This is a genomic window from Kistimonas asteriae, assembly GCF_018263925.1.
Classification (GTDB): domain Bacteria; phylum Pseudomonadota; class Gammaproteobacteria; order Pseudomonadales; family Endozoicomonadaceae; genus Kistimonas; species Kistimonas asteriae.
In genome coordinates, this window is record NZ_JAEVHF010000001.1 from 403,701 (window position 1) to 461,371 (window position 57,671).

At 52.8% G+C, this 57,671-nt stretch carries 51 protein-coding genes, 11 tRNA genes and 1 other RNA gene (2 of these 63 cut by a window edge); 19 read left to right on the forward strand and 44 right to left on the reverse strand.

Features of this window, described 5'->3' with window-relative positions; all coding sequences use genetic code 11:
- From ispB to KHS78_RS01880, 5 genes are all read left to right on the forward strand, one after another.
- A protein-coding gene (gene ispB, locus KHS78_RS01860; RefSeq protein WP_211824596.1) for an octaprenyl diphosphate synthase crosses the window boundary here: on the forward strand, window positions 1-453 show its 3' portion. The gene continues 528 nt to the left of window position 1, outside the view; the window shows 453 of its 981 coding nt (coding positions 529-981); the start codon falls outside the window, past its left edge; its stop codon occupies window positions 451-453.
- Window positions 454-629: 176 nt separating this feature from the next.
- Window positions 630-2,084 carry a GMC family oxidoreductase N-terminal domain-containing protein gene (locus tag KHS78_RS01865; protein WP_211824597.1) on the forward strand — a complete coding sequence of 485 codons (1,455 nt, stop codon included), beginning with the start codon at window positions 630-632 and terminating at the stop codon, window positions 2,082-2,084.
- Window positions 2,081-2,494 carry a hypothetical protein gene (locus KHS78_RS01870; protein ID WP_211824598.1) on the forward strand — a complete coding sequence of 138 codons (414 nt, stop codon included), beginning with the start codon at window positions 2,081-2,083 and terminating at the stop codon, window positions 2,492-2,494. Before KHS78_RS01865 ends, KHS78_RS01870 begins: the two co-directional genes overlap by 4 nt.
- A gap of 55 nt (window positions 2,495-2,549) precedes the next feature.
- Entirely contained in the window at window positions 2,550-4,106 is a 1,557-nt protein-coding gene (locus tag KHS78_RS01875) for an aldehyde dehydrogenase family protein (protein WP_211824599.1), read from the forward strand.
- 193 nt (window positions 4,107-4,299) lie between these two features.
- The gene (locus tag KHS78_RS01880) at window positions 4,300-4,692 is read left to right on the forward strand and encodes an anti-sigma factor antagonist (RefSeq protein ID WP_211824600.1); all 393 of its coding nucleotides are present in this window, start codon (window positions 4,300-4,302) and stop codon (window positions 4,690-4,692) included.
- Window positions 4,693-4,733: 41 nt separating this feature from the next.
- Here KHS78_RS01880 and KHS78_RS01885 read toward each other — a convergent pair whose 3' ends face one another.
- Complete coding sequence (locus KHS78_RS01885) at window positions 4,734-6,014, reverse strand: uracil-xanthine permease family protein (RefSeq protein WP_211824601.1); 1,281 nt, start codon at window positions 6,012-6,014, stop codon at window positions 4,734-4,736.
- A gap of 85 nt (window positions 6,015-6,099) precedes the next feature.
- Window positions 6,100-6,726 carry a uracil phosphoribosyltransferase gene (gene upp / locus KHS78_RS01890; RefSeq protein ID WP_211824603.1) on the reverse strand — a complete coding sequence of 209 codons (627 nt, stop codon included), beginning with the start codon at window positions 6,724-6,726 and terminating at the stop codon, window positions 6,100-6,102.
- Between the two features lie 233 nt (window positions 6,727-6,959).
- Between upp and KHS78_RS01895 the strand changes: the two genes are divergently transcribed.
- Window positions 6,960-7,517: a hypoxanthine-guanine phosphoribosyltransferase gene (locus KHS78_RS01895; RefSeq protein WP_211824605.1), complete on the forward strand. Its 558-nt coding sequence runs from the start codon at window positions 6,960-6,962 to the stop codon at window positions 7,515-7,517.
- Window positions 7,518-7,577: 60 nt separating this feature from the next.
- Here the strand turns inward: KHS78_RS01895 and KHS78_RS01900 are convergent, their stop codons facing one another.
- Complete coding sequence (locus KHS78_RS01900) at window positions 7,578-8,876, reverse strand: amino acid permease (RefSeq protein ID WP_211824607.1); 1,299 nt, start codon at window positions 8,874-8,876, stop codon at window positions 7,578-7,580.
- Window positions 8,877-9,013: 137 nt separating this feature from the next.
- Here KHS78_RS01900 and KHS78_RS01905 point away from each other — a divergent pair, with 137 nt between their 5' ends.
- Together KHS78_RS01905 and KHS78_RS01910 are read left to right on the forward strand one after the other, a co-directional pair.
- Window positions 9,014-9,307, forward strand: a complete 294-nt coding sequence (locus KHS78_RS01905) for a PA4642 family protein (protein ID WP_211824609.1) — start codon at window positions 9,014-9,016, stop codon at window positions 9,305-9,307.
- A 117-nt stretch (window positions 9,308-9,424) separates the two neighbouring features.
- On the forward strand, window positions 9,425-9,919 hold the full coding sequence (locus KHS78_RS01910; RefSeq protein ID WP_211824611.1) for a rhodanese-like domain-containing protein: 495 nt from the start codon (window positions 9,425-9,427) through the stop codon (window positions 9,917-9,919).
- A 49-nt stretch (window positions 9,920-9,968) separates the two neighbouring features.
- Here the strand turns inward: KHS78_RS01910 and KHS78_RS01915 are convergent, their stop codons facing one another.
- On the reverse strand, window positions 9,969-11,309 hold the full coding sequence (locus KHS78_RS01915) for an FAD-dependent oxidoreductase (RefSeq protein ID WP_211824613.1): 1,341 nt from the start codon (window positions 11,307-11,309) through the stop codon (window positions 9,969-9,971).
- Window positions 11,310-11,695: 386 nt separating this feature from the next.
- Between KHS78_RS01915 and gluP the strand changes: the two genes are divergently transcribed.
- The gene (gene gluP, locus KHS78_RS01920; RefSeq protein WP_211824615.1) at window positions 11,696-13,015 is read left to right on the forward strand and encodes a glucose/galactose MFS transporter; all 1,320 of its coding nucleotides are present in this window, start codon (window positions 11,696-11,698) and stop codon (window positions 13,013-13,015) included.
- Between the two features lie 17 nt (window positions 13,016-13,032).
- On the opposite strand, the gene KHS78_RS01925 is transcribed toward gluP, so the two are convergent.
- The 5 genes from KHS78_RS01925 to KHS78_RS01945 all read right to left on the reverse strand — a co-directional run bounded on the left by KHS78_RS01925 (window position 13,033) and on the right by KHS78_RS01945 (window position 14,639).
- A tRNA-Gln gene (locus KHS78_RS01925) sits at window positions 13,033-13,107 on the reverse strand.
- A gap of 11 nt (window positions 13,108-13,118) precedes the next feature.
- Window positions 13,119-13,195: transfer RNA gene (locus KHS78_RS01930), tRNA-Met, on the reverse strand.
- Between the two features lie 18 nt (window positions 13,196-13,213).
- Window positions 13,214-13,288 (reverse strand) — tRNA-Gln (locus KHS78_RS01935).
- Window positions 13,289-13,386: 98 nt separating this feature from the next.
- Window positions 13,387-13,463 (reverse strand) — tRNA-Met (locus KHS78_RS01940).
- A gap of 99 nt (window positions 13,464-13,562) precedes the next feature.
- Complete coding sequence (locus tag KHS78_RS01945) at window positions 13,563-14,639, reverse strand: hypothetical protein (protein WP_211824617.1); 1,077 nt, start codon at window positions 14,637-14,639, stop codon at window positions 13,563-13,565.
- A gap of 393 nt (window positions 14,640-15,032) precedes the next feature.
- Here KHS78_RS01945 and KHS78_RS01950 point away from each other — a divergent pair, with 393 nt between their 5' ends.
- Complete coding sequence (locus tag KHS78_RS01950) at window positions 15,033-16,214, forward strand: acetyl-CoA C-acyltransferase (protein ID WP_211824619.1); 1,182 nt, start codon at window positions 15,033-15,035, stop codon at window positions 16,212-16,214.
- A gap of 25 nt (window positions 16,215-16,239) precedes the next feature.
- Here the strand turns inward: KHS78_RS01950 and KHS78_RS01955 are convergent, their stop codons facing one another.
- Entirely contained in the window at window positions 16,240-16,953 is a 714-nt protein-coding gene (locus KHS78_RS01955; RefSeq protein WP_211824622.1) for an SAM-dependent methyltransferase, read from the reverse strand.
- A 224-nt stretch (window positions 16,954-17,177) separates the two neighbouring features.
- On the opposite strand from KHS78_RS01955, the gene KHS78_RS01960 reads away from it, so the two are divergent.
- From KHS78_RS01960 to KHS78_RS01970, 3 genes are all read left to right on the forward strand, one after another.
- Window positions 17,178-17,777, forward strand: coding sequence for a hypothetical protein (locus tag KHS78_RS01960; protein WP_211824625.1), 600 nt, complete (start codon window positions 17,178-17,180; stop codon window positions 17,775-17,777).
- Window positions 17,778-17,876: 99 nt separating this feature from the next.
- Window positions 17,877-18,062 (forward strand): DUF3094 family protein, encoded by a 186-nt coding sequence (locus KHS78_RS01965; protein ID WP_211824627.1) that lies wholly within the window; start codon window positions 17,877-17,879, stop codon window positions 18,060-18,062.
- A gap of 44 nt (window positions 18,063-18,106) precedes the next feature.
- Window positions 18,107-19,429, forward strand: coding sequence for an NAD(P)/FAD-dependent oxidoreductase (locus KHS78_RS01970; RefSeq protein WP_211824629.1), 1,323 nt, complete (start codon window positions 18,107-18,109; stop codon window positions 19,427-19,429).
- A 50-nt stretch (window positions 19,430-19,479) separates the two neighbouring features.
- Here KHS78_RS01970 and KHS78_RS01975 read toward each other — a convergent pair.
- The 10 genes from KHS78_RS01975 to rluD all read right to left on the reverse strand — a co-directional run bounded on the left by KHS78_RS01975 (window position 19,480) and on the right by rluD (window position 24,926).
- Window positions 19,480-19,555, reverse strand: a tRNA-Lys gene (locus tag KHS78_RS01975).
- A 40-nt stretch (window positions 19,556-19,595) separates the two neighbouring features.
- Window positions 19,596-19,671: transfer RNA gene (locus KHS78_RS01980), tRNA-Lys, on the reverse strand.
- A gap of 34 nt (window positions 19,672-19,705) precedes the next feature.
- A tRNA-Asn gene (locus KHS78_RS01985) sits at window positions 19,706-19,781 on the reverse strand.
- Window positions 19,782-19,802: 21 nt separating this feature from the next.
- Window positions 19,803-19,878: transfer RNA gene (locus KHS78_RS01990), tRNA-Lys, on the reverse strand.
- A 33-nt stretch (window positions 19,879-19,911) separates the two neighbouring features.
- Window positions 19,912-19,987: transfer RNA gene (locus tag KHS78_RS01995), tRNA-Asn, on the reverse strand.
- 28 nt (window positions 19,988-20,015) lie between these two features.
- Window positions 20,016-20,091, reverse strand: a tRNA-Lys gene (locus tag KHS78_RS02000).
- Window positions 20,092-20,121: 30 nt separating this feature from the next.
- A tRNA-Asn gene (locus KHS78_RS02005) sits at window positions 20,122-20,197 on the reverse strand.
- A 335-nt stretch (window positions 20,198-20,532) separates the two neighbouring features.
- The gene (clpB, locus tag KHS78_RS02010) at window positions 20,533-23,100 is read right to left on the reverse strand and encodes an ATP-dependent chaperone ClpB (protein ID WP_211824802.1); all 2,568 of its coding nucleotides are present in this window, start codon (window positions 23,098-23,100) and stop codon (window positions 20,533-20,535) included.
- Between the two features lie 103 nt (window positions 23,101-23,203).
- Window positions 23,204-23,974: a peptidoglycan editing factor PgeF gene (pgeF, locus tag KHS78_RS02015; protein WP_211824631.1), complete on the reverse strand. Its 771-nt coding sequence runs from the start codon at window positions 23,972-23,974 to the stop codon at window positions 23,204-23,206.
- Window positions 23,946-24,926, reverse strand: coding sequence for a 23S rRNA pseudouridine(1911/1915/1917) synthase RluD (rluD, locus tag KHS78_RS02020; protein WP_211824633.1), 981 nt, complete (start codon window positions 24,924-24,926; stop codon window positions 23,946-23,948). The genes pgeF and rluD overlap by 29 nt, the downstream gene beginning before the upstream one ends.
- A gap of 216 nt (window positions 24,927-25,142) precedes the next feature.
- Here rluD and KHS78_RS02025 point away from each other — a divergent pair, with 216 nt between their 5' ends.
- A complete protein-coding gene (locus KHS78_RS02025; protein ID WP_211824635.1) occupies window positions 25,143-26,120 on the forward strand; it encodes an outer membrane protein assembly factor BamD in 978 nt (325 codons plus the stop codon).
- A 73-nt stretch (window positions 26,121-26,193) separates the two neighbouring features.
- On the forward strand, window positions 26,194-26,382 hold the full coding sequence (gene yacG / locus KHS78_RS02030) for a DNA gyrase inhibitor YacG (protein WP_211824637.1): 189 nt from the start codon (window positions 26,194-26,196) through the stop codon (window positions 26,380-26,382).
- A gap of 34 nt (window positions 26,383-26,416) precedes the next feature.
- Here yacG and KHS78_RS02035 read toward each other — a convergent pair whose 3' ends face one another.
- The 23 genes from KHS78_RS02035 to rsmI form a co-directional block, all read right to left on the reverse strand.
- Window positions 26,417-27,556, reverse strand: a complete 1,140-nt coding sequence (locus KHS78_RS02035; protein ID WP_211824639.1) for a hypothetical protein — start codon at window positions 27,554-27,556, stop codon at window positions 26,417-26,419.
- 203 nt (window positions 27,557-27,759) lie between these two features.
- Window positions 27,760-28,704 carry a Nudix family hydrolase gene (locus KHS78_RS02040; protein WP_211824641.1) on the reverse strand — a complete coding sequence of 315 codons (945 nt, stop codon included), beginning with the start codon at window positions 28,702-28,704 and terminating at the stop codon, window positions 27,760-27,762.
- Between the two features lie 159 nt (window positions 28,705-28,863).
- A complete protein-coding gene (gene argJ, locus KHS78_RS02045; RefSeq protein ID WP_211824643.1) occupies window positions 28,864-30,087 on the reverse strand; it encodes a bifunctional glutamate N-acetyltransferase/amino-acid acetyltransferase ArgJ in 1,224 nt (407 codons plus the stop codon).
- A 146-nt stretch (window positions 30,088-30,233) separates the two neighbouring features.
- Entirely contained in the window at window positions 30,234-32,954 is a 2,721-nt protein-coding gene (gene secA / locus KHS78_RS02050; RefSeq protein WP_281416959.1) for a preprotein translocase subunit SecA, read from the reverse strand.
- A 47-nt stretch (window positions 32,955-33,001) separates the two neighbouring features.
- Window positions 33,002-33,937, reverse strand: coding sequence for a M23 family metallopeptidase (locus tag KHS78_RS02055; protein ID WP_211824645.1), 936 nt, complete (start codon window positions 33,935-33,937; stop codon window positions 33,002-33,004).
- Window positions 33,938-34,308: 371 nt separating this feature from the next.
- A complete protein-coding gene (lpxC, locus tag KHS78_RS02060; protein ID WP_211824647.1) occupies window positions 34,309-35,223 on the reverse strand; it encodes a UDP-3-O-acyl-N-acetylglucosamine deacetylase in 915 nt (304 codons plus the stop codon).
- Window positions 35,224-35,324: 101 nt separating this feature from the next.
- Entirely contained in the window at window positions 35,325-36,476 is a 1,152-nt protein-coding gene (gene ftsZ, locus KHS78_RS02065; protein ID WP_211824649.1) for a cell division protein FtsZ, read from the reverse strand.
- A 57-nt stretch (window positions 36,477-36,533) separates the two neighbouring features.
- Window positions 36,534-37,769, reverse strand: a complete 1,236-nt coding sequence (gene ftsA / locus KHS78_RS02070) for a cell division protein FtsA (protein ID WP_211824651.1) — start codon at window positions 37,767-37,769, stop codon at window positions 36,534-36,536.
- 37 nt (window positions 37,770-37,806) lie between these two features.
- The gene (locus KHS78_RS02075; protein ID WP_211824653.1) at window positions 37,807-38,658 is read right to left on the reverse strand and encodes a cell division protein FtsQ/DivIB; all 852 of its coding nucleotides are present in this window, start codon (window positions 38,656-38,658) and stop codon (window positions 37,807-37,809) included.
- On the reverse strand, window positions 38,610-39,605 hold the full coding sequence (locus KHS78_RS02080; RefSeq protein ID WP_246505986.1) for a D-alanine--D-alanine ligase: 996 nt from the start codon (window positions 39,603-39,605) through the stop codon (window positions 38,610-38,612). The genes KHS78_RS02075 and KHS78_RS02080 overlap by 49 nt, the downstream gene beginning before the upstream one ends.
- A 6-nt stretch (window positions 39,606-39,611) precedes the next feature.
- Window positions 39,612-41,009 (reverse strand): UDP-N-acetylmuramate--L-alanine ligase, encoded by a 1,398-nt coding sequence (murC, locus tag KHS78_RS02085; RefSeq protein ID WP_211824808.1) that lies wholly within the window; start codon window positions 41,007-41,009, stop codon window positions 39,612-39,614.
- 40 nt (window positions 41,010-41,049) lie between these two features.
- On the reverse strand, window positions 41,050-42,123 hold the full coding sequence (gene murG / locus KHS78_RS02090; protein ID WP_211824655.1) for an undecaprenyldiphospho-muramoylpentapeptide beta-N-acetylglucosaminyltransferase: 1,074 nt from the start codon (window positions 42,121-42,123) through the stop codon (window positions 41,050-41,052).
- Window positions 42,116-43,327 carry a putative lipid II flippase FtsW gene (gene ftsW, locus KHS78_RS02095; protein WP_211824657.1) on the reverse strand — a complete coding sequence of 404 codons (1,212 nt, stop codon included), beginning with the start codon at window positions 43,325-43,327 and terminating at the stop codon, window positions 42,116-42,118. The genes murG and ftsW overlap by 8 nt, the downstream gene beginning before the upstream one ends.
- Complete coding sequence (gene murD, locus KHS78_RS02100; protein WP_246505988.1) at window positions 43,320-44,678, reverse strand: UDP-N-acetylmuramoyl-L-alanine--D-glutamate ligase; 1,359 nt, start codon at window positions 44,676-44,678, stop codon at window positions 43,320-43,322. Before murD ends, ftsW begins: the two co-directional genes overlap by 8 nt.
- 10 nt (window positions 44,679-44,688) lie before the next feature.
- Complete coding sequence (gene mraY, locus KHS78_RS02105) at window positions 44,689-45,771, reverse strand: phospho-N-acetylmuramoyl-pentapeptide-transferase (protein WP_211824658.1); 1,083 nt, start codon at window positions 45,769-45,771, stop codon at window positions 44,689-44,691.
- Window positions 45,771-47,144, reverse strand: coding sequence for a UDP-N-acetylmuramoyl-tripeptide--D-alanyl-D-alanine ligase (locus KHS78_RS02110; protein WP_211824659.1), 1,374 nt, complete (start codon window positions 47,142-47,144; stop codon window positions 45,771-45,773). Before KHS78_RS02110 ends, mraY begins: the two co-directional genes overlap by 1 nt.
- Window positions 47,141-48,637, reverse strand: a complete 1,497-nt coding sequence (locus tag KHS78_RS02115) for a UDP-N-acetylmuramoyl-L-alanyl-D-glutamate--2,6-diaminopimelate ligase (RefSeq protein WP_211824660.1) — start codon at window positions 48,635-48,637, stop codon at window positions 47,141-47,143. The genes KHS78_RS02110 and KHS78_RS02115 overlap by 4 nt, the downstream gene beginning before the upstream one ends.
- The gene (locus KHS78_RS02120) at window positions 48,637-50,355 is read right to left on the reverse strand and encodes a peptidoglycan D,D-transpeptidase FtsI family protein (RefSeq protein ID WP_211824661.1); all 1,719 of its coding nucleotides are present in this window, start codon (window positions 50,353-50,355) and stop codon (window positions 48,637-48,639) included. Before KHS78_RS02120 ends, KHS78_RS02115 begins: the two co-directional genes overlap by 1 nt.
- Window positions 50,352-50,648 (reverse strand): cell division protein FtsL, encoded by a 297-nt coding sequence (ftsL, locus tag KHS78_RS02125; RefSeq protein ID WP_211824662.1) that lies wholly within the window; start codon window positions 50,646-50,648, stop codon window positions 50,352-50,354. The genes KHS78_RS02120 and ftsL overlap by 4 nt, the downstream gene beginning before the upstream one ends.
- Window positions 50,649-50,653: 5 nt before the next feature.
- Window positions 50,654-51,586, reverse strand: a complete 933-nt coding sequence (rsmH, locus tag KHS78_RS02130) for a 16S rRNA (cytosine(1402)-N(4))-methyltransferase RsmH (protein WP_211824663.1) — start codon at window positions 51,584-51,586, stop codon at window positions 50,654-50,656.
- Window positions 51,587-51,600: 14 nt separating this feature from the next.
- The gene (mraZ, locus tag KHS78_RS02135; RefSeq protein ID WP_211824665.1) at window positions 51,601-52,056 is read right to left on the reverse strand and encodes a division/cell wall cluster transcriptional repressor MraZ; all 456 of its coding nucleotides are present in this window, start codon (window positions 52,054-52,056) and stop codon (window positions 51,601-51,603) included.
- Between the two features lie 318 nt (window positions 52,057-52,374).
- Window positions 52,375-52,757, reverse strand: an RNA gene (gene rnpB, locus KHS78_RS02140) — RNase P RNA component class A.
- 73 nt (window positions 52,758-52,830) lie between these two features.
- Window positions 52,831-53,676, reverse strand: coding sequence for a 16S rRNA (cytidine(1402)-2'-O)-methyltransferase (rsmI, locus tag KHS78_RS02145; protein WP_211824666.1), 846 nt, complete (start codon window positions 53,674-53,676; stop codon window positions 52,831-52,833).
- 150 nt (window positions 53,677-53,826) lie between these two features.
- Between rsmI and KHS78_RS02150 the strand changes: the two genes are divergently transcribed.
- From KHS78_RS02150 to KHS78_RS02165, 4 genes are all read left to right on the forward strand, one after another.
- On the forward strand, window positions 53,827-55,707 hold the full coding sequence (locus tag KHS78_RS02150; RefSeq protein ID WP_211824668.1) for a penicillin-binding protein activator: 1,881 nt from the start codon (window positions 53,827-53,829) through the stop codon (window positions 55,705-55,707).
- Window positions 55,661-56,053: a YraN family protein gene (locus KHS78_RS02155; RefSeq protein WP_211824670.1), complete on the forward strand. Its 393-nt coding sequence runs from the start codon at window positions 55,661-55,663 to the stop codon at window positions 56,051-56,053. The genes KHS78_RS02150 and KHS78_RS02155 overlap by 47 nt, the downstream gene beginning before the upstream one ends.
- Window positions 56,054-56,065: 12 nt before the next feature.
- Window positions 56,066-56,653: a phosphoheptose isomerase gene (locus KHS78_RS02160; protein WP_211824672.1), complete on the forward strand. Its 588-nt coding sequence runs from the start codon at window positions 56,066-56,068 to the stop codon at window positions 56,651-56,653.
- 66 nt (window positions 56,654-56,719) lie between these two features.
- Window positions 56,720-57,307, forward strand: coding sequence for a BON domain-containing protein (locus KHS78_RS02165; RefSeq protein ID WP_211824674.1), 588 nt, complete (start codon window positions 56,720-56,722; stop codon window positions 57,305-57,307).
- A 58-nt stretch (window positions 57,308-57,365) separates the two neighbouring features.
- Here the strand turns inward: KHS78_RS02165 and KHS78_RS02170 are convergent, their stop codons facing one another.
- Window positions 57,366-57,671, reverse strand: the 3' portion of a protein-coding gene (locus KHS78_RS02170; RefSeq protein WP_246505990.1) for a ClpXP protease specificity-enhancing factor. The gene runs 132 nt beyond the window's last position; the window shows 306 of its 438 coding nt (coding positions 133-438); its start codon lies off the right edge, out of view — the gene reads right to left on this strand; the stop codon is at window positions 57,366-57,368.

Here is a 57,671-nt window from a genome sequence, read left to right on the forward strand (position 1 = left end):
ATGCTGTTTGAGGCTTCCAGCCATACAGCTGCCATCCTGGCCGGCGCTGACGAGACAACGGAACAAGCCTTACAGGCCTACGGGAACCACCTTGGCTTGGCCTTTCAGCTGATCGACGACCTACTGGATTACAATGGTGACAGCGCGGAAATGGGCAAGAATGTCGGCGACGACCTGGCCGAAGGCAAGCCCACTCTGCCACTGATCTACGCCATGCGCGAAGGCTCAGAGGAAGACGTCACATTGATTCGCAAAGCCATTCAAAAAGGCGGTCTTGATCAACTCGATGACATTCTTGCGATTGTGAGAACATCCGGCGCACTTGAGTACACGGAGCAGAAAGCACGTGCAGAAGCTGACAAAGCAATCAGTGCGCTCGCTTACCTGCCGACGTCTTCCCACCGTAGCGCCATGGAAGCACTTGCCCGTCTGGCCGTTTCCAGAACGAGTTAACACGCTGACCAACAGAACACGATATAAAAAAGCGCCCCTGTGTATAGTGGGCGCTTTTTTATTGCCATTCAAAAAGCTCGACAACCCTGCTATATAGAACAGTTGCGCATTTCGCCGCCAAAGAAGTACCATAGTGCCACATAACAACAATACAGCTCCTGAAACAGGGTCAGTCCATGGGCAAATTCTACGACTTTATCGTTATCGGCTCAGGCGCATCAGGCAGTGTTCTGTCTTATTACCTGAGCAAAGCTGGCGCCAGCGTCTGCCTGGTTGAAGCTGGCAAATCCTGGCAGGCCGACACCTGGCCCGACAATGAACTGGAAGCCAACGCCAACTTGATGTGGAACGGCGGTATGGATTCTACCCGCGATGCCGGCATGGTGTTACTGCGCGGCAAGGTCGTCGGGGGCGGCACCATCATCAACAACTGCCTGCTGGATCGGTTTGACGATATCGCCCTGGATGATTTCCGCCACAAGTCCGGTGTCGACTTTTACCAGCGCGACACCATGGATCGTCACTACAGCGCCATTGAACAGCAACTCTCCCTGGAAACCATTCAGGAATCCGACTGGAACGGTAACGCCAAGCTGTATGCCGATGGCTTTGACAAACTGGGACTAAAACGCGCACCACTGCGTCGCGGTCAACACAACTGCCAGAATGATCACAACGATTGCATCGTTTGCCTGGGCGGTTGCCCCAGGGAGTCCAAGCAAAGCATGGCCGTCTCCTTCATTCCCAATGCATTAAAAGAAGGGCTGACACTGATCGACCAGTTCCAGGTCCATCAGGTAGTGCATGGCAAAACCCATGTCGCGGTTCATGGCGAAAGGCAGAACAACCGTCAGACGCTCTATGCTCGCAAATGCATTATGGCCGCCGGCGCCCTCGGCTCCACCGACCTTCTACTACGCTCCGGCCACAGTGAACGACTGCCCGCACTGGGTAGGGGCTTCCACTGCCATCCACAGTTCATGTCGATCGCCCTGATGGATGACATTGTCGATTCCCACAAAGGCGCTTTCCAGTCACTCAAGTCAGATGACCCTCGCTTTCGTGCACAAGGCTTTAAACTGGAAAATGTCTTTGCAGGCCCTGTCGCGGTCTCCCTGCTGAAGGCGGGCTTCGGGGAACAACACCAGAACTTCATGCAGCAATACCGTCGCATGGCCTGTATAGAAGTCGCTGTCCGTGATGAAGTACCCGGCACCCTGCGCCATAGTCGCAATGGCCGATTGGTGATTGACAAGCCACTGGATGATGTCGATCGCCAGCGCGCTGAAGCGGGCTTGCAACAAATCCGTGATATTTTCTCTGCGGTTGGCGCCCGGGAAGTCATGGAATCACCGCTGGTTATCGCACTGCACTTGATGGGAGGTTGTGGCATAGGCCAACGGGCTGCTGACTCAGTGGTCAACGAGCAGTTCCAGGTTCACGGCTTTGAAAACCTGATGATTGCCGATGGCGCGATCTACCCCATGGCGCCTGGTATCAACCCGTCACTGACCATCATGGCCCAGAGCCATCGCGCGGCAGAAAGCATCCTCAATGATTTTGGTGAGCGATCCATCTCCCAGAATACCGCGCAATCGATTGCTGCCCCCCGACTGCAGGAGGTTGTATGACCTACGCCACATCCCGAGTCCTGAATCAGCGCCAGCTCACCGCGGTTGAACGTATTGGCGACATTCTGCTACCCCGGAATGGTGATTTCCCGGCATTCTCTGAAACCGGCTGCCTCGCGCATATTGATACCGTTCTCTCACCGTCCCATCCGCAGGATATCAAGGACCTGAAAATGGTCCTGTCACTCTTGGGCACGTTGCCGGCTCCAGTACTGAAAGGGTTCCTGACGCTACTGGGTTATGGTGAGCGACTCCCGAAGATCCTGGGCAGCCAGATCAAACTGCTGGAGTTTGGATTACGCGGTATCGTGTTCAGCCTTTACTACTCCGGCAAAGGCAACGTCTACAAACCTGACAGTGGCGTCTATACCGTGATGGATTACCAGGTCCATTGCGCACCGGACGCCTGACCCATCGATTCAACGATGACCGAATAAACAGCGATATAAAAGAACAGGGAATATCATGAACCAGGCCGTAGCTATCAACGTCAACGACGCCATCACAGAAAGCCCACTCTACAACCTGCAGGAAACCTCTGAAGAACAGGTTAACGCCTTGTTTGCCGCCTGCCGCAGCGCCAACCAGGATCTGCGAAAATACACCGTATCTGAACGTTGCCACGAAGTTCACAAGGTTCTTGATTATGTCTTGCAGAACCGTGATCGCATTGCTGCACGTATTTGTGAAGAAACCGGAAAAACCCTGACCGATGCTGTCGTGTCTGAAATCCTCGGCGTACTGGACAACCTGGAATGGAATATCGATAACGCCCCGAAAATCCTGAAGGATCAGACGGTTCACACACCGATCACCCTGATGGGCAAGAAGTCCCGCGTGTATCATGAGAGCCTGGGCACAGTCCTGGTCATCGCCCCCTGGAACTACCCCTTCCACATTGCCATGACCTTCATGATGAGTGCGTTCATCACCGGTAACAGCGTCGTCTTCAAACCGTCAGAATTGACCCCCATGCAAGGGCTGCTGGAAGAGATCCTTGAGGCATCACCGCTGATCAGGAACAGTGTCAAAGTGGTTTATGGCACAGGCATTACCGCACAACGCTTGGTGGCCGCACGCCCCGACAAGATATTCTTCACCGGTTCCTGCGCGACCGGTCGCAAACTGCTGAAACAGGCCGCCGACATGCTCATTCCCGTTGACGTGGAACTGGGCGGCAAGGATCAAATGATTGTCTTTGAAGACGTTAACCTCAAGCGAACGACGGCCGGCGCCGTCTGGGGCGCGCTGACCAATGCCGGTCAGTCCTGCACCTCCGTGGAACGGCTCTACGTGCATGACAGCATCTACGACGAATTTGTCGCTGAGCTCAAAGCCCAGTTTGATGCACTGGTCGTGAATGCCGGCGACAAGGGCGATGCTGACATAGGCGCCATTACCGCTGACTTTCAGCTCGACATTATTAAACGCCATGTTGAGGATGCCCGCAGCAAAGGCGCCACCATTCATACCGGCGGCATGGTGACAGGCGAACAGGGCAAGTTCTACCTGCCCACCCTGATTACCGATATCACGGATGACATGCTCCTCGCCCACGAAGAAACCTTTGGCCCCACCCTGCCGGTCTTCCGTTTTACCACAGAAAAAGAAGTCATTGAGGCGTCTAACAGGAGCGAGTTTGGCCTGTCCGCCAGTGTCTGGAGCAAGGACCTGGAGCGCGCTGACCGGGTCGCCCGGGCCCTGGTCTGCGGCGCCGTGTCGATCAACAATGTCATGCTCACAGAGGGCAATCCCGCCCTGCCCTTTGGCGGTACCCGCAGCAGCGGATTCGGCCGGGCCAAGGGCGCCGAAGGCCTGCTTGCCTTCAGCCGTTCCAAGGCGATCCTGATTGACAAGCAGAGCGATAAGCTGGAACCTAACTGGTACCCTTATACCCAAAAGAAATTCACCCTGTTCCAGCGCCTGATTGACGCCCTGTTCACCAAAAGCCCGGTGAAACTGCTGAAACTGGCCGTGATCGGTATGCAGCTGGAGAGTGAGGCCAAAAAGCCCCGCCGGTAACCGAATTGCACATGCCCTGTGCCATGGGGTCGGTTCGCAGTCGTGAATCGGCCCTTTTTCTATCCAATCCCCCTTCTTAGACTATGGTCAAAAAGACCATGGTCTAACTGTCCTTCGAACTTTTCCCCGGTATCATTGTCTGCATAGTAAGGATGTACACAACGTTATTGTGGTATTACAGGGAGGTAGGCTGATGTCATTGGAGTTAGCACTGGAAGAGTACCAGGACATCGTGGTTATCACGCTTGATGGCATTGTCCAGCCGGATAACGCCGATTTTCTGCATAACAGCCTGAACGCCCTATCCAGGGACGGTTACTCCCGTTTTGTCCTGGACTGCACACAGCTGAAATCGATTAACAGTGATGGTTTGGCCGTGTTATATGACCTGTTTCTGGAACTCCCGCCGAATGGCAAGATCGTCCTTTGTAATGCCAACCGACGCATCAGGGGCTTGCTGGATATCAGTGGTCTGGGGCACTACCTGCCCTGTGTCGAGAGCCGTGACACCGCCATGAAAACCATTCGGAATGAGATTGGCCACCTCGATCTTGACTGGACGGAAGAGCATCATACCGCCGGATAACGGGGCTGCAAAACCGCCCCGCCATCCATAGCGGCCACAATCTATTGGCCAGTATTGCCCTGATTCTCTGAAGAAGGGAAACCGTCCGGCTTTCCTCGAGGAAGCACCAGATTCAACACAATCGCAATCACAGCACATAGCCCCACACCGGACAGCTGCACACTGCCCAGGGTAATACTCAGGTTACCGATACCACTCACCAGCACCAGCGCGACAATCGCCAGGTTTCTGGGCTGACTCAAATCCACCTGTGCCTTGATCAGGGTGTTAAGTCCCACCACCGCGATAGAGCCAAACAACAGCATCATGATGCCGCCCATGACCGGTAAGGGGATGGATTGCAGCACGGCGCCGAGTTTCGCCACAAACGCCAGCAAGATGGCAAACACCGCGGACCAGGTCATAATGGCGGGATTAAAGGCTTTCGTCAGCATGACAGCACCGGTCACCTCGGAGTAGGTGGTATTGGGTGGTCCACCAAACAGTGCCGCGGTGGATGTGGCCAGACCATCCCCCAGCAGCGTCCGGTGGAGCCCCGGCTTTTTGAGATAATCCTTACCCGTCACCGAGCTGATGGCCAGCATATCACCGATATGCTCAATCGCTGGCGCAATGGCCACTGGCACCATGAACAGCACCGCATTCCAGTTCCATTCCGGCAAGGTGAAGGCCGGCACATGAAACCAGCCGGCTTCTCCCACGGCTGAAAAATCAGTCACCCCCACCATCCAGGCCGTCAGACAGCCTGACAATACACCAAACATGATTGGAATAAGCTTGAAAATACCCCGTGCCAGCGTGGCTACCAGCAATGTCGACATCAGGGAGACAGCAGAGACAATAATGGCCTTGTCCCGGGCAATTAACTGCATGCCGCCATCACCACTCTTGCCCAGTGCCATATTGACTGCTGCAGGCGCCAGAATTAAACCAATCACCATGATGACAGGACCCACAACCACTGGCGGGAACAGGCGGTAAAGAAACCCCGCACCCCACAGACGCACCATCAGGCTGAGCATCATGTAGAAGGCACCTGCAACCATCAAACCACCCATCGTGGCCGGCACGCCCCAGGTTTCGACGCCATAAATAATCGGTGCAATAAAGGCAAAGGATGAAGCAAGAAAGATGGGAATCTGTCTGCCAGTACAGAACTGGAAGATCAGGGTACCGATACCGGCCGTGAAAAGGGCAACACTGGGATCCAGTCCCGTTAACACTGGCACCAGTACCAGTGCCCCAAAGGCGACAAATAACATCTGGCCGCCAGCCAGCGCGGTACGCACCGGCGATCCGCCACTCGGTGTCCCGTGTGTCATAAATACTCTCTAATGGATCGTTGTCGTTTTTATAAGGATTGGCAGGCGCTGCCGTTACAGCAGCACCCATAGGCTCTAGAGATGATCAGGTAGTCCCGAAAATCTTGTCACCAGCATCACCCAGACCCGGCATAATGTAACCTTTGTCGTTCAGGCCTTCGTCAATGGACGCCGTGAAGATCTCGACATCCGGATGGGCATCGGTCACTTTTTTCAGGCCTTCCGGCGCAGCTACCAACACCAGCACCCGAATATTCTGACAACCTGCCGCCTTGAGCATGTCGATGGTTGCCAGCATGGAACCACCGGTCGCCAGCATGGGGTCGACTACCAGCGCCATGCGCTCATCCATGTTCTTGGCCAGCTTCTGAAAATAGGGAACCGGCTCCAGAGTTTCCTCATCACGGTAGAGACCGACCACACTGATCCGGGCACTCGGAATCAGTTCCATCACGCCATCCAGCATACCCAGCCCGGCACGCAGGATCGGTACGATAGTAATTTTCTTGCCCTTGAGACGCTGCACCGTGACGTCACCGGCCCAACCGTTAATAGTGTGATCTTCCAGCGCCAGATCCTTGGTCGCCTCATAGGTCAGCAGGGTGCCAACCTCGCTGGCCAGCGATCTAAAGCCCTTGGTGCTGATCCCTTCGACCCGCATCAGGCCCAGTTTGTGCTGTACCAGCGGATGTTTTATTTCATGAACACGCATGCTTAACCCCTGAAAGTGTCTGCGCTCACCAGACGTGAGTTAACCCGTAATTTTATCGACTCTCAGCGATCAGTGAAACTGCTAATATCCATAAGGAATGTCGTGGTTTTCGTACTTTTTCAGTGTCAGGATATGCCTTTGCCACAGTTGCATGACCGAACCTTCACCGGTATCGTTCCCTGTTTTCCTGCGGCGGCTGCCGCCTGATACACGGTATAGAGGTTCTTTTTCCCATGTCCGTCGACCTGGATCACATTCAAACGGTCTATGCTGAAGCAGACTGCCTGTTCCCGGAAGCCCAGGTGGAAGCCGCGATTGATCGCGTTGCCACCGAGATTACCGAGGTACTGGCCGGCACCAACCCACTGGTCTACACCGTCATGAATGGCGGCCTGGTGTTTGCCGGCAAACTACTGACCCGTTTGAACTTCCCGCTGGAATCGTCTTACCTGCACGCGACCCGCTACCGCAACACCACCAGCGGCGGCGAACTGGACTGGAAAGTCCCCCCCGCCCAGGATATGAAAGGCCGGACCGTGCTGATTGTTGACGACATCCTGGATGAGGGCCACACCCTCGCCGCTATCGTTGACTTCTGCAAGGCGCAGGGCGTCGAGAAAGTGCTGACCGCGGTACTGGTCGACAAACTGCATGACCGCAAGGCACGGGAAAATATGAAGAGCGACTTCACCGGGCTAGATGTCGAAGACCGCTACCTGTTCGGCTATGGCATGGATTACCAGGGTTACTGGCGTAATGCACCAGGCATCTTTGCACTCAAGGGTGCATAACTGGCCCACCAATAAAAAAGCCTGCTGACGCAGGCTTTTTTATTTCTTTATTTCCACCCACTAAAGCCATTTCGACACAATAAAACCACTGATCGCAATTACGCCGGACGCCACCGTAAACACATCCGATACCGGGTTACGATAACGTTTCAATTCCGGAATCGTGTAGTAACCATATACCGGCATAAAAAACAGAATCACCGCCAGCAGGGGTGCCAACAATCCCTCTATCACACCAATCACACTTAGATTCAGACAGGCAGCTAGCCAACAGCTCAGAAATATCAGCACCTTGGCGATACGCGTACTGGCATCACTATGAACCGGAATGGATGTGACCCGCTTGGCCAACAAAGAGAACAGCCCCCCAACCCCCTCAATTGACCCCATATAGACGCCAAAGAATGAGCTGGTAATCGCCAGAAAGGCTATCACTGAGGCAATCAGCGCAAAGAAACCTGCCCCCTCACGGCTGGCAAACACACTCAAGACAGGGAGATTTTCCTGCAAGGCCACCTGTATTTCAGCAGGCGTCAACGATAACACGCAGGAAAACACAAACAGCATCACCACCATCAACAGCAAACCGGCATTGACCGCCAGAATCCGATCCGTCTTTCGCGCACATAACGCTGTATCCCGACAAACCATGCGATAAGCCTGCGCAAACGCCGAGCAGGCAGGTGAATGATTAAAGGAGAAGATCAGCATTGGAATAATGATAAACGCAGACATGGCCAGCTCAGTAGGCGCCGGCATCAAAAAGAGATGATCCAGGTGCCACTGGGGAATCAAATACAACGAAATACCGATAAGAATAACCACCAGCGGCATCACCAGCGATTCAACCGCCGATAACACCCAGCGCTCCCCCTTGCTGATAACAATAACCAGCGCGGCAAGCAAAACAAAACTGATCACACTGCGATGGGGCGCCGGCCATTCCAGCTGATACCGGAAGAATTGCTCCGTGACGTTGGTTAAGCCAATGGCATACAACAGCAGAATGGGATAAATACTAAGAAAGTAGGCCAGCGTTAACAAGCTGCCCGCCTGCTGACCAAAACGATCGGTCATGGTCGCCGTAATATCAGCATCAGGACGTTCTGCCACCAGACAAAAACGCGTCAGATTCCGGTGGGCAAACCAGATCATCGGCCCCGCCAATAGCGCAATAATAACCAGAGGAATAAACCCGACACGCCCGGCATTGATGGGCAGATACAGCACACCCGCCCCTACCGCCGTACCGAACAGGTTGGACAACCAGCCGGTATCCCGGCCAGACCAGCGCAGCACATCACTCTCTGACGAAGCAGAACAGGCAGTGCTTGATGAGGGGGAATCTTGTGCAGACATGCGTCCAGTATAGCCACACAACAGTCCTTAAACGGTTTTCACGACGGTTTTTTCTGTTTACATGCGCGGTTGCAGTTTTTTTCCTTCACCATACAATCGATCACCATAAATACCACAACCAATGGCAGTCATAATCCATGAACAAAAAAGACAAGCAGAAAATCATCGGCGAAACACTGAGCGATGAGCAGCTGAAAACCTTTCTGACACTCGAGCCTGCCGACCATACCCATCCGGATTACCACATTCTTTTGCGGGCTTACCGCGCATTGACGGCGGAGAACTTCGAACGCTTCCTCCACTTTTTTGTGGAAGAAGGCAAAAACCTTCACGCCCCAGGCCCGGATCAGGGCACCATCGCCGACCTGGTCAGCCAGCACAAGCAATCCGCCGACTACCTGAAAGCCCTGCAGACAATAATCAATTCCTGACAGGCACACTGCGGGGCGTCCTGCCAGCCGGTCGTCCCGACCCACGCATAACCCGGCAAACTCCACCGTAACACCTATACTGTCAGCTCACCTTTTCGACAGTGTATTTTTCAAACCATGCCGTATCGATCCATCAAACACGCCTTACTGTTCGGCTGCCTCAGCCTACTCATCAACACTCATCTATTGGCCTGCGATGGAGCAGCAACTGATAACAGCAGCCCCTGTGCTGAGAGTGAAAACCAGACCATCGCCTCTCTGGCCAGGTATCAACAACAGTATCCGGATATGACTTACCAGGAACTGCGACAACAGCTCCCCACAGGCAAAGTGTTGCTGGTTGATGCCAACCGCCCAGAAACCTACGCCAGCGGGCATATTCCCGGCGCCATCTCATTTAATGACAAAGCCAACCTGAGAACCCACCTTAAGGATCCGAAAAACATGACCGTCGTTGTCTATTGTGGCGGTTCCCATTGCATTGCCTGGCATAACGCCGCCGACTGGGCCGCTGCGGAAGGCTTTCAGAATATTCGCCATTTCAGCGCTGGCCTGAGAGGGTGGAAGCTGGAAGGTGGGGAAGTGATTGCAATGAACAACAACACACCCTAATAACAAAAGAGGCCGCATTCGCGGCCTCTTAGCATCAGCAGATAGTCACTTATTCATTATGCATGTCTGCATTGAACGCCGCTTCGTCAAACTGACACCCCAAATGACGGACGATTTCCCGCAGATCATTTTCCGCATTACCCAGACAGCTCGTGCCGCCCGGTGAGGGTGTCATGTTAAAGATAATGCCGGTACCAGGATTAATCCGCGCTTCACCGAGCATCAACTCCTTGTTGGTTTTATCAATCAACTGGGGACGAATCCCCCCAAAACCGGAGGCAAAGGTAACATCGCTCAGCTGCAGCGAAGGCACGATCTTTCGAGCATCCTTAAGGAAAAGACGCCTGCGCACCCAGGGAATCTCAAACAGAAAATTCTTGAATATATAGTTCCGGATATCCTTCACCTTGAACAGGTCCCAGAATACTTTGAAGACCGCACCATCCAGCTTGAGCACCTTGAAGAACTCAGGGATGGTTCGGGGGTTATAACGCTCCAGCATGGGCAGGATCAGTGCCGTTGGCCCAAAGCGGGTTTTTCCTTCCACCAGCACATCAGGATCACCGTGGATCGCAGCAAACGGCAGCTTGTCGTTCTGAACGGTATACACCTTGCCGTTCAACACCCGCGGCGTAAAATAGAAGCTCCCTGCCATCGGCAGGCAGGAGAAGTTGAGACCATACCCCATCTGCTGAGCCAGCAGGAGACTGTGCCCGCCCGCACACACCACAACGAATTTAGCCTCATAGACGCCGTTATCCGTCACAACACGGTGCAAGTCACCTGACTTCTCTATGTTTTTCACCTGAGTGTTCAGGTCGACATCGATCGTCTTGCCCTGAACCTCTTTGGCCTGTTTCACAAAGGCGACCGAGAGCGCCTTGTAATCAACAGCCGTGTATTCATCCGTGATCGCAATGGCCGCCAGCTCCTCTGGCCGGTATTCATCACCCATTTTGGCAACCGCCGGTTCTATTTCAGCAATACCTTCTTTGTCCAGCAGTTGCATCTCGGGGTAGTGCTCGCGGAAGACCTTGAAACGGTCACGGATAAACTGGCTTTCTTTCTCACCAACCCCCAACACCATTTTCGGGTATTTGAAGATAATACCGTCACGCTCTTCCGGCGGCAGCGCCTTGGCAAAATTGACCAGCATGCTGGCGGTGCGCTTGACCTTGACGGCCTTTTCCAGGGTGTAATTGGTCTCTATATCGCCGCAGTGGATGGTCTGACTGTTATTGGTGCCCTTGGAGTTAACGGTGGCAAAATCACTGTACTTTTCCACCAGGCCTATGCGACCGAGATCCGTATAACGGGCAAGCTCATAGAGAAGGGCTGTTCCCGAGACACCACCACCGACGATCAGTACATCGTAACTCTTTACTGTCATAGTTGCTGCTCTCTGACACAAATCCTGTTCATCAGCCCCCTGATGGGAGCAGGCAATCATTCTTGTTAGCGACCACTCTCTTCTTATCCCTTATTCTTGAGCCTTCACCTGTCCATGGAGGCTTTGTCGGAGCGTATTATATATGAATACATGCGTTTTTGGTCTTAAGAGCGCAACAGATATATGTATTTATCATTAGAATTGCGCGAAAAACCGGAAAAAACCGCCTATCTAGACCTTAAACCCTGCACCCGAGACGCCTCACAACTTAAACGATAGTGCAAATCTAAACCGCCTCAGCCACTGCAACGCAATTTATTGCCAGCCAGCGGAACAATCTCAGACTCCTCCGACTCCAAGCTTCTCGCCACCGGGAGCAGACAACGATGACAGAAGGAAAACCGCCACAAACAGGGAACCAACCTCAAACCATCTCACAGGCTGCGACCCTGCTGTCCATTGCCCTGCTGTTCACCTGTATGGGGGTTTTAACCTCGTTGAATGATGTGCTGATTCCCCACCTCAAGGAGGTCTTCAGTCTGAACTATCAAGGCGCCCTCCTGATCCAGCTGATCTGGTTTTCCGCCTTTTTACTGCTTTCTACGCCGGCCAGCCTTGTGATCCGGAAAACGTCCTACCAGCTAGGCATGACCACTGGCTACAGCCTGACCTCGGCCGGCTGCCTGCTTTTCCTGCCCGCCGCCTGGTTACACTGTTATCCGCTGTTTCTGCTGGCCCTGCTCGTGATCGCAGCGGGTGTGTGCTTTTTGCTCGTCGTCAGTAATCCCTATGCATCGGCGCTGGGAGACAGCCGAACCATTCATCGCCGACTGATGATACTTCATGGTTTTTTTGCCGCCGGCATGACCCTCGCTCCCTGGCTGTCAGGGCCGGCTATTCTCTCCTACCCACCCATAACCCATGCGACGCAAATCACGACAACCGATCGTCTGTCGCTGGCGGAAACCGTTATCACACCTTACCTGCTGTTAGCGCTTTGCCTGGGCGGAATAGCCATCCTGACAGCAAGACAACACCTCCCCGATATCCTTCAGAATGAGCGCGAACGCAAGCCTGCTCCAAAACCACAACACATCAGGGAGCAGTCAGCCTGGCACCAGCGCCACACCCTGTTCGGCAGCATTGCGGTTTTTATGTATGTCGGGACCGAAGTGCTGCTGGGTAGTTTTATGGTGGGTTTCATCAAGGAGCTGTCACTGCCCATGTCATCCGCCGCCATGGCGCGCTTTATTGGCTATTACTGGCTCGGTATCGCGATGGGACGCTTTCTAGCCCCATGGTTCCTGCATGCGATTCGCCCTCGCATCATGCTGGGCGTGAGTGCATGGCTGTCGCTACTGATGGTGTTATGCGGGATTTTTGCGGATGGCTATATCGCACTGACCGCGATCACACTGATAGGACTGTGTAACTCGGTGATGTATCCGTTGATCTACAGCCTTTCCATGCAGAATCTCAGCCCCATGACAGCCACACAGGCTTCCGGCATCCTGAGTTCAGCAGGGGTTGGAGGCGGCATTGTGCCACTCGTCGCGGCAGTGATTGCCGACCATTACGGCATCAGGGGAGGGTTCTGGGTGTCGGTCTGCTGTTATGGCTATATCCTGTACTACAGCATAAAAGGCTGCGAAATAGCGACACAGGAAACGGATAACAGCGAAACAACAAAAATGAGAGATAAGTGAGAATAGAGAAGGAGAGATGGCTGGGGTGGCAGGATTCGAACCTACGCATGACGGGATCAAAACCCGTTGCCTTACCGCTTGGCGACACCCCAACAGAGGAATATGGTAGCTAGGGGCAGATTCGAACTGCCGACCCCAGCATTATGAGTGCTGTGCTCTAACCAACTGAGCTACCTAGCCATTATTCCCAAAAGTACATGGCTGGGGTGGCAGGATTCGAACCTGCGCATGACGGGATCAAAACCCGTTGCCTTACCGCTTGGCGACACCCCAACTGAGAACTTGAAGCACCGGAGAAGACCCGGCGACATCGAGGCCGGTATAGTAACGTTTCCGTTCTGAAAATCAACCCCTGAAAGTTCATCCCGCGGTGGTAGCTAGGGGCAGATTCGAACTGCCGACCCCAGCATTATGAGTGCTGTGCTCTAACCAACTGAGCTACCTAGCCCCGACGAGATGCGGCGCATTTTGGTGATATTGGGGGGCTGTGTCAATAGCTGGTAACCCACATGCATACTGGAATTTTAAAACAACCTGAAATCAAACCTTAGACAGATGTTGTGACCACAGTAGAGGGACCAGATGAACTTGAGCCTGCCGCCTCATGAGATGGCACTGCAAGTAAAGGCTTAGCTGCAGGGACAGGGGTTCGAACCTGAGCTTTAGATGATACCGGTGCTCCAGACTGTGCACGAAGAGTGTTTCCACACTGACAACAGGCACCACAGTATTTTGTAGGCAAATCACATAACCTTTTGGGCAATGCACAAAAAAACCTTTTCGCCTTTACAGTACCCATTACACTTAACATGCCTGCATATTGAGCCAAATGCAGGCGATGCGCCACGGCCAAAGCTGACATGAAAACAGCAGACGTCGCATCAAAGACGCCAAGAATCTGACCCTCAAATTTTGGCTCACTTCCGAAACCCAACTCTGTCACAAAGGCAGGATCACTCATAATGCGTGAAACAGCATCCGCACGGCTCATATTATGTCGATTTTCAGCCACCGATATAAGACGACTTAACATATCACTTGCATCACCCTGATCCATTGCACACGCCCCTCTGGATTCAGGTTGATAAGCACCAAGCGCAACAATGGCAAAACTAAATCCCCAGTCACCAATCTGGATCCCCAGATTTTGCAAAGGATATTTTTCAGGATATTTTGCTACCAAAATAGGATCGACAATCCAGCTACTCTCATCGGGCAAGGGATTTCGCGACTCCTCCGTCTGTTGCAATACCACTGAGAAAAACTCCTTCGGTAATTTACGCACCGAGTCAGCAAGACGCCCCAAAGGCTTTAACACTGTATCCTTGTCATACATCGAGCAACTTGCGCTTTTAACCATTTTAACGGCCTTCTCAAGTGCTTTTTTATATTCAGCGCCATAATCTCCTATAGGGACATGATTGGCTCGAAACCCTCGAAGCTTACTATTTATTGAATGAGCAATCGGATCCGTTATAATCCCCAACCTCACATTAAAATCTCCAAGACTTTCTGCAAAAGCCCCTGTGATTTGCCCCCTGTTTTCAACCAAATACATCTCTATAACTTTTTTAAATATTTTATGGCTAAACAAGTCAACCTCAACAGGAGAATCAAATTCCATTGTCCCTCCCTCAAACATCCCCCCCAAATAATCTGAATTAAGCGTCACCTTACGCCCAATAACCTCATTAGAATCACGCCATTTCTCACGTTTACAACACTCGCTCTTGTTAAATCTATTCCTAACACCCCCAGGTAAACATGATGAACAACTAGTAGACTTACAACCTGGCATACACCACCCCAAATTTTATAAAAAGCTTAAAATCAAAGAAGGTAACGCATGACTTTTGTTATTTAATTAACAAAGGAGCCTTAAAAGCTTACTTTTGCACACCACTACCCGAATAAGGCTAAAAAACGACCAAAGCCACACCATGAGAGCATATAACCAATATTTCCTGATAAACTTCCTCCCCGCTGACCACACAACAACCATTACACAGGTACGAACATGACCCAGGAATCAATCGTAATTGTCAGCGGCGCCCGCACACCCATGGGTGGCCTGCAAGGCTCGCTGTCCAGCCTGACAGCACCCGAGCTGGGCAGCATCGCCATCAAAGAGACCGTCAGCCGCGCCACTATCAGCCCTGAAGACGTCGATGAAGTGATCATGGGCTGCGTCCTGCCCGCAGGCCTGGGGCAGGGCCCCGCCCGCCAGGCATCCCGTAAAGCTGGGCTGCCAGACGCCACCGGCTGCACCACTATCAACAAGCTCTGCGGCTCCGGCATGAAAGCCGTAATGCTGGCCCACGACCTGATTCGCGCCGGCACCAACCAGATCATGATTGCCGGCGGCATGGAGAGCATGAGTAACGCCCCCTACCTGCTCGACAAGGCCCGCAGCGGCTACCGCATGGGACACGGCAAGGTGATGGACCATATGTTCCTGGATGGGCTGGAAGACGCCGAAACCGGCCGTCTGATGGGCTCCTTTGCCCAGGAAGTGGCTGACAAATACGAACTCACCCGCGAAGCCATGGACGCCTTTGCCATCGAATCCCTGAAGCGGGCCCAGAAAGCCACTAACGATGGATCCCTGGACGCTGAGATCGCCCCTGTCACCTATACCACCCGTAAAGGTGAACAGACCGTCAGCCAGGATGAACAACCCTTTAATGCTAATATCGAGAAAATCCCCAGCCTGCGGCCGGCTTTCAGCAAAGATGGCACCATCACCGCCGCCAACGCCAGCTCCATTTCCGATGGCGCCTCTGCCCTGCTGCTGATGACCGAGAGTGAAGCTGCAAAGCGCGGACTGCAGCCTCTGGCCCGCATCGTCGCACACAGCACCCACTCCCAGCATCCGTCAGAGTTCACCATTGCCCCGGTGGGCGCGCTCACCAAAGTGTTGGCTAAAACGGGCTGGAGCAAAGACGACGTCGACCTGTTCGAGATCAATGAAGCCTTTGCCATGGTCACCATGATTGCCATGCAGGAGCACGGCCTGGATCATAACAAGGTCAACGTTCATGGCGGCGCCTGCGCCCAGGGGCACCCCATAGGCTCTACTGGCTCACGGGTTCTGCTTTCACTGATTTACGCACTCAAGCAATACGGGAAGCAGAAAGGGATCGCCAGCCTCTGCATTGGCGGTGGTGAAGCGACAGCTGTCGCCGTTGAAGTGCTCTAAGAAAAAGGTACAGGGTTGTCCACGCCTATGCGGGCCGGACAACCTTCTGCACATAAACGGTCGTCACCCCCCAGGCGAAGATCGCTGGAAAACAATCAATCAGCTCGTATGAATCGGGCAAATAGTCCGTCAGGGGATAACTCACAGTGATCACCCTGACCCCTTCTCCCTTTTCACAGCAACGCCGGGCAAATCGGGCAATCAGGTCATCATCCAGATTCGAACCATAGAGATAAATAATATCAGGCTCTCCTGGCAGCGAATCGCCCATATCACCACTGATGAAGCGCACACGTTCTGAACAGCCCGTCTGGCTAACCACCCTGTCCGCTCGACTGACAAATCCCGGGATATGTTCAAGACCAACAACCCGGCAACCAATGACCGTCGCCAGCCAAAAGCAATTACGCCCAGTGGCGGATCCCACTTCCAGCACCTTATGGTGAGAACAAATCCCTGCCCTTCGCTGAATTCTAGCCAGCGTCACCAGCGGGGTTTCGCCAAAGCAGTGAATATCCGATGCCGCGCGTTCGGCATAAAAATCCTTACTCAGGCGCCATGGGGTACGTCCTGAGAACAGCGCTCTCCGCCAGAACTCCGTTCGCAGGAAATCCTTGCTGATAACAAATGGCAGCGCCTGCAGGGCCATTCGAGCCTCTCGTACTGAGACCAGTATTGAGAGCGGCAACAGCCTCACACGCTCCAAAAACGTCACCTGCCGGCTTTGTAGGCCTTCCATGCCGCCTCCCTCCCGAAGGGTGTTTTTTTACCCCGCAAACACCGCTGATCGTCTATAAATCTGTAGCCACATAAACATTCGGAACCTCAACGCACTGCCCGAGTCTAAATGATCAAACCCTATGAGTGGCAGATACGTACTCTACAAGGAGTTTAGCCCTATAAACCCGATCAGCCACGCTGCGCACAGGCAACCACTTTGGCCAATAAAAAGGAGGCACCCTAATGAAACCACTCAACATCAACACCTTGTTCTTATGTCTGCTGACGGCAATGATCAGCATCACCAGCCACGCGAATGACAATGTAGCCTCTGCTGAACCCAACATCCTCATCAACCAGCCAGACGTGACACAGCGCGCCCTGCTTGATCATTACCAGGCCAACATCTCCATCACAAACAACTCCCAGTTCACCCTGCTATTCACAGGCTGCAATCCTGCTGACGGTAAGAAAAGCCGCTGCACTGTCTCCGAGCCCGGCGTCGCCGATCCCCAGACAACCCTCTATGTTGGCACCGCCAAAAGCAGCAAACATGGACCTTCCGGCGACTTCACCTTCATCGCGGAACACCTTGGTGCCATTCCGTTCAAGCTCAACTACCAGTTCAACAAAGATACCCGCCAGACCCATCTACAGATTAACGCCACAGGCAGTGAACCCTCGCCCTTGCTGTTCTCTATTGATACCGACAGCTGTACCAGCAATCCCGACGCGCAGGGCATCATGCGCTGCTGCAGCTTCGACCGCTCACGACACACACTGCATAAAAACTATGAATACCAGTGTACACTGCCCATTACCGCTGAGCTGGCAAGCCCATGACCTTGCCTGTAAAGTATTTTTTACACATAATCCATTCACATTCGCCACGGAGTGGCGCTATAACCATAACAATCAAGCCATTTGAACGGATCACACCCTATGCAGACAGAGCACAAAAAACTGTCGGATGCCGACCAGCGCCGTGTCGACGAAGTCACCTCAACCGGTATCAACAGCGTCGAACGAGAAGCTTTCCACCCATGGCGCATGATGCTGTGGCTGGCGGTGGTGATTGTCATCTTTGGCGTCATTGCCAGGTTCCTCGGCAAGCTCTACCTGCCGTAACCGCCCAATCACCCACTGAATGACCAGCCCGGAACCGAAATAACATGAACAACAGTGAAAACGGACTGCATAAGGTTGTTGTCGTCGGTGGCGGTGCCGCCGGCCTAGAGCTGGCAACCCGCCTTGGCAGAAAGCTTGGCGCACGAAAAAAAGCCCATATCACGCTGGTTGATACCCGCATGACCCACATCTGGAAGCCGTTATTGCATGAGGTTGCAGCCGGCTCCCTGAACTCCTACAGCGATGAACTGAACTATGTCGCCCAGGCCAACTGGAACCATTTTCACTTTCAGCCCGGCCGCATGATCCAGCTGGATCGTCAGCAGCAGGTGATTACCCTGGCCGCAACGGTAGACGCCAATGGAAAACAGCTGCTGCCTGAACGCACCCTGACATACGACACGCTTGTCATCGCCGTCGGGAGCCATTCGAATGACTTTGGCACCCCCGGCGTTCATGAACACTGCCTCACACTGGATTGCAGGGAGCAGGCCGAGCAGGTGCACACTCGCTTTATCAGCGAATATCTCAGGGCACAGGCTGCCGATGATCCCGACGAAAAGATGAACATCGCCATTGTTGGCGCCGGTGCAACGGGCGTGGAGCTGGCCGCAGAACTGCATTATGCGGCCAAGGTGATGGCCCGCTATGGCATGGACGCCATCAAACCGGAAAACGTCAACATCTCGATCATTGAAGGCAGTGATCGTGTATTGCCCGTTCTTCCCCTCAGAATCAGCAATGGCGTGCAGAAACAGCTCGACAAACTCAAGATACAGACACTCACCGGCCATATCGTTAAAGAGGTGACCGAGGACGGACTGACCACCAACCAGGGTGAATTTGTGAAGGCAGAGCTGAAAATCTGGGCTGCCGGCATCAAAGCCCCCTCGTTCCTGAGCAAGCTGGACGGCCTGGAAAGCAACCGGATCAATCAACTCATCGTTAAGCCGACCCTGCAAACGACACTCGACGACAATATCTTTGTCATTGGCGATTGCGCCTCCTGCACCCTGGTAAACCGTCAAGGGGAAAACTACACGGTCCCCCCCAGGGCACAGGCCGCCCATCAACAGGCCAGCCTGGTGGCTCGCTCAATCATCGGAAAACTCAAGGGGAAAGCCCCAGGCACGTTCAGCTATAAAGACCACGGCTCACTCATTTCACTGAGTACACACACCGCTGTCGGCAACCTGATGGGCAATCTCACCGGGAATATCATGCTGGAAGGCTTTTTGGCCAGAATGTTTTATATATCGCTTTACCGCCTGCACCAGGTTGCGGTTTATGGAAAATGGCGGACCGGACTGATCATGGTGAAGGATCTGCTTGAACGCACGACACGGCCAAGACTAAAACTGCATTAAATGGAGAAAGGCAGGGAAGCCTGAACATTGATGAGATACAAGAAGGGAAATGGTGGGTCGTGTAGGATTCGAACCTACGACCAATTGGTTAAAAGCCAACTGCTCTACCAACTGAGCTAACGACCCGGCATAGAGGTGAGTAACAGACATTACTCTGACAAGAAGATGGTGGGTCGTGTAGGATTCGAACCTACGACCAATTGGTTAAAAGCCAACTGCTCTACCAACTGAGCTAACGACCCAACAAGTGACAACGCTTGATTATCACTTTTAAATTGGCTCCCCGAGCTGGACTCGAACCAGCGACCCAATGATTAACAGTCATTTGCTCTACCAACTGAGCTATCAGGGAACAAAACACACAAAAACAAAATGGTGGGTCGTGTAGGATTCGAACCTACGACCAATTGGTTAAAAGCCAACTGCTCTACCAACTGAGCTAACGACCCGACAAGTGACGACTCTCGATCATCACTTTAAATTGGCTCCCCGAGCTGGACTCGAACCAGCGACCCAATGATTAACAGTCATTTGCTCTACCAACTGAGCTATCAGGGAACAGCATGTGCCAACGCACATATAAAAATGGTGGGTCGTGTAGGATTCGAACCTACGACCAATTGGTTAAAAGCCAACTGCTCTACCAACTGAGCTAACGACCCACAAGATAATCAGCGATTACCTTTTAAAATTGGCTCCCCGAGCTGGACTCGAACCAGCGACCCAATGATTAACAGTCATTTGCTCTACCAACTGAGCTATCAGGGAACAACGTTTCGGATGCCGTGATGTGCATCACTCAACGGCGGCGAATAATAATAACTTTCTGAAAAGAGTCAAGCCTTTTCATCGTCATAAAGACATAACAGGTATAACCCGAAGGCCTAAAACGGTACTAAAAACAGCAGATACTCAGAGGTTTTTTGCCGGTCTCAAGCCCTCCGACTGCAGCAGCGGCAGGGATGCCGCGGTAGCGACGCAGGGCAGGAGCCCTGTCGGAGCGGTGAAAGCCGGTGGGCTTGAGGCTGGCCGGCACCGCCCCTTCAGCAACGGGACAAAAACACCAGCCTCAGACCATCTTCAAACAACAGAGAGCATGCAGATCAGGCAAAAACAATCTGATCATTCTTCACCGTTGCTTTAATTGTATGCCCCGGCGCGAAATTCCCGGCAAGAATATCCTGCGCCAGGGGGTTTTCCAGATAACGCTGAATAGAGCGTTTCAAAGGCCGTGCACCATAAACGGGATCAAACCCGGCCTCCACCAGCTTATCCAACGCCGGCTGGTCCAGCTCAAGCGACAGGTCGTTCTCATGCAACCGTTTGCGGAGTTCTTCCAGCTGGATATTGGCAATACCTGCAATCTGCTCCTTCGCCAGAGGATGAAAGACCACCAGCTCGTCAATCCGGTTCACAAACTCCGGCCGGAAGTGATTGCCAACCACTTCAACCAGAGCATGCTTCAGGGTTTCAAAGTCGTCATCCTTCAACGTTTGAATCATGTCTGAGCCAAGGTTGGATGTCATAACCACCACCGTGTTTCTGAAATCCACGGTACGCCCCTGACCATCGGTCAGGCGACCATCATCCAATACCTGCAGCAGGATATTGAAAACGTCCGGATGCGCTTTTTCCACCTCATCAAGCAGCACGACAGAATACGGTTTGCGCCGTACGGCTTCGGTCAGATAACCACCTTCCTCATAGCCAACATAGCCCGGAGGTGCACCCAGCAGCCTGGCAACAGAATGCTTCTCCATGAATTCAGACATATCAACCCGAATCACGGCAGCTTCGGTATCAAACAGGAACTCGGCCAGCGCCTTACACAGCTCTGTTTTACCCACACCGGTGGGACCAAGAAACATGAACGAGCCATTCGGCCTATCGGGGTCTGAGAGGCCCGCACGGGAGCGTCGGACGGCATTGGAGACCGCCACAACCGCTTCATCCTGACCCACGACACGGCTGTGCAACGCCTGCTCCATTCTCAGCAGCTTATCGCGCTCACCTTCCAACATCCGGGAAACGGGTATACCGGTCCAGCGAGAGACAACATCCGCAATCTCCTCATCCGTCACCTTGTTACGCAACAGCTTCATTGGGCCGTCTTCAGCCGTTTCCGCCTGCTGCATCCGTTTTTCGATTTCCGGCAGCTGCCCATACTGGATCTCAGACATTTTCGCGAGATCACCATTCCGGCTCGCCGCTTCCAACTCCAGCAGCAACTGCTCTTTTTCTTCTTTCAGCTTATGGGCACCCTGAACAACGGCTTTTTCACTCTTCCAGACATCTTCCAGGTCGGAGTACTCTTTCTCCAGCTTGCCAATCTGTTCTTCGAGCGAGACCAAGCGCTCACGGGAGGCTGCATCTTCCTCTTTACCCAACGCCTGCTGCTCAATTTTCAGCTGAATCAATCGACGTTCCAGCTTGTCCATAGACTCTGGTTTGGAGTCCATTTCCATGCGGATACGGCTGGCTGCTTCATCAATCAGGTCAATGGCCTTATCCGGCAACTGTCGATCAGAAATGTAGCGATGAGAGAGCTTGGCAGCCGCGATGATCGCCGGGTCAGTAATGTCCACATGGTGGTGGACTTCATATTTTTCTTTCAGGCCACGCAGAATGGCGATGGTGTCCTCAACCGTAGGCTCATTCACCTGCACTTTCTGGAAACGGCGCTCAAGGGCTGCATCCTTTTCAATGTACTGCCGATATTCGTCCAACGTCGTGGCACCAACACAGTGCAACTCCCCTCGAGCCAATGCCGGCTTGAGCATATTCCCGGCATCCATGGCGCCATCCGCTTTACCGGCACCCACCATGGTATGCAACTCATCAATGAAGAGAATAATTCGACCTTCCTGCTTGGCCAGGTCATTGAGCACCGCCTTCAGGCGCTCTTCGAATTCACCCCGGTACTTGGCACCTGCCAGCAAAGCGCCCAAATCCAACGACAATACACGCTTGTCTCGAATACCTTCCGGCACTTCACCGTTAACGATGCGCAGCGCCAGACCTTCGACGATAGCCGTCTTACCGACACCGGGCTCACCGATCAACACAGGATTATTCTTGGTACGACGCTGGAGAACCTGAATGGTTCTGCGGATTTCATCATCACGCCCAATGACCGGGTCCAGCTTGCCCTGCTCAGCCCGCTCAGTCAGATCCAGCGTGTATTTAGCCAGCGCATTCCGGCTGTCTTCCGCATTGGCATCATTGACAGATTCACCCCCACGAATATTTTTGATGGCGGTTTCCAATGCTTTCTTGCTGACACCCTGGCCATTAAGCGCTTTGCCCAACGGCCCACTGTCATCCATCATGGCTAACAGCACGGTTTCACTGGCGATAAACTGATCTTTATTCTGCTGGGCCTGCTTATCGGCAAGATTCAAAATACGTAGCAGGTTCTGGGAAGGCTGGATATCACCCGTGGGGTTATTGACCACAGGCAATTCTTCGATCAACTGTTCGAGCTCGGCCCTCAGGCCTTCAATATCAAACCCCACCTGCATCAGCAGCGGCTTGACGGAGCCCCCCTGCTGGGACAGCATGGCCTGCAGCAGGTGAACCGGTTCAATCTGGTTATTATCCCGACCGATCGCCAGCGACTGGGCATCGGCAAGGGCTGACTGGAGTTTACTGGTCAGTCGATCCGCTCTCATCATTACCTCCGACAAAACTGCCCGAGACAATGCCACGGGCATGATTCGTTTGACTTTCGATGAGAACTATATGATGGCGATCTAACCCCTTTTCAAGGCAGGGTTATCCGTCAGTTCCGGCCAGCCAGATGACAGAGGCCATCCGGCCGGACTTTGCGCCATCACGCCGGTAAGAAAAAAACAGGTCTTCCTGACGAACCGTGCAATAGTCCCCTCCATATACATCATAGATGCCCAATGTCTTAAGACGCTGGCGGGCCAAGGTGTAAATGTCCGCAAACCAGCGATCCCCCTGACCCGCAACAAAGGCACTTTCTGCTTCAGGCTCATGCGCCAGAAATGCCTGCCGAACCTCCGGCCCCACTTCAAAACACGGCTGACTGATGGCCGGCCCAAGCCACGCCATCAGCGTATCCGGCGAGTCATCAAAAATCGCAGCGGTATTTTCCAGCACACCACTGACCAGCCCGCGCCAACCGGCATGCGCTGCCGCCACACGAGTCCCGGAACGGTTACAGAACAAAACAGGCAAACAATCGGCTGTGAGCACTGCGCAGGCACGCTCAGACACGTCTGACCAGCAGGCATCGGCCTCTGCCTCCGCACACTCACGATCAGCCTGCACCAGGTCAGCACCATGCACCTGCTTCAACCACTGAATTTGATTCAGCGCCCATTCATGCATCAGTAGCGCGCGATTTTCTATCACCTTCTCAGCCTCATCCCCTGAGCGAAGCCCAAGATTCAGGCTTCGCCAGGAACCCTCACTGACACCACCATTTCGGGTGGTTACAAAGGCTTTCACCGAGGCCGGCGCTGGCCAGTCTGGCTGCAGATAACGACCGCTAGAAGACAGGTTCTGTGGTTTCGACATAGGCCTGCTGATCCCCCTCCAGCACTTCGAGCAATTCCACAAAGTCCGCAGGCAGCTCGGATTCCCACTCCATATACTCCCCCGAAACCGGGTGTACCAGCCCCAGACGACGAGCATGCAACGCCTGACGACCAAAGTTACGCAACCTATCGACCAGCTCAGACGTCGCCGCCTTCGGCAGCTTCAGCCGACCGGCATACAATGGATCCCCCACCAGGGGATAACCGATATGCGCCATATGCACCCGTATCTGATGGGTGCGACCAGTTTCCAGCTGCAGCCGGATATGCGTATGGGCGCGGTATCGGTCGATGATCCGATAATGCGTGCGAGCATACTTACCGCCCCCGGTCACAGCCATTTTCAATCGGGTAGCAGGATTACGGCCAATAGGTGCCTCGACCTCTCCCCCGGTGGTCATGCTGCCGATAGCCACCGCTTCATATTCACGGCTGACACTACGCTCCTGCAGCTGATCAACCAGATCCGCGTGCGCCGCAAGGGTTTTCGCCACCACCATGAGGCCGCTGGTATCCTTGTCCAGCCGATGAACAATACCGGCGCGAGGCACACTGGCGATATCCGGATACCGGTACAACAAGCCATTCAGCAACGTACCGCTGTAATTACCCGCCGCCGGGTGAACCACCAGGCCTGCCGGCTTGTTGATCACGGCAATTGCTTCATCCTCATAGATAATATCCAACGGGATATCTTCCGGCTCCCAGCGATCATCATTCTCAACTTCTGTGATCAGCGTCAGCAGCTCACCACCGAAACACCTCTCTTTCGGTTTGCAGACCTTGCCGTCGACCTTCATGTCGCCCGAGCGAATCCAGGACTGCAGGCTGCTGCGAGAGTAGTCAGGGAAAACCGCCGCAGCGATCTGATCAAGCCGCTTGCCACCCATTTCATCCGGGACGCGGGCCTCAAGTTCTATCCGTTCTGTCATTGATTAGCCGAACAGTAAATTCCAACAGGGTTCAGGAAACACGGGCAGCCGTCACAAACGCTGAAGAATCGAGTCTGCCCGTTGCAGAAAAATCTACGATTTTAGCGTTTGGGATTAGGTTATGACCTATGTTTAAATACGAAGAATTAACGTCACGCAGTTTATCACACCACGTCCGGTTCCGGGGGACGGAAACCTCAGGGATATTGAGCAAACATGTTACTGAGCAAACGATTTTTTATTCTGGCCCTGGTCACTTTCCTGACAGCCTGCGCCAGCAGCGAGAAAGAGAAGGTTCCCGAGAACCTGTCAGAAGCCGAGCTGTACCGTCAGTCCCAGCAATCGCTGGAGAACAGCAACTACAGCCAGGCCGTCGACAAACTCAGGGCACTGGAATCCCGCTACCCGTTCGGCCCATTTGCCGAACAGGCACAGCTGGATCTGGTCTATGCCTACTACAAGAACATGGAGCCGGAAGCCGCACGGGCCTCGGCTGAGCGGTTCATCCGGCTGCATCCACAGCATCCAAACGTGGATTACGCCTATTACATGCGTGGCCTGGCGTCCAACACCGCAGACCTTGGCCTGATTGAGCGGTATGTACCGGTCGATATGTCCAAGCGAGACCCGGGTCAGGCACGTCAATCGTTCAACGAGTTCTCCGAGCTCCTGCAGCGATTCCCGGACAGCCCTTACGCCAGCGACGCCCGTCAGCGGATGATCGCCCTGCGTAATCGGCTCTCCTACTATGAGCTGCATGTCGCCAATTACTACATGAAGCGTAAGGCTTATGTCGCGGCCATTAACCGCGGGCGCTACATTGTCGAGCATATGCAGGGCACACCGGTCGTTGAAGATGCGCTGGGCATGATGGTCGAAGGCTACCAGCACCTGAACCTGGAGCAGCCTTCCAACGAGGCGCTGGAGGTGTTGAAAACCAACTTCCCGGACAGCAAACTGATTGGAGAAAACGGTGAGTTTACGGGTTACAAGGTTTATGCCGATGTGGATCCGTCCGTCTGGAACATCATCACCTTCGGCCTGGTTGACGGCAAACCGGCTGACGAGATCAAGCCAGATCCCTACACGCCCAGAAGCCGCTCCTGGCTGAATGTGATCACCTTCGGCCTGCTGGGTGACAGCGGTAACGAGGCGACCGCACCGAAACCGCCAGAGCAATCTTCAGCACAGTAATTGACCTTATTGAAGGCTGATCAGGGCTTGCATAGGCAAGCCCTTTCACTAACTCCCAATACAAGATTCCACAATGTCCACTGCTGTTAAATGCCCCACCTGCGGAAAGAAAGTCCTCTGGAAACCCGAAAATAAATTCCGTCCCTTCTGCTGCGAACGTTGCCGACTGATTGATCTCGGCGCCTGGGCCAAAGAAGAACACAAGATTCCAGGCGACAACCAGTTTGATGACGTGATGGAAAGTGACCTTAACAATTCCTAATAAACGTGATCACCATACATTACCAGTCTGCCAATCACACCCCACCACCAGAGTGAGTAGTAGATCCCTCACTGGGAGGCTGATGGCGTTCACGCTCACTCTCCACCAGGCGTTTCGCCAAAGCACATTGCTTTTCTAACAACGCCTTAATTCTCTCAAACTCTTCATGCGCTCCCGGACTTGTATCAGCTTCCATGTCTATATCCTTAGCATGATCGATTAAATCACCAATCTCCAAATTTGCGATACGCTCAAGTACATCGACAAGCGATTTGCGCAAGTACCCAGGATGATCTTTTTCCATTTTTTCCAAAATTTCCAGCATTGTCGGGCGACAAGAATATTGCGCATAATGCTTCCATGATGGCTTTCTAAGTTTCGCCAATAACTCATCTACTGTTTTAGCTTTCCTTAAACTACTTCCCCCCTTATACATACACATACCACCATCAATGGGAATGCAACGATAACGAGGCTTACCAGTCTCACTTTGCTCTTGTACAGGCTGCAGGAGATAATTATCTAGCTTCAGTGCATCTTCATCCAATTGCACTAATATCCTGAGGTAATAGATAAAGGCAGGATGGTATTCCCCTTCAAAAAAATCATAAGGCGATCTTTCTCCCATTTCTTGAAAAAGCGTGCGCTTTTCAAAAGACTTGCACTGATCAATATATTTAACCGTCAGTGCCGGCAGAAGGCTCTCCACACTACCATCTTCTAAAGCTTGCGACTCATAAAGTACTTCTGAAGAAAAAAGAGATGGTTCACCCTTACCTAACAATTCGGGCCATACGTTATTGGCAAACATTTCCCTATAATGCAAAACAGCGAGATTATCATAATAGTGACTTTTTAATTCATAAAACCTTGCCCTTTCTGTATCCCGAAACACCAACAATATGAGTGACAACACCAGAAAGAAAAAACTCTGAATTTGACGCTTAATATAAGCGCACCAGGATATATTATGCAAAAACTTCAATAAATACTGCTCCCCCTCCCCCTCCCCAGAGGCCTTCTTAACAATCTGAGAGCTTACTGACCCCTCATTAATGACAGCCTTTTCAACCCGCCGAAATTCACCAACACCAGGCGCCTTCTTATTTTCAAATAAATAAGCAACTTCGCGCCCCTTATCCTGAAAGTGGGAGACTTCAGCTTCAGACAGCACAACCCTTCTGACACCCATAACGGAGGGTTTCTCACGCCTTCTACTACCATCAGGAACACCCCCACTAGAAACATATGAATGCGAGCACGCTGAGCTAGATGCCATATCACCACCTACTAAAATGAATACTAAAACTATTTAGACAGTGCGATATGACAGATAGTTCAAATTAATAATGCCTATGTCATTTAGGGGAATTTTTATCACCAGTAGCAGGAGATACCCGCCACGCCTTGCGCTCCGGCAGATTTTGCCTCATATTCATCGCCTTCCCCCATTCCACCTAACCAATAAACCGGAAGAATAGCCATATCAGTCAATTTGGCAGCATGCTCAACCCCCAAAGGCTCCACACCGGGGTGAGAGGCAGTTTCACGCACCGGAGACAGCGTCACAAAACCACACCCTACTTGGACTGCCTGAAACAATTCCTCTATTGAATGACAGGAGGCCGCTAATAACTTATCTCCCTGATAACGCCATCCAGTTTCATACAACTTATGCAGTTGGCCACTAGTTAAATGAAGCCCATCAACCCATACTTCAGTCAAAAGCGCAACATCACCTTTTAACAACAGGCGCCCCCCTGAAGCTCTACTTAATTTTGCAGCCTTTGCTGCCAAACACCTATAATCTCGTGGTTCTAGCCAAGGCGCTCGAAATTGCGTGAGTTTAATTCCTGCCTCAAAGGCAGCCTGCAATCTTTCAAAAAACGCTTCATGCGTTTCAAACTGCCCCGTAATCAAATAATTATCAGGCAATATAGCCGCACTAACGATAGGCCTATTAGCCGCTGGAAAATCATAATATCGCAAATCCTCACGAGCCACCCAACGCACTTCCTGGCCTTCGCAACCACGAGGCTCCCCACCAAATGCAGTAACACGCCAAACATCCAATAATACGCTTTTATCCGGATAAGTATGATGAATTCGAATCAACGGGGAGGAACAAGATACCGTTATACCCAATTCCTCCTTAAGCTCTCTAACCAAAGCATCCTTTACAGACTCCAAGACCTCAACCTTCCCTCCCGGGAACTCCCAAAGCCCTCCCTGGTGTTTGTCTTTTGGCCGCAAGGCCAAGAGCACTTCGCCTTTATTATTTTCAATAACAGCAGCTGCGACATGAACACTTTGACTACTCATTGACCACACAGAGCCCTTTGAGGATTTGAAACCAACAAGCTTAAGCAAATGAGCTTAGGCAACAAGATAACAGTCCCGCTCCTGATTTCGCCTTCGCATAATTAAATACTCACCCAATGTGCATCGAATGGCCGTTAATAGACCTACCAAGAACTAGCATCACGTGCGGTATTCGGCATTGATAGAGACATAGTCATGCGAAAGGTCAGAGGTCCAGACCGTTTCTGTGAGCTCTCCACGCGATAACGCTATTCTGATTACGACTTCAGCCTGATCCATAACCGCTTGGCCATCAGCCTCCCGATAATCAGCCGCAACACCGCCACCGGTAATAATGCAGACATCGCCAAGGAAGATTGAGATGCCTGCCACATCCAGATCATCAACGTTTGCACGACCAACCGCTGCCAAAATACGCCCCCAGTTAGGATCACTGGCAAAAAGAGCCGTTTTCACTAACGGGGAATGCGCAACGGTATAGGCTACTTCCAAGGCCTCTTGACGCGAACCAGCCTGTTCAACGACAACACTGACGAACTTTGTCGCCCCTTCGGCATCACGAACCAACGACTGGGCTAAACGCTGACACAGCACGGCTACCTGCTTGCTCAACACACGATAAAGTGGCTGATCAGTACTCACAACGGTTTCATTGCCGGCAGCACCTGTAGCCACCAGCAGACAGGCATCGTTCGTCGACGTATCCCCATCGACCGTTATACGGTTAAAAGAGCAATTGACGACTTCATTTAAGATCTGCTGGAGGCATGCAGTTTCAATAGACACATCAGTGGAAACAAAAGCCAGCATGGTTGCCATATCCGGCCGTATCATGCCTGCCCCTTTGGCAATACCCGTCAGTGTATAAACGACGCCTTCATGCTCAAAGCGGACAGATTCACCTTTCGGACGTGTGTCCGTCGTCATGATCCCTTCAGCGGCCTGATGCCAGGCGGCTTCCGATTCTGCCGAACGCTCAACACAAGCAGGCAGCCCAGCCAATAGCGTCGGCACCGGCAGGTACTCGCCAATCACACCTGTGGAGAATGGCAGCACCTGCTCCGGCAAACAACCCAATACTTCTGCCAATCTGGCCGTACAGGTTTCTGCGTCCGCCAGGCCTTGCCCCCCGGTTCCCGCATTGGCATTGCCAGTATTGACAACCAATGCGCAAGGCTTACTCACCAAACGTTGCCGGGATAACTCTACTGGCGCTGCACAAAAACGATTCCGGGTAAATACGCCAGCTACGGACGCCCCTTCAGGCCAAGTCATCACCACAAGATCTTTACGGTTCGGGTACCGCATACCGGCTTCTACTGTACCTAACCGAAAGCCTTTCACCGGATACATTGCACGGATAAGGGGTTGTTCTGACGCCATCACAAATAGCCCTCTAAATAACTGCCTTGTACCACATGGCAACCATAAAATGAGTCACTGATTATTGTTCTTTGGCATCCTGGCCACATAAAACAATGCCCCCCATCCTGGGAGGCATTGCGATCCATCGCCAGGCAATTTGCTAGTTAAACAATCTTGCCATGGCACTGCTTGTACTTTTTGCCGGAACCACAAGGGCATGGCTCATTACGCCCAACCTTCTTGCTGTCCCTGACAAACGGCTGCGCAGGCTGTTGTTCATCTGCAGGCTGTGCTTCGCCAGATGGCGCTTCCATAGCTGCGGCCTGCTCATGCTGGAATTGCATCCTACGCGCTAACTCCTCACGGCGCTGGCGCTCCATCTCTTCTGTCTGGTCATTATCCTGAACCTGGACATGTGACAGGATGCGAATCACTTCGCGCTTGATATCACTGAGCATCTGCTGGAACAGTTCAAACGCTTCGCGCTTATACTCCTGCTTCGGGTTCTTGGCGGCAAAGCCACGCAAGTGGATGCCCTGGCGCAGATGATCCATAGTCGCCAGGTGCTCCTTCCACTTATCATCCAGAATCCGTAGAAGGATATGCTTCTCAAACGCTCTCAGCGCTTCACCACCAGCCATTTCTTCTTTTTTCTGGTAAGAAGCAACAACTGTTTCGAGAATCCGCTGCCGCAGGCCTTCCTCTTCCAGGTGGTCCTCAGCGTCCAACCAATCCGCAATTGGCAGCTTTTCGGCAAACTCGGAAGTAATCCGGGTTTCCAGGCCGGAAATATCCCACTGCTCTTCCAGAGTCTGCGGAGGAATATACTCATTAATAATTTCATCGATCACTTCTTCACGGATATTGGCAATACTGTCTGCCACATTTTCCGCTTCAAGCAGCTCATCGCGCTGGGCATAAACGACCTTACGCTGGTCATTGGCCACATCATCATATTCCAGCAACTGCTTACGAATGTCGAAGTTACGACCCTCAACCTTTCTCTGGGCCTTTTCAATAGCATTGGTGACCATGCGATGCTCAATCGCCTCACCTTTCTCCATACCCATCGCTTTCATGAAGTTCTTGACCCTGTCTGAAGCGAAAATACGCATCAGGTTGTCTTCAAGCGACAAATAAAAACGGGAAACACCAGGATCACCCTGACGACCCGAACGGCCACGCAACTGGTTATCAATACGGCGGGATTCATGACGCTCGGTGCCAATAATATGTAGACCGCCTGAATCCAGCACCTGCTGATGGCGTTTTTGCCATTCTTCCTTTACCTGATCAACATCATCCTGAGTGGCGTTATCGAGCGCTGCCACTTCTGATTCCCAGTTACCACCAAGAATGATATCCGTACCACGACCCGCCATGTTCGTGGCAATAGTCACCGTACCGGGACGCCCTGCCTGGGCAATAATTTCTGCTTCCTTTTCGTGGTATTTGGCGTTCAGAACCTGATGATTGATCTTGGCCTTTTTCAGCGCCTCAGACAGAAGCTCAGAAGACTCAATGGAGGCTGTACCCACCAGAATCGGCCGACCTTCATTCATAGCCGTTTTAATGTCCTCAATGATCGCATCGTACTTCTCCTGAATGGTCAGGAAAACAAGGTCATTGAGATCGTTGCGTGACATTGGCTTATTGGTCGGAATCACGACCACATCCAGCCCATAAATCTGGCGGAATTCATACGCTTCCGTATCGGCTGTACCTGTCATACCGGAAAGCGTTTCATACAAACGGAAGTAATTCTGGAAGGTCGTTGACGCCAGCGTCTGGCTTTCCGCCTGAATGGATACGCCTTCCTTTGCCTCCAGCGCCTGATGCAAACCTTCTGACAGGCGACGACCATGCATGGTTCTGCCTGTATGCTCATCCACCAGAAGAATGTCACTACCGCTGACAATATAATCAACGTTTTTGTGGAACAGCACATGCGCCTTCAGCGCTGCATTCACATGATGCAACATGTTCAGGTTATTAGAGGCATAGAGGCTCTCGCCTTCTGGCAAAAGACCCTCCTGAGTCAACAGCTCCTCGATGAACTGATGCCCCTCTTCGGTTAATTCAACTTGCCGTGTTTTCTCGTCAACCTGATAGTGGCCTTGTTCTTCACCTTCCTCATAGTGACGCGTCAACTTCGGAATCAGGCGATTAATACGCTTGTAAAGCTCAGAACTGTCTTCTGCAGGACCTGAGATAATAAGCGGCGTTCTCGCCTCATCGATTAGAATGGAGTCAACTTCGTCCACAATGGCAAAATTCAGAGGACGCTGGAACTTATCCTCTGAACTGAAAGCCATATTGTCACGCAGGAAATCAAAACCAAATTCGTTGTTGGTTCCGTAGGTGATATCCGCTTGATAGGCAACGCGCTTGTCTTCCGGTCCCTGCATCGGAACCACAACACCAACCGTCATCCCCAGAAATTCATACAGAGGGCGCATCCAGTTGGCGTCACGGGTTGCCAGGTAGTCGTTGACCGTAACGACATGAACCCCTTTACCGGACAATGCATTGAGATAGGCAGGCAATGTCGCAACCAGGGTTTTACCCTCACCGGTCCGCATTTCTGCGATACGACCTTCATGCAGGGTAAGGCCACCAATCATCTGTACATCAAAGTGGCGCATACCCATGACACGCTTACTCGCCTCACGGCAAACAGCAAATGCCTCAGGCATGATGTGATCCAGGGTTTCCCCCTTTTCAATGCGCGCTTTGAACTCACCAGTTTTGGCCTGCAACTGCTCATCAGACAGCTGCGAGAGTCCGTCTTCCAGGGCGCTAATGGCCTTGACCACCTTGCCCATTTTTTTGAGTTGTCGGTCGTTTTTACTGCCAAAAACTTTCTTAATTAGGGGTGCCAACATAATTTCAGTAATGCCTAAACTGATCGAATCGCGAAGAAAATAATGAACTATCGGCTGGCACGGTATATATAACGGGCCGGGTTTACCTGACGACCATTCACCAGCACTTCAAAATGTACATGGGGGCCAGTTGAACGCCCCGTGCTACCCATCAGGCTTATGGTCTGTCCCTTGCTGATAATATCGCCAACATTAACCAGAATGTCCTTGTTGTGGCCATAGCGGGTGACATAGCCATTACCATGATTAATCTCAACAAGATTGCCGTAACCACTTCGCTTACCAGCCCAGGTCACAACACCAGAGCCAACGGCTATGACATCTGAGCCATCTTTACCAGCGAAATCAACACCTTTGTGCCAGGCAGGCCGCCCACTGAACGGATCGGTTCGACGGCCAAATGGAGAAGACATCCAGCCTTTCTTAATGGGACGCCCAGCAATATAGACATCATCCTGCAGCTTTCGGTCAAGCAACAGATTTTCGAGGATATTGAGCTGTTCTTCACGCTTATCAACCTGCATGGCAAGCTGATCAATTAACGACACAAAGTCCGGCGGCTGATAACTGATACCGGACTCTACCATCTCGTCAGGCCCACCTTGAGCGGCTGGTGAGCTGAAATCAAACTCACCCGCATCAAGCTTTGCCATCGCGGTCAGGCGCTCACCCAACGCATCCAGACGGAGAATCTGACCCTGAATCTGAGCTAGCTGAACAGCCAGCGCATCAATCTCAAGACTGGCGTTGCCACGGACTTTTTCGATTTCATTCTGCTGAAGCGCAATAGTCTTTTGCCACTGAGACAACTCTCTCGCTGTCAGGGAGCCACCGACATTAACGTTGACCATTGACCAGGCCAAAAAGTAACCGGAAGCCAAAATAACAGCCGCGACCAGAACCCCGAAGACGGCCAATCTTCGTGGTTGCAAATTGATGGTCTGGCTCTTGCCATGCTGCTGGCTGACAACAATTATCTTCATTGTCGCATTAACCGGGTCTATACCTGTTTTACAGTTATATTGTTCAGTTCTGCCCAGCCCTGTATACAGCCAAACCGGTGGAACCGTTCCAAATAAAATATCAAGCCGGCCAACTCTAGCATTAGCCATCCCCCCCCGCAACTGAAGCACATCGCGGACAGGTCTCAACAAATAAACGTCACTTCAGAAGCACCAATTTACCTGTCTATTTAAAAACCTGAACACACATCTACTCAAAAAAACTGACGGCTACCACTTAAAATCTAGAACACCCTCACCAACTTTCGCCACTTCAAAATCTACATTCACAAAAGCAGGAAAAAGAAAAGCCACCTAAAGAGGTGGCTTAAAGAGAGAGAAGTAGAACAATATCAGGCCATAACCAACGTAGGTCGAGCATACGAAATAGGTGCACTGGCCGCATCTTCGAACGTCACCATTTCCCAGGCAGACGCATCAGCAATCAATGCACGCAACAACTTGTTATTCAGTGAATGACCAGACTTGTGCCCAATAAACTCACCTATCAGACTGGTACCCAGAAGGTACAGGTCACCAATCGCATCCAGCATCTTATGCTTCACAAACTCATCGTCATAGCGAAGGCCATCTTCATTAAGAATGCGGTACTCATCGACCACTATGGCATTATCAACGCTACCACCGAGCGCCAGATTCTGTGAACGTAAATACTCAATATCTTTCATGAAGCCGAACGTACGTGCCCGACTCACTTCTTTAACGAAGGATGTACTGGAAAAATCGATACTGGAGCGCTGCACCAAGCCCTTGAAGACAGGATGATCGAAATCAATACTGAATGTCACCTTGAAGCCATCAAAAGGCACAAAGGTGGCTGTCTTACCATCCTCTTCTACGGTGACCTTCTTCTTGATACGAATAAATTTCTTCGCGGCCGCCTGTTCTTCGATACCTGCAGACTGAATCAGAAAGACAAAGGGACCCGCACTGCCATCCATGATGGGCACTTCATGCGCTGTCACCTCGACATAGGCATTATCGATACCCAGGCCCGCCATCGCGGACAGAAGATGCTCAACGGTATCGACTCGCACGCCGTCTTTTTCCAGCGACGTGCACAGTGTCGTCTGTCCTACATTCTCGGCACGCGCTGGAATCTCTACCACAGGCTCCAGGTCGGTACGACAGAATACAATGCCGGTATCCACAGGCGCAGGCTTCAGTGTCAGGTAAACCTTCTCACCGGAATGAAGCCCCACTCCTGTAGCACGAATAATATTTTTGAGCGTTCGCTGTCTAATCATGACCCAGCCGTTAGCTTGCATCTGCACGAAATAGTCGATAATCGGCCATTCTAGCAGAGTAATCTCGCCTTACAAAGTGTTACATCTTGACCGCACAGGCTTTAATCAGCCTGGCGGCGTAAAAACGCCGGAATATCCAGATAATCCGTATCCGTCTTAGCGCTAGGCGATCCATCAACATCACTGCCAGCAACCGCTTTCTTACGCAGAATGGTAGGACGATCAAGCTCGCTATAGTTCACGTTGCCATCAGCAGTCTTGGCAGCATTATCAACCACCTTCTTGACTTTCTGCTCAGGCTTACCAAGTCCAGTCGCCACTACTGTGACACGGATTTCATCCGACATTTCCGGATCAATAACAGTTCCCACTACCACCGTAGCATCATCAGAAGCAAACTGCTCAACAGTACTGCCCACTTCCGTAAATTCACCAATGGAGAAATCCAGACCTGCAGTAATGTTGACGAGAATACCCCGCGCACCCTGCAAATCAACATCTTCCAGCAGAGGACTGCGAATCGCCGCTTCTGCCGCTTCTACGGCACGGTTGGAGCCGGTCGCATTGCCCGTACCCATCATCGCCATGCCCATCTCAGACATAACTGTGCGCACGTCCGCAAAGTCGACATTGATCATGCCGGGACGAATGATCAGGTCTGCAATACCTTGCACCGCACCCTGAAGCACATCATTCGCGGCACAGAACGCGGACAACAGGCTTGCATCCTTACCCAGCACCGGCAGCAATTTTTCATTAGGAATGGTGATCAGCGAATCCACATGCTCAGCCAACTCCTTCAACCCCTGATCCGCAATAGTCATCCGCTTTCTGCCTTCGAAAGGGAAGGGACGCGTGACCACGGCGACAGTCAGAATACCGAGCTCCCTCGCGACTTCTGCCACAACAGGCGCTGCACCTGTGCCTGTACCGCCACCCATACCGGCGGTAATGAAAACCATATCAGCACCCGACAGCACTTCTGCCAGCCGCTCACGATCTTCCAATGCTGCCTGACGCCCGATTTCCGGGTTTGCACCAGCACCAAGACCTTTAGTAATACCTGTACCCAGCTGCAACAAGGTTCGAGCATTGAGATGCTTTAACGCCTGCGCATCTGTATTGGCCACAATAAAATCCACACCCTCAACCTGACTGTTGAGCATGTGATTGACAGCGTTACCGCCGCCACCGCCGACACCGACCACTTTTATGACCGCATTTTGCGGTGCATTATCGACCAGTTCGAACATGACAAATCTCCTTCTCTCTTAACTGTCCATTTTTATAGAATTACTTCCCTAAAACAATCAGAAGTTCCCCTGAAACCAGCGTTTTATCTTCGCCAGAACGGGCTCTTCCTGCTTTCTTGAACCAAAGGCCATATCCCCTTCACCCTGCATTTTCAAGCCATAGTGAAGAAGGCCAACACCTGTAGCATAAATCGGATTGCGCACAACATCAGACATACCCCGAACAGTCTGGGGAACGCCCAGCCTGACCGGCATATGGAAGATTTCCTCGGCCAGCTCAACCACACCTTCCATCTTCGACGTACCGCCGGTCAGCACGATACCGGCTGCAATCAATTCCTCAAACCCGCTGCGGCGCAGCTCCGCCTGTATCAGGGTAAAGAGCTCGTCATAACGGGGTTCAACCACCTCCGCCAGGGCCTGCCGGGACAACTCCCTCGGAGGACGCTCGCCGACGCTGGGCACATTGATAGTTTCATCGGCACCCGCGAGCTGGGTAAGAGCGCAGGCATACTTAATTTTGATTTCCTCCGCAAATTGCGTCGGGGTACGCAGCGCCATGGCGATATCGTTGGTGACCTGGTCTCCAGCGATGGGAATCACGGCCGTATGACGGATCGCACCTTCTGTAAAGATCGCGATATCGGTTGTACCACCACCGATATCCACTAGGCAGACACCCAGCTCTTTCTCATCTTCGGTCAGAACCGAGTAACTGGAAGCCAGCTGCTCAAGGATAATATCTTCAACTTCCAGGCCACAGCGACGGATACACTTCTCAATATTCTGCGCGGCATTCACGGCACAGGTGACCAGATGCACCTTGGCCTCCAGCCGCACGCCAGACATCCCCAAGGGCTCCTTGACCCCTTCCTGCGTATCAATCACATACTCCTGGGGAAGGATATGCAAGATTCGCTGATCTGCCGGGATAGCCACGGCCTGCGCAGCATCAATTACCCGATCCATATCGGCCCGGGTCACTTCACGCTCACGAATAGCCACAATCCCATGTGAATTGAGGCTTCGGATATGGCTGCCTGCAATACCGGCATAAACAGAGTGAATCTGGCAGCCCGCCATCAGCTCAGCCTCTTCAATGGCGCGCTGGATTGACTGAACCGTTGACTCAATATTGACCACGACGCCTCGCCGCAACCCCCGAGAAGGATGCGAGCCAATGCCGATCACCTCGATATCACCGCTATCCGTGATTTCGCCCACGAGCGCCACCACTTTGGAAGTCCCGATATCCAGACCGACAATCATTCTTCCATTTCCCGTCGCCGTCATGCGTAACCTGCCTGTTGCTTCAACGTTTACCTGTTCATCAGTTACTGCGATTTACTCTGCTTCCGTCATTCGTGTTCCAGGAAACCGCTATACCATCGCGATAGCGCAAGTCCACGCGTCGCACATCTTGCCACTGTTTCTGCAGCAATACATGATAAAGACGCACAAATCGTTGCATTCGCTTGACCAGGTCGCGATGACCAAGATTGACCTCGACATCACCGATCTGGAACCACCAGCTTCCCGTCTCTCGTTGCCCCAGGGCGGTCATTGCCAACCCTAAAGGACGAATCTGCTGGTTCAATGTCATATACTGCTGCATCACCTGTGGCGCAGCAGCTTCTTTACCATAGAGCAGCGGCAAATCACCGAAGTGGCTCAGATCATTCACCCGAAACACTTCACCATCGCCATTCAGAACACCACCCCGCTTCCAGCGAGCCACCGGCACCTGCTCCTGAATTCGGATACTCAGGGTCTCCGGCCAGACTTTCCGGACTTTTGCCCGGCTAATCCACGGCACGTTCTGCAAAGCACTTTGCAGGCCAGCCACATCCAGGCGGAAAAACCGTTCCGCCAAAAACGGTGTGACCTGCTGCTCTACTACTTCCTTGGGTAGATAGCGAAATTCGCCTTCTACTTTCACACTTACTATCGGTCTGTCGAGCCAATTCCAGAGCCAGGGCAACGACCAGACAAACGCGCCAATCACCATCCCGGCCAGTAACAGCTTGGCCGCCTGACCCCCTAGCTGAGTCCAGCGCCTGACAGACGCCTGCCGGTCTTCCAACCGCCTGGCGCCATGGACTTTCCTGGCCGATCGACTAACTGTCCGACTTTTCAGTCGGTCACTACCATCTCGATCCGGGGCGTATAACCGGGTTTCCATGTCCCGTTCTCCTGCTGACCGGATGCCTGCAACAAGTCCAGCACCAGGTCTTCAAACTCCAGCCCAGATGCACGGGCAGCCATAGGTACCAGGCTATGATCCGTCATACCTGGGATCGTATTCACTTCCAGCAGCCAGAACTGACCATCGCCATCCTGCATCACATCCACACGCCCCCATCCGTGACAGTCAATACCATTGAAGGCCCGGAGCGCCAGAGCCTGTAATTCGCGTTCCTTATCCTCACTGAGACCGCAAGGAAGATAATAACGGGTTCCATCCGAGAGGTACTTGGCCTCGTAGTCATAGAACACGTTGTCAGTCTCAAGCCGTATGGCTGGCAAGGCGTTACCGTTAAGAATGGCAACGGTAAATTCAGCCCCTTCAATGAGACGCTCAACCAGCACCTGCTCACCATGGTCTGCCGCTTTGCGAATGGCATCAGCCAGTTGATCACGAGTATTCACCCGGGTCATACCGATACTGGAGCCTTCTTGGTTCGGTTTCACAAAACAGGGAACCGGCAAATCATCAATATCGACATCGCCCGTCACCAGCTGGTATTCCGGGGTCGGCAGACCAATACTCTGCCAGATCAACTTGCTACGATACTTGTCCATGGCCAGTGCAGACGCTTTCACGCCACTGCCGGTATACGGAATCCCCATATACTCCAGCACCCCCTGCACCGTGCCATCTTCACCATCACCACCATGCAGTGCCAGAAAAACGCGATCCGGCTTGATCGTCTGCAGTTGGCTGATCAGGCCGTCCTCAGTATCGATAAGGATACTGTCTACACCGCGACTCTGAAGCGCTGCGTGAATCCGGCCACCAGAATGCAACGATACCTGCCTTTCAGCCGAGGTACCGCCATAAAGAACAGCTACACGCCCCAGTGCATCCATACCGCCCCCTTGTTCATCCCTGCCAAATTGTTCACTCATTCAGTTTCACGCCTTCAGTTTTAATGCGTTCTCCGCAAGATCAGCCGCCAACACACCGATATCACCCGCCCCCTGGGTGATCAGCAGGTCATCATCACGCAATAAATCAGCCAACACCGGCTCTACGGGTTCACCTCTGGGGATAAACACCGGATCGACACGCCCCCGCTGACGGATGCTGCGGCACAGACTTCTACCATCGGCACCGGGCACCGGCTCTTCACCGGCAGGATAGACATCCATCAACAGCAGCACATCGACCTGTGAGAGCACTTCGACAAAGTCATCATACAGATCACGGGTTCTGGAGAAGCGATGCGGCTGGTACACCATGACCAGTCGTTTGTCCGGCCAGCCTTTGCGTATCGCCGCGATAGTCGCGGCAACCTCTCGAGGATGATGCCCGTAGTCATCGACAAACATGACATTGCCGACACCCGTTTCATAATGCCCATAAACCTGGAAGCGACGCCCTACCCCCTGGAACTGCATCAGGCCTTCACGGATCTGCTCATCACCAACACCCTCTTCACTGGCTACAGCAATGGTCGCCAGTGAATTCAGCACATTGTGCTCACCGGGAATATTCAGATGGATATCGAGCACATCATCACGATCCTTACGCACCAGACGAAAACGGTTTTCCATCCCGTTCTGGGCGATATCAATGGCTCGATAGTCTGCATCCTCAGACATGCCGTAAGTGATCACCTGTCGCTTGATCTCTGGCAGTAATTCACGGATGACCGGGTCATCAATACACATCACTGCCAGCCCATAAAACGGCAGGTTATGAAGAAAGTCGACAAAGGTCTTCTTCAAACGGCTGAAATCACCGTCGTAAGTCATCATATGATCCGCATCGATATTGGTGACAACCGCCACCATCGGCTGCAGGTGCAGAAACGATGCATCACTTTCATCGGCCTCTGCCACCAGGTAACGACTTCCTCCCAACCGGGCATTGGTGCCGGCCGAATTCAGCTTTCCACCAATAATAAAGGTCGGATCCAGTCCTCCCTGCCCCAATACCGACGCAATCAGGCTGGTTGTCGTTGTCTTCCCATGAGTGCCGGCTACGGCAATACCATGGCGGTAACGCATCAATTCAGAGAGCATTTCCGCCCTGGGAACCACCGGGATACGCAGCTCACGAGCGGTCACTAACTCGGGGTTATCTTCCTGCACCGCTGACGACACCACCACGACATCCGCCTTCTGCACATGCTCGCGCTCGTGTCCGATAAAGACCTCAATACCAAGGTCACGCAAACGCGCCGTCACACGGGATTCCCGCAGATCAGAGCCTGATATATCGTACCCCTGGTTTTTCAACACCTCCGCAATGCCGCACATGCCAACACCGCCAATGCCGATGAAGTGAATACGGCGAATGCGGCGCATCTCAGGAATAGCAAATACCGGTACGGACCGGCCGTTAAGATCAGCCAAGTGCCACCTCCCTGCATTGCTGCGCCACGGTTGCGGTCGCTTCGGGGCGTGCACAACCCAGTGCTGCCTCTCGCATCTTGCTCAGAAGCTCTCGCTCCTGTGCATACTTATCCAGTAATTCTGCTAACTTCACGTCACTTAATTCGCTTTGTTCCAGCAGGACTGCCGCGCCCCTGTCCACCAGGTAACGGGCATTACGCAGCTGCTGTTGATCTTTGTGCCAGGGATAAGGCACCAGAATGGCTGGTTTGCCGGCGTTAGCCAGTTCAGCCACAGTCAATGCACCGGAGCGGCAGACAATAATATCCGCCCAACGATAAGCAGCCCCCATATCGTCGATAAAGGGCTCAACACGTCCGGTCACACCACAATGTTCATAAATAGCCTGCGTTTCATCCACCTTGCCGGCACCCGTCTGATGCCAAACCTCTACCGGCGCCTTGGCTAATGCCATAGCTGCAGGGATGCATTCGTTGATCGCAAGCGCGCCACGACTTCCCCCTAATACCAGCAGCTTTAAAGGTCCTGCTCTGGCGTTATCTTCAGATTCAGGCAGAATCGTATTACGTACCGGATTACCGGTAAAAATGGCTTTATCCGTCACATCGAAGGTACCCGGAAACGCTTCCAGAACCCGAGAGGCAAACCGTGACGCAATCTTATTGGTAAAACCAGGAACCGCATTCTGCTCATGAATAACCAGCGGTATACCCAGCAATTTTGCTGCGACGCCACCCGGCCCCGATGCAAAACCGCCCATACCCAGTACACCGACCACATTCATGCTACGCATGACTCTGATGGCCTTCAGTACAGAAGCCGTGACGCGAAAAGGCGCCTGCAGGATGGCACGCATCCCGTTCCCCATAATCCCTTTTACTGGCATATAGGAAATATCAAAGCCGTGAGCAGGCACGAGAGTGGACTCCATGCCATCACGAGTACCCAGCCAGTGGATACCATAACCCTGAGCCTGCAGAGCCTCTGCAACGGCCAGCGCCGGGAAAATATGCCCCCCGGTGCCACCAGCCATAATGACAAAAACCGGTTTACCCTGCTCAGTCATGTTTGGCCTCCTTGACTGCCCCGGAGGCGAAGATCCGTCGTTCATAATCAATCCGCACCAACAACCCTACGGCCAGACAACTGATCAACAGGCTGCTGCCGCCATAACTCAAAAACGGTAACGCCAGCCCTTTGGTCGGTAATAGCCCGGTGCTTACACCAATATTGATAAAAACCTGAATACCGAGCAGTAACCCGATACCGTAAGCCATATACCCCGAAAACACCTGCCCGGCCTTTTCCGCCAGATAACCAATACGCAGGGCCCGCCAACTGACAAAAGCGAGCAGCATAATCACTAAGACACTGCCCAGCAATCCGAACTCTTCCGCAATTACGGCAAAAATAAAGTCGGTATGGGCTTCCGGCAGGTAAAACTGTTTCTGGATACTGTTGCCCAGCCCTTCACCAAACCAGCCACCACGACCGAAGGCGATCAATGACTGCGTCAACTGATAGCCACTTTCAAACTGGTACGCCCAGGGGTCCATATACGTTGTCAATCGGCGCATCCGGTATGGCTGACTGATCGCAATAAGCGCGATACCGGCCAGAGAAGCCAGGATCAAGACAAAGTACTGCCTTAATCTGGCACCTGCCAAAAACACCATACCCAACACGGCACCCATGAGCACAACCACTGCACCAAAGTCCGGCTCGGCCAGCAATAACGCCATGGCGAAAAGCAAAACAATCAGCGGCTTGAGAAATCCCCACCAGCCATCACGCACTTCATCCTGACGCCGAGACAAATACGATGCCATATAGATAACAATGCTGAGTTTGGCGACTTCCGAGGCCTGCAGGTTAAAGAATCCCAGTGGAATCCAGCGAACACTGCCGTTGATCTCCCGGCCAACAAACAACACCAGCACCAACAGAGAGAAACCCAACGCCAACAACAACACACTCCAGCGCTGCCAGAGCTCAATCGGGAATATCTGTACAGCGGCCATCACGCCCACAGCGCCAGCCATGAATACGCATTGCCTGAGGAAAAAGTGAAACGCTGAGTCATAATGCGCACTGGATATACCGGTGGATGCCGATCCGACCATCACCAGACCAATCAACAGCAACGCCAGAACACAAGCAATCAAGGGATAATCAAGCACCTGCCGATCCCTGCCAGCCACCAGAAAAGATGGCTCCAGCTGCGGGAGGCGCAGGCGTTTGATCCATTCACCCTGAAGCCACTCAGCCATGGGCAGCCTCCACCAGATGCGCGAAGACGTCACCACGTTCTTCAAAGCTTCGGAACATATCAAAACTCGCACAGGCGGGCGCCAACAATACCGCATCTCCCGCTGCCGCTATGTCACCGGCCAACGCTACGGCTTCATCCATGGAACCGGCAGAACAAAGCATCGCACAGCCATCTAAACATTCTGCAAGCCGTGGGCCATCAGCACCGATCGCGATCACCGTTTTAACGTAATGACTGACCGGATCACATAATTCTGAAAAATCAGCACCTTTTCCGTCACCACCGGCAATTAATACCAGCTTGCCGTCAATATCCGCACCCAACCCTTCAATGGCAGCAATTGCTGCGCCGGTATTGGTAGCCTTGGAATCATTAAACCAGCTGACACCATCCTTTTCTGACACCCACTGACACCGGTGAGGTAATCCCGGGAAAGTGCGGAGCACATCCAGCATGGCAGATAGAGGAAAACCAGCCTGATGCCCGATAGCCAGCGCCGCCAGCGCATTGGCATGGTTATGCCGACCTCGAATACGGATGTCACTGACCGGCATCAGGCATTCGAAACCCTGCGCAAGCCATGTCTGTCCCTGCTCATGACGCAGACCAAACTGGTTCAAGTCTGGCTCTTTCAGTGTAAACGCGACTTGCGGCACAGAGTCAGGCACCAAGGGATAACTCAGGGCATCATCGCGGTTATATACCGCCGACTGACACCCTCTGTATATCATCTGTTTGGCCTGATGATAGTCCGCTACCGTACTATAGCGATCCATATGATCTGGCGTCAGGTTCAACATTGTCGCCACCTGTGCACGCAATGAGTACGTGGTTTCCAGCTGAAAACTGGACAGTTCAAGGACATAGAACGACTTATCACAGCACTCCAGCAATTCCAGCACTGGCACACCGATATTGCCGCCAACACCAACACTGATGCCCGCCGCCTCAGCCATCAAGCCTACCAGCGTCGTTACCGTGCTCTTGCCATTGGAGCCTGTAATCGCGATCACCGGTGCAGTCACATCCCGGCAAAACAATTCAATATCGCCGACGACCTCAACACCAGCGGCAATAGCCGCAGCAATGGCCGGTTCCTTGAGGGAAACACCTGGACTGACAATCAACTCATCCGCACAGGTAAGCAGTTCTGCATCAAACGAGCCGGTGACAACCGTTATATCGGGGAACTGCTCACGAAACGCCGCAAGACCCGAAGGCGACTCACGGGAATCCACCACACTGAAAGGCAACTGCCGGGCAGCCAGGTAGCGGGCACAGGCCACCCCGGTCTTTCCAAGACCTATGATTATCCGACGCTTGTCACTGCCTATCAGCTGCCCGTTCAACGCACTATCCTTAACGAATTTTCAAAGTAGCAAGACCAATCAACACCAGAATCAGGGTGATAATCCAGAAACGAACAATAACCCGAGGCTCTGGCCAGCCCTTCAATTCATAGTGGTGATGCAATGGCGCCATTCGGAAGATACGGCGCCCTGTAAGTTTGTAAGAAGCCACCTGCAGAATGACCGAGACGGTTTCCATCACAAACACACCACCCATGATGAACAGCACAATCTCCTGCCGAACAATGACGGCGATAATACCCAGCGCTGCGCCCAGCGCCAGAGCACCGACATCGCCCATAAACACCTGGGCCGGATAGGTGTTAAACCAGAGAAAGCCGAGACCGGCACCGGCTAATGCACCGGTAAAGATCACCAATTCACCGGCACCACTGATGTAGGGAATATGCAGATAATGGGCGAATTCAACATGACCGCTGAGGTAAGCGAAGATGCCCAGCGCAGAACCAACCAGCACCGTCGGCATGATCGCCAGACCATCGAGACCATCGGTGAGATTGACCGCGTTACTGGTTCCAACAATGACCAGGTAGGCAAACAGAATGAAGAACGGCCCCATATTTAACGCGACGGTTTTGAAGAAGGGCACAATCAACGCAGTTTCAAGTGGCGTAGAGGCAAGGGAATAGAGATAGATAGCCGCACCTGCGCCCAGTACAGACTGCCAGAAGTATTTCCAGCGCGCCGGCAATCCGCGGGAGTTCTTTTCCACAACCTTGCGATAATCATCCACCCAGCCAATCACACCAAAACCCAACGTGACCGCCAGCACCAGCCATACGTACTGGTTTTGCAGGTTACTCCACAACAGCGTACTGATAGCAATGGCGACTAGGATCAGCGCTCCGCCCATAGTCGGAGTGCCCGCCTTGCTCAGATGTGACTGCGGCCCATCATCACGCACAGCCTGACCGATCTGGTAAAAGCTCAGCTTGCGAATCATCACAGGCCCAAGGTAAAGGGAAATACCCAGCGCCGTGAGAACGCCCAGAATGCCCCGTAGGGTCAGGTATTTAAAGACTGAAAACCCACTGTAAAACTGCGTGAGATAGTCCGCCAGCCATAGCAGCATCAGCGATTCCCCTCTTCCGGCTTTTTACAAGCCCTGACCACTTCATTCATTCCCATGGACATGGATCCTTTCACCATAACAGCAACCCCTGCCCCCAAACGGGACAGAAGATCATCAATCAGTAGCGTTTTTGCAGGAAAATGGGCCCCTGCACCACCCCAGTTTTCCTGAGTCAACTGCGTATATTCGCCATACGTCATCAGCACATCAATACCGGCATCACGGGCATATTGCCCCATCAGGCAATGCTCGATTTCAACCTGATCGCCCAGCTCCGCCATATCGCCCAGCACCAGGATTTTTTCACCCTGACAAGCCGCCAACACATCAATGGCAGCACGGGTTGATGCGGGGTTGGCATTGTAGCTTTCATCAATCACCAATGCGCCATTCTGCCCATGAAAGCGCTGACCACGTCGCATGTAAGGCTGTGCTTTTTCGAGCCCCTGAACAATGGTATTGAGAGACAATCCAGCCGCCTGTGCCACCGCTGCTGCCGCACAGGCATTGGCGACCTGGTGCTCTCCCCAAAACTGCAGATGCACATGCGCAGACTCACTCCCCATATGAAGGATGAAATGCATGCCATCATCCAGTGAATGAATCTCACTGGTATAACAATCGGCCTGTTGATTCGTCAGACTAAAACGTAAAACCTTCCGTGCAGGCTGTTGACGAATGCGCTCTAACCATTCGCCACAGGCTGGATCGTCAGCATTGAGAATCGCCGTTCCATCGACAGGGAGACTGTCGAAAATAGCGCCCTTCTCAACCACAACACCTGCAAGACTCCCCAGACCAGAAAGATGGGCTTCGCTGGCATTCGTAATAAGTGCGATATCTGCTGCAGCAAGTCTGGCGACATAATCAATTTCACCGGGATGATTCGTACCCATCTCAATCACGGCATACTGATGGCATTCTTCCAGGCGACTGAGAATAACTGGCACGCCAAAGTCATTATTCAGGTTGCCTTCCGTTGCCAGTGTTTCACCGACTTCGCGACAGATGGCAGCGATCATTTCACGGGTGGATGTTTTGCCACTGCTACCCGTAACGCCCATGACGACACCGTTAAAGCGCTGACGATTGAAGGCGCCAATCTGCCCCAAGGCAATACGGGTATCGGCAACCAGCAGCAACGCCCCTTTGACACCTTCAGGCTGACTGGACACCACCGCGCCCGCAGCCCCTTTTTCCAGTGCTGCAGCTACATAATCATGACCATCAAAATGAGGTCCGGTAATCGCCACGAAAAGCTGTCCTGGCTTGAGCGTGCGCGTATCAATGCTGATGTCGGAGAAACACGCATCATCACCGATTAGCTCTGCGGTCAGTGGCTGGACAAGGTCTGATAATGCCGCATTAATCATGAGGCAGCCCTCCTGTCCAACGCCTGCCTGACTTCACGCCTATCGCTGAACGGATAGCGAACCCCGTGAATTTCCTGGTAATCCTCATGCCCCTTACCCGCGACCAGGACAATATCCTCATTACCAGCCTCAGCCACAGCGGTTGCAATCGCCTCGGCTCGATCCGGAACAACCGTCAGTTTGTGTTCACGAAGCGCTAGCGGGATACCTGTCACGGCATCTTCAATGATGTTCAGAGGATCTTCGGTACGGGGGTTATCGCTGGTCAGCACGACACGATCGGCTCCCGTCAGTGCCGCTTCTGTCATAAGCGGTCGCTTGCCACTATCACGATCACCACCACAGCCAAAGACACAGGTGACTGTCTGACCACCATGATCACGGAGAGCACCTAATACACTGCGGAGCGCATCAGGCGTATGGGCATAATCCACCACAACGGTTGGCTGAGATGCGCCACCGAGCCTTTCCAAACGACCTGGCACATTATCCAGCTCGGGAATCAGGGTCAGAATGCGCTCCAGCGCAAATCCCTGCAGGCACAAGACACCAATGACCGCCAGTAGATTACTCAGGCTGAATTTACCCAGCAGAGCGGTACACAAACGTCCTTCCCCCCAAGGGGTATGGATATTTGCCGCCATTCCTTCAGGAGAAAATACGATATCTGACAGCCAGATATCCGCGCCATCAGAACAAATTGAATAGGTGATGCAGTTAACCTGATTCTCTGCCGCCACGTTAAGCATCAGATCTGCCCACTCGTCATCAAAATTGATCACTGCATGTTGCAAACCGGGTGAACGGAACAATTCTGCCTTGGCTGAGGCATAAGCTTCCATGGTCTGGTGATAATCCAGATGGTCACGACTCAGATTGGTATACATCGCCGTATTGAAGGCAATGCCACTGACTCGCCCTTGATGAAGTCCGTGAGAAGACACCTCCATCGTTAACCAGGGCACTGACTTATCCACTAGTCCAGCCATAAATTGCTGAACAGAAAGGTTATCCGATGTGGTGTTTCCTGCAGGCATCAAATCAGGGAATATGCCGTTACCCAGCGTGCCCATCACACCGCACGAGGCATTGAGACGAGACAGCAACTGTGCAATAAAATGGCAACAACTGCTTTTACCGTTGGTACCTGTCACACCGATGACCTTCACGTACTCAGAGGGAGACCGGTAAAAACGGCTCACCAACCCACTGAGCCGGTCTTTGAGATTAGCAACCGAGACAATCGGCACAGCACTCTCAGGCAATGCATCATCCGCTTCCGCGAGCACAGCGCAGGCACCGGCCGCTACGGCCTGTTCGATATATTGACGACCGTCACTACTCAACCCCGGCAGCGCAAGGAAAAGATCTCCTGCCATCACTTTGCGACTATCGAGCACCAATTCACGGACAGTGACATCCTTCACCGGTGGCAGATCCAGCCATTCCAGTATTTGATTCAGTGTCACCTGCTCATGCTGCATACTGTTCATCAACCCTTGTTCCTGGAGTACTTCTGGACGTCAGCCAGCGTCTTTACACCCGACTCATCCGGTGCAACGCCCAACACCCGGAGCGATTCACCCGCCACGCGGGAAAATACCGGCGCAGCCACCAGGCCGCCGTAATATTTGCCATTGGCGGGACTGTCAATCACTACCACCATCACAATGCGCGGCGCTTCGGCCGGTGCAATACCAACAAACGAACCAATATGTCGCGAATTGGTGTAACCCTCTTTGCCCAGCTTACGCACCGTGCCCGTTTTACCCGCAACCGAATAGCCATCCAGCCGGGCCCGTTTACCGGTGCCCCCCGGCGCAACCACGGTTTCCATCATGGTTAACACCTGCTGAGCCACATCAGCTTGCATCACGCGAGTGCCTTCAGGCGGAATATCACGCTTCAAGAGGGTAACCGGATGAAACACGCCGCGATTGGCCAAGACCATATAAGCCTGTGCCAGCTGCAGGGGGGAAACAGTAAGACCATAACCATAGGCGAGTGTGGCAGTTTCAATCGGCCGCCACTTCATACGGTAGGGCAACAGGCCGGTACTTTCTCCCGGAAAGGCCACACCTGTCGACTGCCCGAACCCGACTTTCTGAAACAGGGAAAAAATCGTGTCCGCTCCCAAATCCAGCGCAATCTTGCTGACACCAATATTACTGGATTTGGTAATCACACCTGTTACGTCGAGCTTGCCATAATTTCTGACATCGCTGACGGTATCCTTCCCAATACGCATTTTTCCCGGCGAGGTATCAATCGGCGTGTGTGCACTATAGCGGCCGGACTCCAGTGCTGCCGCTATCGTCAAGGGCTTAATCACCGAGCCGGGCTCAATCTGGTCGGTAATCGCACGATTTCGCACGCCGGCGGGGTTCAACTGGCTGCGATTATTTGGATTAAACGTCGGCTGATTCACCATGGCGAGGATTTCACCGGTTTTCACATCCAGCATAACGAGAGAAGCGGCACGTGCTTTCAGGCTCTGTACCGCTTTTTGCAATTCCTTGTTGGCAAGATATTGCAGCCTCAGGTCAATGCTTAGCATCAATTCCTTACCAGGACTAGCGCTGCTGACCACTTCTGCCTCCCTGACCAGGTGACCTCTGCGGTCTTTCAAGACACGCCACTTGCCCGGTTCACCCGATAACCAGTCATCAAAAGCCAGCTCAATCCCTTCCTGACCCTGATCATCAATATTGGTCAATCCCACCAGCTGGGCTGCGACAGAACCTGCCGGATAGTAACGGCGGTATTCATCAATGGAATAGACACCCGGTACATTCAGCGCCATGATCTTTTTGGCTTCTGCCGGCTCAATTTGCCGCTTGAGGTAGATAAACTCACGCTTCGCATTGGCTCTGAGTTTTTTACGTAGATCCTTGGCCTTGACGTTCAGGGCAGACGCTAGCGCCGACACATCCGCACCCGCAGTGATAAGTTCCTCAGGGTTGGCCCAAATGGACACCACCGGCGTACTCACCGCAATCGGCTTGCCATTCCGGTCAAAAATAATACCCCGATGCGCAGGAATGGTTTCATGGCGCACACTGCGCTTGTCGCCCTCGTTTTGCAAAAAGGGACGATCCACCACCTGCAGCTCAGCCACCCGCCAGATTGTGACGGTAATCAGCAGCAGTATCAGGGCTTCGACAAAACGAAATCGCCCATTATAAGGGGTTGTTTTCCTGCGCCGGTTCATGGTTCTACCAGGATCACCTTGTCCTTGTGAGGCATCTCCATTCCCAGCCGCTTAACCGCCTGCCGTTCGATCTGGCCATGGGCAGTCAAGGTGCTGTACTGCAACAGTAGCTGTCCCCACTCCTCCTGCGTCTTGTTTTTCCGGTTAAGCTCCGCCTGGTACTGGTTAAAGGCCTGACGGTTTAAGTGCGCCACATAGGCAACCGCTACCGCTGAACAAAATACGGCAAAAACCAGCGCAACCAGCCCCGGTCTGATACTTGCCAGCACCACTTTCAGCGGCAACCAGTCCATACTGCTTATCCCAGCTTCACTGCTACCCGCATGACCGCACTGCGCGCCCGCGGATTCATATCCAGCTCGCCCTTACCTGACTTCACTTTCTTGCCGCAGCTCTTGAGACGACGCGAGGCATTCAGCTGTTCTTCAGTCAGTGGCACCCACCTGGGGATATCCGTGTCGCCCTTCTCATGCTTACGAATGAAGCGCTTCACGATACGGTCTTCCAGCGAATGGAAGCTGATCACCACCAGCTTTCCACCGGGCTTCAGCACTTCCAGTGCCTGCTCGAGCACCAGGTTCAGATCATCCAGCTCACTGTTGACGAATATCCGGATACCCTGAAAGGCACGGGTCGCCGGATGCTTACCTTTCTCCCAGGACGGATTGGCTTCCGAGATGATATGCGCCAATCGCCCGGTGGTCACAATCGGTTCGATCTCCCGAGCCTGAACGATGGCACGAGCCATCCGGCGCGAAAAGCGTTCTTCTCCAAACCGCTTCAGGACATCGGCAATTTCAGCTTCATCCGCCTCAGCAATCCAGTCAGCGGCACTGATGCCATGCTCGGTATTCATGCGCATGTCCAGCGGACCATCCTGAAGAAAACTGAAACCTCGCTCAGGGTTGTCGATCTGTGGCGATGAAACGCCCAGATCCAGCAGCACGCCATCAACCGTCTGCTGACCGGCAAATTGTTCCAGCTCGGCAAACGAACCATGACAGATCTGGAACCGGTCATCCATCTGCGCCAATGCCTGACCGACAGCAACCGCTTCTGGATCCTTGTCGATACCAATCAGACGACCCTCATGGGACAATTTTTCCAAAACCGCACGACTATGACCGCCACGGCCAAACGTACCGTCGACATACAGTCCTTCCGGCGAACTGATTAGCGCCTCAACGGCTTCAGACAGCAAAACGGTCTGATGCCTGTATTGTTCGTTCATACTTTCCAACGGACTCACAACGACAGTGTCTGCAACTCCTCCGGGACCTGGTCTGCACCGCCGGCTTCCTCTAAATAGGCATCACGGCGTTCGTTCCAGCAGACCTCATCCCAGAGTTCGAATTTTTTCCCCTGCCCCAACAGTACGGTTTTCTTGCCAAGCCCGGCGTAATCGCGCAGCAGAGGGGGGATTAAAATCCTGCCACTGCCATCCATTTCCAGATCCGTCGCATGACCAATCAGGAGTCGCTGTATCCGTCGACTCAAAGGATGAAAACTGGGCAGGGACTCAATCTTGGCCTGAATGACCTCCCATTCATCAACGGGGTAGATCAACAGGCAGCGCTCTTCCGTATCAATGGTCGCTACCAGGTGCCCTTCACAGCGTATCGCCAATACGGAACGGTAGCGTGTTGGAATGGCCAACCGCCCTTTCGCATCCATATTGATCGCGTTGACGCCTCGGAACACGCAGCTGTCCTCTTTTTATCCCCTGAACCGAATACCAGATTATCCCACTTTTAGCCACTTTATCCCACAGTACCACACTATAGAAACCCCCAAAATCCGGATCAAGGCAGGCAATCACCTAAAAATCCCATAAATATTAAGGCGTTAGGCAACTATTAAGACATTAACGCGCAACCTAAAAAAGTGGAAAAACACGAACATTTCACCAACCAGGAAGACAGAACAAGATAGCAGCGCTTTCTCAGAGGAACCGAGATAAAACAGTTACTCAAAAAAAATCCTCTCACCGACAAGTCGACGAGAGGATTTTCAACATAAATGGCGAGCTGGCCTGTAAGCCGGGTTCTGTAGCACCTGCGAACAGGTCTGACAGTCATTCATCTGGGATGCATGTCACCATGCACCTCTAGCAGCCTACCCGGATTCAGTGCGGGTCACACCATCGAATCCCTATTTGGCCTTGCTCCAGGCGGGGTTTACCGTGCCGTGAACTGTTACCAGTCACGCGGTGCGCTCTTACCGCACCCTTTCACCCTTACCGGTCGACTCCGTTACCGGAGCCAACTTAGGCGGTCTACTCTCTGCTGCACTTTCCGTAGGCTCACGCCCCCCAGGCGTTACCTGGCGCCTTACCCTATGGAGCCCGGACTTTCCTCCACCCCATTCCAGAGAAATGAGATAGCGACTGCCCGGCCAGCTCGCGAACGGCGCAGAGTAATCAAAACTCCAGAGACAAACAAGCGAATTTCACTCACCATTCACAAAATACTATGACTACCCATCATTTTTCAGGGTTAACCCGTACTCATACAGCGTTTTTTTCTTAATACCGGTGATTCGTGACGCCAGCTGACTGGCCTGCTTCAGTGACAACTCTTCCAGTAATATCACCATGAGACTGGCAGCAGCTTCATCGAGCCCGCCCTCTTTGGGTGATTCCGCACCACGAACCAACACAACAAACTCACCTTTCTTCTGGTTGGCATCGGCCTTCACCTGCGCCAGACACTCACCAACCCGCCCCGCCAGAACCGTTTCAAATGTCTTTGTCAGCTCACGGGCTATGACAATATCACGCTCTGCACCGAGCACTTCAACCATGTCCATCAGGGTTTCTTCAATGCGGTGTGTAGACTCATAAAATATCCAGGTATGCTCAAACCCAGACAACGCCTGTAGCCGTTTTCTACGCGCAACCGATTTGGCAGGAAGAAACCCTTCAAAGAAAAAGCGGTCCGACGGCAAACCCGATACGCTCAACGCCGCTATCAACGCACAGGCTCCGGGAACCGGCACAACGCGGTACCCAGCTTCACGCACTGTCGCCACCAGGAAGTAGCCCGGATCAGAGATCAACGGCGTCCCCGCATCTGACACCAGCGCTATCGACTCACCAGCCGCCATTTTCGCCACAATCTGCGCACTGCGATCCCGCTCATTATGCTCATGACAGGCCAGCAGGGGCTTTCGAATTCCTAAATGATTGAGCAACCGCGCCGTATGCCGGGTATCCTCTGCAGCGATAACATCAACTGAACCCAACACGTCGACAGCCCTGGCGGTAATATCACCCAGATTACCAATGGGTGTGGATACTATATACAGACAGGCTTCATTCATCGGGTTTACTCAAACTATTAACCGGGATCGCTAGAGATGCGTCCGGCACTTGGTTAAAATCCACGAAGGGTACAGGTGAGAACCATAACCTGCCACCCAAAAATCGTGACGCGTTCAATCTGCCCATTATTGCCAGAAGGTGGCCCATAAGTGAGCTTCATATCCCGGCCAGGATTATCCATTGGCGTACTTGCACTGACTCTGATACTGGCAGCCTGCTCAACCGCTCCCCGTCAGACGACTTATGACGCCACCATGCCAGACACCTCCCGCATGACGGTCGACGGCATGCTACTAAAGGCCCAGAAAGCCACCTACCCGGTCAAGGGGCAATTATTGCTCTTGGCTGTCGGCACGCTGCTGGATGAAGACAGTCTGGACAGAGCAAGAAGCATTCTTGACCGTATTGAGCCCAACCGGCTGGATGGAAACAACCGGAATAACTACAGCCTCCTCGAAGCGGATTACGCCGTCCTGACGCATAACAGCCGTTCAGCACTAGAGTGGCTATCAACCGTCAGCACCTACAACCTGAAGCGCGCACAACGAATCAAATACCATCAAATCAAAGCCAGAGCCTTTGAACTGGATGGTAATTTCAGCCAAAACATTGAACAACTGGGTCAAGTGTTACAGCTCCTGCCCAAAGAAGAGCACCCGGCACTCTACCAGACATTATGGAACAACCTGCTGCTGCTGAATGAAAGCCAGCTGCTGGATCTCCTGATGGCAACACCACCCGACGCACTCAAACCCTGGATTGAGCTTGCCGTCATCTACCGCACCCCAGGTGAACTGGAAAACCAGCTGACTGAACTGCAGAGCTGGGAACAACGCTGGCCCACAAGCGATGCAGTACGTCATTTACCGCAAAGCATCACTGACCTGAAAAATGCCAAACCTTATCAGCCCGAAAAAGTCGCCCTATTATTGCCATTGAGCGGACCACTTGCTCAGGCTGGCGAAGCGGTCAGGGAAGGCTTCATGGCGGCTTACTATGAAGCGGCCAAAAAGAAACTTCACGCGCCCGAAATACAATTCTACGACTCTGCCTCCGGCGACCCGGTAGAATTGGCCTTAAAGGCTGAAGATGATGGTGCAGGACTGGTGATCGGCCCCCTCGGCCGTAACGCTGTAGAAACCGCAATATCAAGCAGCCAACTGACCATTCCACAGCTAACGCTCAACTACGCAGATGGAACACAGAACCTTTCGCCAGTCTACCAGATAGGATTAGCCGCCGAAGACGAAGCCAGACAGGGGGCAGACAGAGCATGGAAAGATGGCTTCCGACACCCTGTCATTCTCATTCCCGACAGCGACTGGGGCCAGCGCGTGGCGAATGCCTTTAGCCAGGAATGGCAAACACTGGGTGGCGAGGTACTAACAACCGTTCGCTATACCGGTAATGGCGATTTCAACCAGGCTGCATCCAAGCTGCTACTGGTCAACGAAAGCCAGCAACGAGCCAACAGCCTTCGACGCATTCTTGGCAAAAAACTGGATTTCACCCCCCGCCGCCGCCAGGATGCCGATATGATTTTCATGGCCGCTACGGCAGCCAATGGACGACAGTTAAAACCAGCTCTGGACTTTTACTTTGCCTATGATTTGCCGGTCTACACTACATCCGGCATCTACAGCGGCCACCAGGATCCCGCCAAGGATCGTGACCTGAGCGGCATTCGCTTTCCTGTCATGCCCTGGTATCTCAACCGGGATTCCGCCCTTAAAGACGTCATAACCCAGGAGTGGCCCTCAAGCACCGGGCAATATGGCAGCCTGTACGCACTGGGCGCAGACGTCTGGCGCCTTTACCCCAGAATGGAGCAGATGAGCCGCTCAGCTGGCGCCCAGATGTTTGGCGCTACCGGAACACTAAGCATCAACACCCAAGGCTATGTGGAACGACGCCTGATCTGGCAGTATTTTGAAAATGGCCGTCCCAGACCGCTCACCCGCGAATACAGCGCGAGAAAAACACATGCCATACACGTCCTGGATAGCAACGATCAGGAACCCACAGGGTAACCGGGCTGAGCAGGCCGCCCAGCGTTTTCTGGCCAAGCAGGGATTAACCCTGATTGCCAGGAATTACGCCTGGCGCGGAGGCGAACTGGATCTTGTCATGAAAGACACCGACACCCTGGTTTTCATTGAAGTTCGCTACCGAGCCCAGGATGGGTTTGGCAGTTCTGCTGAAAGCATTACCTGGCAAAAACAACAGAAACTCATCAGAACAGCACAACATTTTCTTCAGCAACACAGACTGACTGACAAGTCAGCCTGTCGCTTTGATATAATCACCGCAAAACCTGATTCATCCCGTCGAGGGACGCTACAAATCGGGTGGATCAAAAACGCTTTCAGCGCCTGACAGGACTACCATATGCTTGATCGCATCACCTCACACTTCTCCGACAGCATTGATGCCAAAATCCGTGCTGCGGAAACACTGCCACCGCTGATCGCTCAGGCTGCAGAACTCATCGTGAATGCCCTGGTGAATGAAGGAAAGATCCTGACCTGTGGCAATGGCGGCTCTGCAGCCGATGCCCAGCACTTTTCTTCAGAATTACTCAACCGTTTTGAACGGGAAAGACCCTCATTACCAGCCATCGCGCTGACGACAGATTCGTCCACCATCACCTCCATCGCCAATGACTACAGCTATAACGAAGTCTTTGCCAAGCAGATCCGCGCACTGGGTCAGGCGGGTGATGTCTTGCTGGCTATTTCAACCAGCGGCAAGTCGCCCAACATCGTGCAGGCTGTGCAAGCTGCCCATGACCGCGAAATGACCGTGATTGCCCTGACCGGTAAAGATGGCGGCAACATGGCCAGATTACTGCACCCTGAAGATATTGAAATTCGTGCACCAAGCACAGTCACAGCCCGCATCCAGGAAGTCCACCTGCTGGTGATTCACTGCCTGTGCGACCTGATTGACGAATGCCTTTTTGGAGCCGTCGAGTAAACTGCCGATTATTCAAGTACTGACCGCCCCTGACGCGTTACCGTAAAAATACAAGGGATCCTGACCATGCAAAGAACAAGGGCTCGCGGATTGCGAGTTTTCACCACCGCCATTTTGCTGACCACTGTCCTGACAGGCTGCACCACCACATTGACAGCCATTAACAGCGACCCCATAGAGCAGGATCCGGCCTCACGCTCCTGGGGGGCATGGATTGACGATCAAACCATCGAAACCGTGGCCAGCGTTAACATCAAAAAAGCCGACCCCACGTTTGCCAACAGCCACATTGTCGTGATCAGCCATAACGGCATTGTGCTTCTGGTAGGACAAACCAGCTCGGAATCGCTCAAGGAGTTAGCGGGAAACACCGTCAGAAATGTGCAGAAAGTTCGCAAAGTCTATAACGAACTGGAGGTCTCAGGCCCGACCACCATGCTGGTTCGTTCAGGCGACAGCTGGATCACCTCAAAAATCAAGACCCGGATGGTTGCCGAAAAAGACTTCCCCTCCGGCAATGTCAAAGTCATTACCGAAAACGGTACAGTGTATCTGATGGGACTTGTCACACCGGAACAGGCAACCACAGCCGTTAACATCGTAAAACAGTCTTATGGCGTCCAAAAAATCGTGAAGGTTTTCGAATACATATGATCCAGCCTCACTACCATAAAAAAACCGCTGCTTCGGCGGTTTTTTTATGAGAGAGTCATTACTTGACCACTTTCAGACTGGGGCGTCCCTTCGGAGGCCTACCCGGCCCTTTAGGGTCAGGTTCTGGAGAAGGCTCATTATCGTTAACTTCAGAATCCACCAGGTGCACACCTTCAGGCTGAGCTTCAACCTCAAAGACCATGCCCTGACCATTTTCCTTGGCATAGATTGCCATGACAGCCCCAACAGGCACACAGACCTGAAACGTCCTGCCACCAAAACGTGCCAGAAACATGACAGCCTCATTAGAGACATCCATATCGCGAATAGCCATTGGTGCAAGATTGAGTACAACCTGTTCCTC

Coding starts and splice junctions, on each gene's coding strand:
- KHS78_RS01865 (WP_211824597.1), top strand. CDS start 630: ATGGGCAAATTCTACGACTTTATCGTTATCGGCTCAGGCGCATCAGGC.
- KHS78_RS01870 (WP_211824598.1), top strand. CDS start 2,081: ATGACCTACGCCACATCCCGAGTCCTGAATCAGCGCCAGCTCACCGCG.
- KHS78_RS01875 (WP_211824599.1), top strand. CDS start 2,550: ATGAACCAGGCCGTAGCTATCAACGTCAACGACGCCATCACAGAAAGC.
- KHS78_RS01880 (WP_211824600.1), top strand. CDS start 4,300: ATGTCATTGGAGTTAGCACTGGAAGAGTACCAGGACATCGTGGTTATC.
- KHS78_RS01885 (WP_211824601.1), bottom strand. CDS start 6,014: ATGACACACGGGACACCGAGTGGCGGATCGCCGGTGCGTACCGCGCTG.
- upp (WP_211824603.1), bottom strand. CDS start 6,726: ATGCGTGTTCATGAAATAAAACATCCGCTGGTACAGCACAAACTGGGC.
- KHS78_RS01895 (WP_211824605.1), top strand. CDS start 6,960: ATGTCCGTCGACCTGGATCACATTCAAACGGTCTATGCTGAAGCAGAC.
- KHS78_RS01900 (WP_211824607.1), bottom strand. CDS start 8,876: ATGTCTGCACAAGATTCCCCCTCATCAAGCACTGCCTGTTCTGCTTCG.
- KHS78_RS01905 (WP_211824609.1), top strand. CDS start 9,014: ATGAACAAAAAAGACAAGCAGAAAATCATCGGCGAAACACTGAGCGAT.
- KHS78_RS01910 (WP_211824611.1), top strand. CDS start 9,425: ATGCCGTATCGATCCATCAAACACGCCTTACTGTTCGGCTGCCTCAGC.
- KHS78_RS01915 (WP_211824613.1), bottom strand. CDS start 11,309: ATGACAGTAAAGAGTTACGATGTACTGATCGTCGGTGGTGGTGTCTCG.
- gluP (WP_211824615.1), top strand. CDS start 11,696: ATGACAGAAGGAAAACCGCCACAAACAGGGAACCAACCTCAAACCATC.
- KHS78_RS01945 (WP_211824617.1), bottom strand. CDS start 14,639: ATGGAATTTGATTCTCCTGTTGAGGTTGACTTGTTTAGCCATAAAATA.
- KHS78_RS01950 (WP_211824619.1), top strand. CDS start 15,033: ATGACCCAGGAATCAATCGTAATTGTCAGCGGCGCCCGCACACCCATG.
- KHS78_RS01955 (WP_211824622.1), bottom strand. CDS start 16,953: ATGGAAGGCCTACAAAGCCGGCAGGTGACGTTTTTGGAGCGTGTGAGG.
- KHS78_RS01960 (WP_211824625.1), top strand. CDS start 17,178: ATGAAACCACTCAACATCAACACCTTGTTCTTATGTCTGCTGACGGCA.
- KHS78_RS01965 (WP_211824627.1), top strand. CDS start 17,877: ATGCAGACAGAGCACAAAAAACTGTCGGATGCCGACCAGCGCCGTGTC.
- KHS78_RS01970 (WP_211824629.1), top strand. CDS start 18,107: ATGAACAACAGTGAAAACGGACTGCATAAGGTTGTTGTCGTCGGTGGC.
- clpB (WP_211824802.1), bottom strand. CDS start 23,100: ATGAGAGCGGATCGACTGACCAGTAAACTCCAGTCAGCCCTTGCCGAT.
- pgeF (WP_211824631.1), bottom strand. CDS start 23,974: ATGTCGAAACCACAGAACCTGTCTTCTAGCGGTCGTTATCTGCAGCCA.
- rluD (WP_211824633.1), bottom strand. CDS start 24,926: ATGACAGAACGGATAGAACTTGAGGCCCGCGTCCCGGATGAAATGGGT.
- KHS78_RS02025 (WP_211824635.1), top strand. CDS start 25,143: ATGTTACTGAGCAAACGATTTTTTATTCTGGCCCTGGTCACTTTCCTG.
- yacG (WP_211824637.1), top strand. CDS start 26,194: ATGTCCACTGCTGTTAAATGCCCCACCTGCGGAAAGAAAGTCCTCTGG.
- KHS78_RS02040 (WP_211824641.1), bottom strand. CDS start 28,704: ATGAGTAGTCAAAGTGTTCATGTCGCAGCTGCTGTTATTGAAAATAAT.
- argJ (WP_211824643.1), bottom strand. CDS start 30,087: ATGGCGTCAGAACAACCCCTTATCCGTGCAATGTATCCGGTGAAAGGC.
- secA (WP_281416959.1), bottom strand. CDS start 32,954: ATGTTGGCACCCCTAATTAAGAAAGTTTTTGGCAGTAAAAACGACCGA.
- KHS78_RS02055 (WP_211824645.1), bottom strand. CDS start 33,937: ATGAAGATAATTGTTGTCAGCCAGCAGCATGGCAAGAGCCAGACCATC.
- lpxC (WP_211824647.1), bottom strand. CDS start 35,223: ATGATTAGACAGCGAACGCTCAAAAATATTATTCGTGCTACAGGAGTG.
- ftsZ (WP_211824649.1), bottom strand. CDS start 36,476: ATGTTCGAACTGGTCGATAATGCACCGCAAAATGCGGTCATAAAAGTG.
- ftsA (WP_211824651.1), bottom strand. CDS start 37,769: ATGACGGCGACGGGAAATGGAAGAATGATTGTCGGTCTGGATATCGGG.
- KHS78_RS02075 (WP_211824653.1), bottom strand. CDS start 38,658: ATGGAAACCCGGTTATACGCCCCGGATCGAGATGGTAGTGACCGACTG.
- KHS78_RS02080 (WP_246505986.1), bottom strand. CDS start 39,605: ATGAGTGAACAATTTGGCAGGGATGAACAAGGGGGCGGTATGGATGCA.
- murC (WP_211824808.1), bottom strand. CDS start 41,009: ATGCGCCGCATTCGCCGTATTCACTTCATCGGCATTGGCGGTGTTGGC.
- murG (WP_211824655.1), bottom strand. CDS start 42,123: ATGACTGAGCAGGGTAAACCGGTTTTTGTCATTATGGCTGGTGGCACC.
- ftsW (WP_211824657.1), bottom strand. CDS start 43,327: ATGGCTGAGTGGCTTCAGGGTGAATGGATCAAACGCCTGCGCCTCCCG.
- mraY (WP_211824658.1), bottom strand. CDS start 45,771: ATGCTGCTATGGCTGGCGGACTATCTCACGCAGTTTTACAGTGGGTTT.
- KHS78_RS02110 (WP_211824659.1), bottom strand. CDS start 47,144: ATGATTAATGCGGCATTATCAGACCTTGTCCAGCCACTGACCGCAGAG.
- KHS78_RS02115 (WP_211824660.1), bottom strand. CDS start 48,637: ATGAACAGTATGCAGCATGAGCAGGTGACACTGAATCAAATACTGGAA.
- KHS78_RS02120 (WP_211824661.1), bottom strand. CDS start 50,355: ATGAACCGGCGCAGGAAAACAACCCCTTATAATGGGCGATTTCGTTTT.
- ftsL (WP_211824662.1), bottom strand. CDS start 50,648: ATGGACTGGTTGCCGCTGAAAGTGGTGCTGGCAAGTATCAGACCGGGG.
- rsmH (WP_211824663.1), bottom strand. CDS start 51,586: ATGAACGAACAATACAGGCATCAGACCGTTTTGCTGTCTGAAGCCGTT.
- rsmI (WP_211824666.1), bottom strand. CDS start 53,676: ATGAATGAAGCCTGTCTGTATATAGTATCCACACCCATTGGTAATCTG.
- KHS78_RS02155 (WP_211824670.1), top strand. CDS start 55,661: ATGCCATACACGTCCTGGATAGCAACGATCAGGAACCCACAGGGTAAC.
- KHS78_RS02160 (WP_211824672.1), top strand. CDS start 56,066: ATGCTTGATCGCATCACCTCACACTTCTCCGACAGCATTGATGCCAAA.
- KHS78_RS02165 (WP_211824674.1), top strand. CDS start 56,720: ATGCAAAGAACAAGGGCTCGCGGATTGCGAGTTTTCACCACCGCCATT.